This window comes from Klebsiella sp. KPN54798 (assembly GCF_021184225.1).
Lineage (GTDB): Bacteria > Pseudomonadota > Gammaproteobacteria > Enterobacterales > Enterobacteriaceae > Klebsiella > Klebsiella pneumoniae.
This window is the reverse complement of the sequence record NZ_CP089234.1, coordinates 2,231,926-2,287,058: the sequence shown is the minus strand read 5'-3', so window position 1 is coordinate 2,287,058 and position 55,133 is coordinate 2,231,926. Positions and strand designations below refer to the sequence as shown.

The 55,133-nt window shown below is 60.0% G+C and carries 55 protein-coding genes, 1 other RNA gene and 2 pseudogenes (2 of these 58 only partly in view); 24 read left to right on the top strand and 34 right to left on the bottom strand.

Going from position 1 to position 55,133, the window contains the following annotated elements; translation table 11 throughout:
- The 6 genes in view from mhpE to LPQ25_RS10935 are tightly spaced (at most 17 nt apart) and all read right to left on the bottom strand, a layout consistent with a single transcriptional unit that may run on beyond the window.
- Positions 1-343, bottom strand: partial view of a 4-hydroxy-2-oxovalerate aldolase gene (gene mhpE, locus LPQ25_RS10960; protein WP_014907418.1) — the 5' end (the start) only. The gene continues 674 nt to the left of window position 1, outside the view; 343 of the gene's 1,017 nt are visible here — the first part of the coding sequence; it begins with the start codon at positions 341-343; its stop codon lies beyond the left edge, outside the window.
- Positions 340-1,290, bottom strand: coding sequence for an acetaldehyde dehydrogenase (gene mhpF / locus LPQ25_RS10955; protein ID WP_014907417.1), 951 nt, complete (start codon positions 1,288-1,290; stop codon positions 340-342). The genes mhpE and mhpF overlap by 4 nt, the downstream gene beginning before the upstream one ends.
- Complete coding sequence (gene mhpD, locus LPQ25_RS10950) at positions 1,283-2,089, bottom strand: 2-keto-4-pentenoate hydratase (protein WP_002908598.1); 807 nt, start codon at positions 2,087-2,089, stop codon at positions 1,283-1,285. Before mhpD ends, mhpF begins: the two co-directional genes overlap by 8 nt.
- 10 nt (positions 2,090-2,099) lie before the next feature.
- Complete coding sequence (gene mhpC, locus LPQ25_RS10945) at positions 2,100-2,966, bottom strand: 2-hydroxy-6-oxonona-2,4-dienedioate hydrolase (RefSeq protein ID WP_041168955.1); 867 nt, start codon at positions 2,964-2,966, stop codon at positions 2,100-2,102.
- Positions 2,967-2,983: 17 nt separating this feature from the next.
- The gene (mhpB, locus tag LPQ25_RS10940; protein ID WP_014907415.1) at positions 2,984-3,928 is read right to left on the bottom strand and encodes a 2,3-dihydroxyphenylpropionate/2,3-dihydroxicinnamic acid 1,2-dioxygenase; all 945 of its coding nucleotides are present in this window, start codon (positions 3,926-3,928) and stop codon (positions 2,984-2,986) included.
- A gap of 1 nt (position 3,929) precedes the next feature.
- Positions 3,930-5,594, bottom strand: coding sequence for a bifunctional 3-(3-hydroxy-phenyl)propionate/3-hydroxycinnamic acid hydroxylase (locus LPQ25_RS10935; RefSeq protein ID WP_014907414.1), 1,665 nt, complete (start codon positions 5,592-5,594; stop codon positions 3,930-3,932).
- 177 nt (positions 5,595-5,771) lie between these two features.
- Here LPQ25_RS10935 and LPQ25_RS10930 point away from each other — a divergent pair, with 177 nt between their 5' ends.
- From LPQ25_RS10930 to LPQ25_RS10915, 4 genes are all read left to right on the top strand, one after another.
- Positions 5,772-6,584, top strand: a complete 813-nt coding sequence (locus LPQ25_RS10930) for a DNA-binding transcriptional regulator (protein WP_004175672.1) — start codon at positions 5,772-5,774, stop codon at positions 6,582-6,584.
- A gap of 91 nt (positions 6,585-6,675) precedes the next feature.
- Positions 6,676-7,734 carry an ABC transporter substrate-binding protein gene (locus tag LPQ25_RS10925; RefSeq protein WP_002908743.1) on the top strand — a complete coding sequence of 353 codons (1,059 nt, stop codon included), beginning with the start codon at positions 6,676-6,678 and terminating at the stop codon, positions 7,732-7,734.
- Positions 7,724-8,731 (top strand): FecCD family ABC transporter permease, encoded by a 1,008-nt coding sequence (locus LPQ25_RS10920; protein ID WP_004151840.1) that lies wholly within the window; start codon positions 7,724-7,726, stop codon positions 8,729-8,731. The genes LPQ25_RS10925 and LPQ25_RS10920 overlap by 11 nt, the downstream gene beginning before the upstream one ends.
- A complete protein-coding gene (locus LPQ25_RS10915) occupies positions 8,728-9,477 on the top strand; it encodes an ABC transporter ATP-binding protein (protein WP_004151841.1) in 750 nt (249 codons plus the stop codon). Before LPQ25_RS10920 ends, LPQ25_RS10915 begins: the two co-directional genes overlap by 4 nt.
- Here LPQ25_RS10915 and LPQ25_RS10910 read toward each other — a convergent pair.
- From LPQ25_RS10910 to LPQ25_RS10895, 4 genes are all read right to left on the bottom strand, one after another.
- Positions 9,461-10,204 carry a substrate-binding domain-containing protein gene (locus LPQ25_RS10910; protein ID WP_014907413.1) on the bottom strand — a complete coding sequence of 248 codons (744 nt, stop codon included), beginning with the start codon at positions 10,202-10,204 and terminating at the stop codon, positions 9,461-9,463. The two genes, LPQ25_RS10915 and LPQ25_RS10910, sit on opposite strands and share 17 nt — an antisense overlap.
- 56 nt (positions 10,205-10,260) lie before the next feature.
- A complete protein-coding gene (locus LPQ25_RS10905) occupies positions 10,261-11,097 on the bottom strand; it encodes a shikimate dehydrogenase family protein (protein ID WP_004189497.1) in 837 nt (278 codons plus the stop codon).
- Positions 11,098-11,112: 15 nt separating this feature from the next.
- Positions 11,113-12,435 carry an MFS transporter gene (locus LPQ25_RS10900; RefSeq protein ID WP_004148701.1) on the bottom strand — a complete coding sequence of 441 codons (1,323 nt, stop codon included), beginning with the start codon at positions 12,433-12,435 and terminating at the stop codon, positions 11,113-11,115.
- 71 nt (positions 12,436-12,506) lie between these two features.
- Positions 12,507-14,360: a bifunctional sugar phosphate isomerase/epimerase/4-hydroxyphenylpyruvate dioxygenase family protein gene (locus tag LPQ25_RS10895; protein ID WP_014907412.1), complete on the bottom strand. Its 1,854-nt coding sequence runs from the start codon at positions 14,358-14,360 to the stop codon at positions 12,507-12,509.
- Between the two features lie 126 nt (positions 14,361-14,486).
- On the opposite strand from LPQ25_RS10895, the gene LPQ25_RS10890 reads away from it, so the two are divergent.
- Positions 14,487-15,125, top strand: a complete 639-nt coding sequence (locus LPQ25_RS10890; protein ID WP_002908844.1) for a TetR/AcrR family transcriptional regulator — start codon at positions 14,487-14,489, stop codon at positions 15,123-15,125.
- Positions 15,126-15,142: 17 nt separating this feature from the next.
- Here the strand turns inward: LPQ25_RS10890 and fumD are convergent, their stop codons facing one another.
- The 3 genes from fumD to LPQ25_RS10875 form a co-directional block, all read right to left on the bottom strand.
- A complete protein-coding gene (gene fumD, locus LPQ25_RS10885) occupies positions 15,143-15,355 on the bottom strand; it encodes a fumarate hydratase FumD (RefSeq protein WP_004180357.1) in 213 nt (70 codons plus the stop codon).
- Complete coding sequence (locus LPQ25_RS10880; protein ID WP_014907411.1) at positions 15,345-15,503, bottom strand: hypothetical protein; 159 nt, start codon at positions 15,501-15,503, stop codon at positions 15,345-15,347. The genes fumD and LPQ25_RS10880 overlap by 11 nt, the downstream gene beginning before the upstream one ends.
- 88 nt (positions 15,504-15,591) lie before the next feature.
- Positions 15,592-15,723, bottom strand: a complete 132-nt coding sequence (locus LPQ25_RS10875) for a hypothetical protein (RefSeq protein WP_004217210.1) — start codon at positions 15,721-15,723, stop codon at positions 15,592-15,594.
- Here LPQ25_RS10875 and ynhH point away from each other — a divergent pair.
- From ynhH to LPQ25_RS10865, 3 genes are all read left to right on the top strand, one after another.
- Complete coding sequence (ynhH, locus tag LPQ25_RS27400; RefSeq protein ID WP_418133804.1) at positions 15,668-15,853, top strand: protein YnhH; 186 nt, start codon at positions 15,668-15,670, stop codon at positions 15,851-15,853. The genes LPQ25_RS10875 and ynhH overlap by 56 nt on opposite strands.
- Before the next feature lie 7 nt (positions 15,854-15,860).
- A complete protein-coding gene (gene pykF, locus LPQ25_RS10870) occupies positions 15,861-17,273 on the top strand; it encodes a pyruvate kinase PykF (protein ID WP_002908859.1) in 1,413 nt (470 codons plus the stop codon).
- Positions 17,274-17,585: 312 nt separating this feature from the next.
- The gene (locus LPQ25_RS10865; RefSeq protein WP_002908860.1) at positions 17,586-17,822 is read left to right on the top strand and encodes a major outer membrane lipoprotein; all 237 of its coding nucleotides are present in this window, start codon (positions 17,586-17,588) and stop codon (positions 17,820-17,822) included.
- Positions 17,823-17,883: 61 nt separating this feature from the next.
- On the opposite strand, the gene ldtE is transcribed toward LPQ25_RS10865, so the two are convergent.
- The 8 genes from ldtE to LPQ25_RS10825 form a co-directional block, all read right to left on the bottom strand.
- Positions 17,884-18,870: a L,D-transpeptidase LdtE gene (ldtE, locus tag LPQ25_RS10860; RefSeq protein WP_004180358.1), complete on the bottom strand. Its 987-nt coding sequence runs from the start codon at positions 18,868-18,870 to the stop codon at positions 17,884-17,886.
- A 99-nt stretch (positions 18,871-18,969) separates the two neighbouring features.
- Entirely contained in the window at positions 18,970-19,386 is a 417-nt protein-coding gene (sufE, locus tag LPQ25_RS10855; protein WP_002908865.1) for a cysteine desulfuration protein SufE, read from the bottom strand.
- Between the two features lie 11 nt (positions 19,387-19,397).
- The gene (sufS, locus tag LPQ25_RS10850) at positions 19,398-20,618 is read right to left on the bottom strand and encodes a cysteine desulfurase SufS (RefSeq protein WP_002908867.1); all 1,221 of its coding nucleotides are present in this window, start codon (positions 20,616-20,618) and stop codon (positions 19,398-19,400) included.
- Entirely contained in the window at positions 20,615-21,889 is a 1,275-nt protein-coding gene (sufD, locus tag LPQ25_RS10845; RefSeq protein WP_014907409.1) for a Fe-S cluster assembly protein SufD, read from the bottom strand. The genes sufS and sufD overlap by 4 nt, the downstream gene beginning before the upstream one ends.
- The gene (gene sufC / locus LPQ25_RS10840; RefSeq protein ID WP_002908876.1) at positions 21,864-22,610 is read right to left on the bottom strand and encodes a Fe-S cluster assembly ATPase SufC; all 747 of its coding nucleotides are present in this window, start codon (positions 22,608-22,610) and stop codon (positions 21,864-21,866) included. Before sufC ends, sufD begins: the two co-directional genes overlap by 26 nt.
- A gap of 16 nt (positions 22,611-22,626) precedes the next feature.
- Positions 22,627-24,114 (bottom strand): Fe-S cluster assembly protein SufB, encoded by a 1,488-nt coding sequence (sufB, locus tag LPQ25_RS10835; protein ID WP_015874901.1) that lies wholly within the window; start codon positions 24,112-24,114, stop codon positions 22,627-22,629.
- 2 nt (positions 24,115-24,116) lie between these two features.
- Positions 24,117-24,494, bottom strand: coding sequence for a Fe-S cluster assembly scaffold SufA (gene sufA / locus LPQ25_RS10830; protein ID WP_004143232.1), 378 nt, complete (start codon positions 24,492-24,494; stop codon positions 24,117-24,119).
- 482 nt (positions 24,495-24,976) lie between these two features.
- Entirely contained in the window at positions 24,977-25,174 is a 198-nt protein-coding gene (locus LPQ25_RS10825; protein ID WP_002908880.1) for a hypothetical protein, read from the bottom strand.
- Between LPQ25_RS10825 and LPQ25_RS10820 the strand changes: the two genes are divergently transcribed.
- The 4 genes from LPQ25_RS10820 to lldD all read left to right on the top strand — a co-directional run bounded on the left by LPQ25_RS10820 (position 25,173) and on the right by lldD (position 27,874).
- Positions 25,173-25,310 (top strand): hypothetical protein, encoded by a 138-nt coding sequence (locus LPQ25_RS10820; protein ID WP_020314287.1) that lies wholly within the window; start codon positions 25,173-25,175, stop codon positions 25,308-25,310. The two genes, LPQ25_RS10825 and LPQ25_RS10820, sit on opposite strands and share 2 nt — an antisense overlap.
- A gap of 100 nt (positions 25,311-25,410) precedes the next feature.
- Entirely contained in the window at positions 25,411-25,806 is a 396-nt protein-coding gene (locus LPQ25_RS10815) for a DoxX family protein (RefSeq protein WP_004143228.1), read from the top strand.
- Complete coding sequence (locus LPQ25_RS10810; protein ID WP_014907407.1) at positions 25,803-26,435, top strand: TetR/AcrR family transcriptional regulator; 633 nt, start codon at positions 25,803-25,805, stop codon at positions 26,433-26,435. The genes LPQ25_RS10815 and LPQ25_RS10810 overlap by 4 nt, the downstream gene beginning before the upstream one ends.
- Positions 26,436-26,689: 254 nt before the next feature.
- A complete protein-coding gene (gene lldD, locus LPQ25_RS10805) occupies positions 26,690-27,874 on the top strand; it encodes an FMN-dependent L-lactate dehydrogenase LldD (RefSeq protein WP_014907406.1) in 1,185 nt (394 codons plus the stop codon).
- A gap of 55 nt (positions 27,875-27,929) precedes the next feature.
- Here the strand turns inward: lldD and LPQ25_RS10800 are convergent, their stop codons facing one another.
- The 4 genes from LPQ25_RS10800 to LPQ25_RS10785 all read right to left on the bottom strand — a co-directional run bounded on the left by LPQ25_RS10800 (position 27,930) and on the right by LPQ25_RS10785 (position 33,900).
- On the bottom strand, positions 27,930-31,022 hold the full coding sequence (locus LPQ25_RS10800) for an efflux RND transporter permease subunit (RefSeq protein WP_014907405.1): 3,093 nt from the start codon (positions 31,020-31,022) through the stop codon (positions 27,930-27,932).
- Entirely contained in the window at positions 31,019-32,128 is a 1,110-nt protein-coding gene (locus tag LPQ25_RS10795) for an efflux RND transporter periplasmic adaptor subunit (RefSeq protein ID WP_014907404.1), read from the bottom strand. Before LPQ25_RS10795 ends, LPQ25_RS10800 begins: the two co-directional genes overlap by 4 nt.
- Before the next feature lie 74 nt (positions 32,129-32,202).
- Entirely contained in the window at positions 32,203-32,739 is a 537-nt protein-coding gene (locus tag LPQ25_RS10790) for a TetR/AcrR family transcriptional regulator (RefSeq protein ID WP_004180363.1), read from the bottom strand.
- A 174-nt stretch (positions 32,740-32,913) separates the two neighbouring features.
- On the bottom strand, positions 32,914-33,900 hold the full coding sequence (locus LPQ25_RS10785; RefSeq protein ID WP_015874903.1) for an NAD-dependent epimerase/dehydratase family protein: 987 nt from the start codon (positions 33,898-33,900) through the stop codon (positions 32,914-32,916).
- A 96-nt stretch (positions 33,901-33,996) separates the two neighbouring features.
- Here LPQ25_RS10785 and LPQ25_RS10780 point away from each other — a divergent pair.
- The 5 genes and pseudogenes from LPQ25_RS10780 (at position 33,997) to LPQ25_RS10760 (ending at position 39,106) form a co-directional block, all read left to right on the top strand.
- A pseudogene (locus LPQ25_RS10780) lies at positions 33,997-34,907 on the top strand (LysR family transcriptional regulator).
- Between the two features lie 158 nt (positions 34,908-35,065).
- Complete coding sequence (locus LPQ25_RS10775) at positions 35,066-36,064, top strand: siderophore ABC transporter substrate-binding protein EitA (protein WP_014907401.1); 999 nt, start codon at positions 35,066-35,068, stop codon at positions 36,062-36,064.
- Positions 36,064-37,101 (top strand): FecCD family ABC transporter permease, encoded by a 1,038-nt coding sequence (locus tag LPQ25_RS10770; RefSeq protein WP_014907400.1) that lies wholly within the window; start codon positions 36,064-36,066, stop codon positions 37,099-37,101. Before LPQ25_RS10775 ends, LPQ25_RS10770 begins: the two co-directional genes overlap by 1 nt.
- Positions 37,101-37,862: a siderophore ABC transporter ATP-binding protein EitC gene (locus tag LPQ25_RS10765; protein WP_004212506.1), complete on the top strand. Its 762-nt coding sequence runs from the start codon at positions 37,101-37,103 to the stop codon at positions 37,860-37,862. The genes LPQ25_RS10770 and LPQ25_RS10765 overlap by 1 nt, the downstream gene beginning before the upstream one ends.
- A 56-nt stretch (positions 37,863-37,918) precedes the next feature.
- A complete protein-coding gene (locus LPQ25_RS10760) occupies positions 37,919-39,106 on the top strand; it encodes an MFS transporter EitD (protein WP_004225487.1) in 1,188 nt (395 codons plus the stop codon).
- Between the two features lie 82 nt (positions 39,107-39,188).
- Here the strand turns inward: LPQ25_RS10760 and LPQ25_RS10755 are convergent, their stop codons facing one another.
- Positions 39,189-40,220: a methionine synthase gene (locus tag LPQ25_RS10755; protein ID WP_002909005.1), complete on the bottom strand. Its 1,032-nt coding sequence runs from the start codon at positions 40,218-40,220 to the stop codon at positions 39,189-39,191.
- A gap of 23 nt (positions 40,221-40,243) precedes the next feature.
- Positions 40,244-41,224, bottom strand: a complete 981-nt coding sequence (locus LPQ25_RS10750) for a DUF1852 domain-containing protein (protein ID WP_002909008.1) — start codon at positions 41,222-41,224, stop codon at positions 40,244-40,246.
- Positions 41,225-41,800: 576 nt separating this feature from the next.
- Between LPQ25_RS10750 and LPQ25_RS10745 the strand changes: the two genes are divergently transcribed.
- Entirely contained in the window at positions 41,801-42,121 is a 321-nt protein-coding gene (locus LPQ25_RS10745; protein ID WP_014907398.1) for a hypothetical protein, read from the top strand.
- Positions 42,122-42,218: 97 nt separating this feature from the next.
- Here LPQ25_RS10745 and LPQ25_RS10740 read toward each other — a convergent pair whose 3' ends face one another.
- From LPQ25_RS10740 to ydiJ, 3 genes are all read right to left on the bottom strand, one after another.
- Positions 42,219-42,467, bottom strand: coding sequence for a GlsB/YeaQ/YmgE family stress response membrane protein (locus LPQ25_RS10740; RefSeq protein ID WP_002909014.1), 249 nt, complete (start codon positions 42,465-42,467; stop codon positions 42,219-42,221).
- 204 nt (positions 42,468-42,671) lie between these two features.
- The gene (menI, locus tag LPQ25_RS10735; RefSeq protein WP_002909015.1) at positions 42,672-43,082 is read right to left on the bottom strand and encodes a 1,4-dihydroxy-2-naphthoyl-CoA hydrolase; all 411 of its coding nucleotides are present in this window, start codon (positions 43,080-43,082) and stop codon (positions 42,672-42,674) included.
- Positions 43,079-46,135 carry a D-2-hydroxyglutarate dehydrogenase YdiJ gene (gene ydiJ / locus LPQ25_RS10730; protein ID WP_041168954.1) on the bottom strand — a complete coding sequence of 1,019 codons (3,057 nt, stop codon included), beginning with the start codon at positions 46,133-46,135 and terminating at the stop codon, positions 43,079-43,081. The genes menI and ydiJ overlap by 4 nt, the downstream gene beginning before the upstream one ends.
- Before the next feature lie 218 nt (positions 46,136-46,353).
- Here ydiJ and ydiK point away from each other — a divergent pair, with 218 nt between their 5' ends.
- Together ydiK and rprA are read left to right on the top strand one after the other, a co-directional pair.
- The gene (gene ydiK / locus LPQ25_RS10725; RefSeq protein WP_004148729.1) at positions 46,354-47,466 is read left to right on the top strand and encodes an AI-2E family transporter YdiK; all 1,113 of its coding nucleotides are present in this window, start codon (positions 46,354-46,356) and stop codon (positions 47,464-47,466) included.
- A 188-nt stretch (positions 47,467-47,654) separates the two neighbouring features.
- Positions 47,655-47,762: antisense sRNA RprA (gene rprA, locus LPQ25_RS10720), an RNA gene on the top strand.
- An 86-nt stretch (positions 47,763-47,848) separates the two neighbouring features.
- Here the strand turns inward: rprA and ppsA are convergent.
- On the bottom strand, positions 47,849-50,227 hold the full coding sequence (gene ppsA, locus LPQ25_RS10715) for a phosphoenolpyruvate synthase (RefSeq protein ID WP_002909055.1): 2,379 nt from the start codon (positions 50,225-50,227) through the stop codon (positions 47,849-47,851).
- 75 nt (positions 50,228-50,302) lie between these two features.
- Between ppsA and LPQ25_RS10710 the strand changes: the two genes are divergently transcribed.
- The 4 genes and pseudogenes from LPQ25_RS10710 (at position 50,303) to hemP (ending at position 52,934) form a co-directional block, all read left to right on the top strand.
- A complete protein-coding gene (locus LPQ25_RS10710) occupies positions 50,303-50,422 on the top strand; it encodes a hypothetical protein (RefSeq protein WP_009484225.1) in 120 nt (39 codons plus the stop codon).
- Between the two features lie 144 nt (positions 50,423-50,566).
- Positions 50,567-51,400 carry a posphoenolpyruvate synthetase regulatory kinase/phosphorylase PpsR gene (gene ppsR, locus LPQ25_RS10705; protein ID WP_002909061.1) on the top strand — a complete coding sequence of 278 codons (834 nt, stop codon included), beginning with the start codon at positions 50,567-50,569 and terminating at the stop codon, positions 51,398-51,400.
- A 154-nt stretch (positions 51,401-51,554) separates the two neighbouring features.
- Entirely contained in the window at positions 51,555-52,601 is a 1,047-nt protein-coding gene (aroH, locus tag LPQ25_RS10700; protein WP_004180369.1) for a 3-deoxy-7-phosphoheptulonate synthase AroH, read from the top strand.
- A gap of 155 nt (positions 52,602-52,756) precedes the next feature.
- A pseudogene (gene hemP / locus LPQ25_RS10695) lies at positions 52,757-52,934 on the top strand (hemin uptake protein HemP).
- Between the two features lie 29 nt (positions 52,935-52,963).
- Here the strand turns inward: hemP and selO are convergent.
- The 3 genes from selO to btuD form a co-directional block, all read right to left on the bottom strand.
- Positions 52,964-54,406 (bottom strand): protein adenylyltransferase SelO, encoded by a 1,443-nt coding sequence (gene selO, locus LPQ25_RS10690; protein ID WP_014907394.1) that lies wholly within the window; start codon positions 54,404-54,406, stop codon positions 52,964-52,966.
- A 113-nt stretch (positions 54,407-54,519) separates the two neighbouring features.
- The gene (locus tag LPQ25_RS10685; RefSeq protein ID WP_002909082.1) at positions 54,520-54,984 is read right to left on the bottom strand and encodes an NlpC/P60 family protein; all 465 of its coding nucleotides are present in this window, start codon (positions 54,982-54,984) and stop codon (positions 54,520-54,522) included.
- Between the two features lie 81 nt (positions 54,985-55,065).
- A protein-coding gene (btuD, locus tag LPQ25_RS10680; RefSeq protein ID WP_002909083.1) for a vitamin B12 ABC transporter ATP-binding protein BtuD crosses the window boundary here: on the bottom strand, positions 55,066-55,133 show its final stretch. 682 nt of this gene lie beyond the right edge of the window; only the last 68 of its 750 coding nucleotides appear in the window; its start codon lies beyond the right edge, outside the window; it ends in the stop codon at positions 55,066-55,068.

Below are 55,133 nucleotides of genomic sequence, written 5' to 3'. Positions count from 1 at the left end.
CGCTGCAGTGGGTGGCGACCCGCACCACCCGCGCCCCGGCCTGATACGCCGCTTTCAGATCGTGCAGCGTGCCGATGCCCGGCAGCAGTAAGGTGGCGATTTTCGCCTGGCTCACGACATCCGCTGCCGCTTCAATCCACGCGATGTCGCTGTGGGCGCCAAAGCCATAGTTGAAGCTGGATCCCTGCAGGCCATCGCCATGGGCCACTTCGATGGAGTCGACCCCAGCCTTATCCAGCGCGCTGGCGATCTGCTGCACCTGCGCCAGGGAATACTGGTGACGAATAGCGTGCATACCATCGCGCAGCGTCACGTCCGAGATATAAAGTTTTTTACCGTTCATGCTGTCGCTCCCGCCGCGCTGTGCATTGCCCCGGCCATTTGCTCCGCCGTCGCCAGCGCCGCCGAGGTCATAATATCGAGGTTGCCCGCGTACGCTGGCAGATAGTGCGCCGCCCCTTCCACTTCGAGGTAAACCGCGGTTTTCAGGCCGGAAAAACAGCCGACGCCGGGCAGGTTGACCGGCCTGTCCTCGGGGATAACCTCAAACTGCACCTGCTGCTTCAGCCGGTAGCCCGGGACGTAAGCCTGCACTGCCGCCGCCATTTCGGCGATCGAGGCGGCAATCGCCTCCTGCGACGCCAGCTCGCTCAGGATGTAGACGGTATCGCGCATCATCAGCGGCGGCTCCGCAGGGTTCAGTACAATAATCGCTTTGCCCTTGCCCGCGCCGCCGACTTTTTCAATCGCCTGCGAGGTGGTTTCGGTGAATTCGTCAATATTGGCCCGCGTGCCCGGCCCGGCGGATTGGCTGGCGATCGAGGCCACAATCTCCGCGTAATGCACCTTCGCCACTCGCGAGACCGCGGCGACCATCGGGATGGTCGCCTGCCCGCCGCAGGTCACCATATTGACGTTGCCCTGATGGAGATTGTCCGCGAGGTTGACCACCGGTACGCAGTACGGGCCAATCGCCGCCGGCGTCAGGTCGATAACGCGGATCCCCGGCTTCGCTTCGCGCAGCGCGGCATCGTTTTTGATGTGCGCCCCGGCGCTGGTGGCGTCAAAAACAAAATCAATGTCGGCAAATTCCGCCATCTGCATCAGGCCGCCCACCCCTTCGTGAGTGGTCGCAACGCCCAGGCGCCGGGCGCGGGCCAGGCCATCCGACTGCGGGTCGATGCCGACCATCACCGCCATCTCCAGATGCTGGCCGTGGCGCAGGATTTTAATCATTAAATCGGTGCCGATATTCCCGGAGCCGATAATGGCGACTTTACGTTTACGCATCACGATCTCCTTCTCCGGCGGCAACGAAGCGTGCCGCGACTGAGCCAATACCTTCGATATGGGCGACAAAGCTGTCCCCCTCGTTAATCGTCACCATCGGGCCTAACGCCCCGGTCAGCACGATATCCCCCGCCCGCAGCGGTTCGCCGAGACTCGCCAGCTTGCGCGCCAGCCAGACTGCGGCGTTCAGCGGATGCCCCAGACACTCGCTGCCGCGGCCGCTGGAGACCAGCTCCTGGTTGCGGGTCATGTGCATGGCGCACTGCTTCAGATCCAGTCCCGCCGGACGCTGCGCCGGGCCGCCAATGACGTACAGGCCGCAGGAGGCGTTATCGGCGACGGTGTCGACAAAGCCGATTGACCAGTCGCGAATGCGGCTGCCCACCACCTCCAGCGCCGGCAATACCCATTCGATGGCGTTATACAGTTCATCAAAAGTGGTATCGGCATGCGGCAGATCCTGCTTCAGCACCAGGGCGATCTCGGCCTCCACCTTGGGCTGCAGCACGCGGCCAAACGGCACCTCGGCGTTGTCGCCGTAGCACATGTCGGCAAACAGGGTGCCGAAGTCCGGCTGATTGACGCCCAGCTGCTGCTGCACTTTGGGATGGGTCAGGCCCACCTTGCGGCCCACCACCCGCCGGCCATGGGCCACATGGTGCTGGACGTTCAGGCGCTGGATGGCATAGGCGGCGTCGGCATTGTCGACGCCGAGAATATCGCGCAGCGGGGCGATCGCCTGGCCGCTCTGTTCCGCGTCGCGGAGCTGCCGGGCCAGCGCGTCAAGAGAAAAAGTCATCATTTACTCCTTAAGCCCGTGCGAGGAAATTGAGCACCAGCTGATTAAAACTGTCGGCATGTTCCCACTGCGCCCAGTGGCCGCAGTCGCGGTAAATATGCAGTTCCGAACCGGCGATCCCGGCGAGCAGGCGCAACCCGGCGTCCATCGGCACGAAGCGGTCATTGCGTCCCCAGACGATCAGAGTTGGCGCGCTGATTTCGCCCAGCCGCGGGCCAAAGTCAGGAAACTGCTTCGGGTTGGCTTCCAGGCTCTTGACGAAGTTGTCCAGATGGTCGCAGCGCGACAGCATATTGTTGAGACGCGCCTCGAACAGCGCCTCGGTGAGGTCGCGGGTGTCGAAGACGAAGATGCTCATCATCTTTTTGAGGTTTTCAATGGTCGGCTCGCGGTACAGGGCGTTCAGCAGCTTGATGCCCTCGGTCGGCATCGGCGTGAACAGGCTCATGCCGCCGGTCCCCCCGCCCATCAGCACCAGCTTAGCCACCCGCTCCGGCCAGCTCAGGGTGAAGGCCACCGCGCTATGGCCGCCCATCGAGTTGCCCAGCAGATGGACTTTATCGATCCCCAGCTGATCGACCACGCTTTTCAGAATGCGGGCGTTGAGATCCGAACGCGAGCCGCTGTTGACGATAGCATCGCTTTTGCCCCACCCCGGACAGTCGAGGAGCAGCACGCGATAGCCCGCCTCGACCAGCGGGTCAATATTGCGGCTGAAGTTGGCCCAGCCGGTGGCCCCCGGCCCGGAGCCGTGCAGCATGACCACGGTCTCTTTCCCGTCGCCGCAGTCATTGATATGGATACGCAGCGTGCGGCCCCCCTCGTCGACATTGAGGAATCGGCTGGTGGCGGCTTCAGTTTGCGGTTGATAGCTCATGTTAGTCTCCCGGTTAATCAAATCTCGGTGGTGGCGCTCAGCGAGCCGAATCCGGCGATCCACTCGGGGATCGGCCGGTAATAGCGGCCTTCACTGCGCCAGCGGCCAAAAGCGGATAGCGCGGCAAAAGCGGCCACCCAGGTCTTAATTTCGTGCGTCGATTTGCCGGCCATCGCCGACAGCTCGTCATTGCCGATCGCGTCCAGTTCGCTCAGCCGCCCCTGCTCCAGCAGGCTCATAAAGCGGTTGTCCCAGACCGGGTTGAGGGGATGGAGCGAGTGCGGGTCTTCGGTAAACCGTCGGGCGGCATTGATCACCCGCTGTTGGCGCCGTTCGCGTTCGTCCGGCGGCAGCTGTTTTCCGCCGCCGAGCAGGCGATCGCGCAGATGGGCGTCGGCCTTCGCCAGCTCCGGCACCGGCGGCTGGTGCGAGAGTCCGCCCGAGCCGAGGATCAGCACCCGCTTATTGAGGGTGTTGAGGAAGCGGCCCATCGCCTCGCCCAGCAGCCGGGTGCGTTGAAAACCCGGCAGCGGCGCGGCGACGCCGTTAATAAACACCGGCAGCACCGGTACGCGGTCCAGGCCACCCAGCAGAAACTCCAGCGGCTGGGCGAAGCCGTGGTCCACCTGCATGTTGTACGACACCGCCAGGTCGATACCGCTGTTGATCACGGCGTGGGCGCAGGCTTCCGCCAGCTCGGTCGGCACCGGCAGGTCGCCGGCGGCGCTGGCGAAGTCGCCGATGGCGGTGGCGCCGACGCCGAGGCAGAACGGCGGCATCACGTCATAGAAAAAACCGTTGTAGTGATCGGGAGCGAAGAGCACTACCAGCTCGGGATCGAATTCAGCGATCCGCCGCCGGGCGTCGGCAATCACCCGGTTCACTTCATCAAGGACCGCCTGCTCCGGGTCTACGAATCCCACCAGCGGGGTGTGGGAGAGACAGTGCAAATAGGCATGCATATCAGGCCACCTTCTCTTCAGCGTGGGCGGTATCCCCGGTTGCGAGGGCCATTTTTTCCGCCAGAGCGGTCAGCTGCGCGCCGAGGGTTTGCGGGATGGCGAGAGCGGCGACAAAGCGGTCCGGCCTGACCACGGCGATGGCGGTGTTATGCAGTGCAAACCAGCTTTTGAGGCGGTTTTGCGTATCGCCCACCCGCAGCGTGCCGGGGGCGTTATCCTGCTCGCGATGGATCTGCACCTCGGGCACCACCTGGATAAAGCGCACGCCAATCGCGCGCCAGCGGGCGATCTGCCCGGCGTCGAGCCCCCACTGCGGGTTGCAGCCCCAGCCGATAATGGCGAAATTCGCCCCGATAACCTCGTCGAGCAGCACGCTCTCGCCGCTCTCCAGCGTCACCTGCGGTTGAATAAACATTTTGCCCACCGGCGAGGTCTTGCCGGCGCCGTCGGTCAGCAGCGCCCCCTCGCGGTACTGCGGCATCGGCTTAAAGCGCATCTCGAGGAAGTAGCGTTTCACCGGCGGCAGGTAATTTAGCAGCCAGGAGAGACCGTCGCGCACGGCCCCCTGCCAGCGCTTCGGCGGCGCCAGCACGTAGCCGGCGGTGACCGACAGATCAATCATCGCTTTCGCGTGGTCGCGGCGCTCCTGCTGGTAGCTGTCGAGCAGCGTCTCTCCCGCTTTACCGTTGACCACCAGCGCCAGCTTCCACGCCAGGTTGAAGGCGTCGCGCATGCCGCTGTTATATCCCTGCCCCTGCCAGACCGGCATGATGTGCGCCGCATCGCCGGCCAGCAGCACGCGGTCGATGCGAAAGCGCTCGGCAAGGCGGGCGTTATGCGTATAGACCCGCTGGCGGATCAGCTCGACGCGGTCCGGGTCCGGCAGCACTTTGCTCAGCAGACGGCGCATATTGTGCGGCTCGCTGAGCTGGGCTTCGGTTTCTCCGGGCATCACCATAAATTCAAAGCGGCGCACGCCGTGGGGCAGCGCGGCGGAAACGTAGGGTCGCACCGGGTCGCAGCACAGGTAAACGTGCGGGGTGGCCAGCGGGTCGTTAGCGATATCGATGACGATCCACTGATTCGGCGCGGTTTTACCTTCGAAGGGGATGTTCAGCGTACGGCGAATAAAGCTGGCGCCGCCGTCGCAGGCCACCAGCCAGTCCGCGCGCACCGTCTCCCGTTCGCCGTCCGGTCCTTTAAGATTTAACGTGACACTGTCACCGGTCTGGCTAAAGGCTTCCACTTCGCGGGAGAAGAGGCAGCGGACCTGCGGGAAACGCTGCAGACCGTGATACATCACCGCATCGACCTGCGGCTGAATGAAGGCGTTGCGCCGCGACCAGCCAAACTCATCGGTCATCGGCTGGATATCGGCAAAGCAGCGGCCTTTTGGGGTGAGAAAACGCATGGCGTGCCACGGCGTGGTATGCGGCAGCACGTCATTCACCAGCCCCACCGCCTGCATCGCCCGCAGGGATTCATCGTCAATGCCGATGGCCCGCGGGTAATCGATCAGTGTGGCGAGCTTTTCCACCACCAGCACGCTGATGCCCATCTGGCCAAGGTAGTTGGCCATCATCAGACCAACCGGACCGGCGCCAACGATGGCGACCTGAGCGGTATGCTGCACGGCGGGTTGAATATCGGGTGTAGATGTTGTCATTCTCAGCGACCTCACGACTCGGAAACTGCCCGGCTGACAGGCAATTTGTTAATCATGTGTAAACGTATTTTTATAATGGGCTGAGTATAGGGCGGGGGTTTTCGGCTACAATCAAAACATCATCGAATGTGCACCAGGTGCACAACACTGTTTTTAAATCATTTTAATGGAGGATTTATGCGTGACGATGAGTCCGCAGCGTACAAAACGGTGCGCGGATTAAGCCGGGGTTTATTGTTATTAAAATTGTTAAATAAATTCGACGGCGGCGCGACGCCGGGCCTGCTGGCGGAGTTTAGCGGCCTGCATCGCACCACCGTGCGCCGGCTGCTGGAGACGCTACAGGAGGAGGGTTTTGTCCGCCGCAGCCGCTCCGATGACAGCTTCCGGTTGACCATTAACGTCCGCCAGCTGAGCGATGGATTTCGTGACGAACATTGGATTTCTGCCCTCGCCACGCCGCTGCTCGGCGAGCTGCTGCGCGAGGTGCAGTGGCCAACGGACATCACCACCCTCGACGTCGACGCCATGGTGGTGCGCGAGACTACCCACCGCTTCAGCCGACTGTCGTTTCACCGCGCGATGGTCGGACGGCGGCTGCCGCTGCTGCTCACCGCCTCCGGACTGACGTGGCTGGCCTTTGCCCCCGACGCGGAACGCGACGCCATCGTCAGCATGCTGGCCGCCCGTCCGGAAGCTGAGTATCAGCTGGCCCGCGAACCGGAACGGCTGGCGGCGATCCTCGCCCGCACCCGCCAGAACGGCTATGGCGAAAACTTCCGCGGCTGGCGGCAGGAGGAGAAAATCGCCTCGATCGCCGTGCCGGTCTGCAGTCAGCAGCGGGTTATCGGCTGCCTGAACCTGGTCTATATCGCCAGCGCAATGACCATTGAGCAGGCGGCGCAGAAGCATCTCCCTGCGCTGCAGAGGGTGGCGAGACAGATAGAAGCCCGCATGGAGGATGAAGAAGTGTGGTACGAAATGCCTTGATCGCGATGAGGGTAACCGCGATCAACCATTGCGCCCGGCTTCGTTATATAATTTAATACACAACGAATTTTCACGCCATTCGGGCCACACCATGTCAAAACACCCCTTACTGCTGGGCCTGACGCTACTCAGCGCCAGCCTGTTCACCGGCCAGGCCTTCGCCGACCGCACCGTCACCGACCAGCTGGGTCGCCAGGTCACCCTCCCCGACCACGTCACCCGCGTTGTGGTTCTGCAGCATCAGACGCTCAACCTGCTGGTACAACTGCATGCCGCCGAGGATATCGTCGGCGTCTTAAGCAGCTGGAAGAAACAGCTCGGGCCGCAGTTCGCCCGCTTTATGCCCGAGATCGGGCAACTGGCGACCCCGGGCGATCTCACCCAGGTCAATATTGAAAGCCTGCTGGCGCTGCGTCCGCAGGTGGTTTTCGTCGCCAACTATGCGCCGCCGGCAATGATCGCGCAGATCCAACAGGCCGGGATCCCGGTGGTGGCCATCTCGCTGCGTCACGATGCCGCCGGGGAAAAAAATAAAATGAACCCCACCATGGCTGACGAAGAGCAGGCCTATAACGCCGGGCTGATGGAGGGGATCCGCCTTATCGGCGAGGTGGTCGAACGCCAGCCCGAGGCCGAGGCGCTGATTCACTACACCTTCGAGGCGCGCAAGCAAGCCAATGCGCCGGTGGCCGATATTCCCCAGAACCAGCGGGTGCGGGTGTACATGGCCAACCCCGATCTGAATACCTATGGCGCTGGCAAATACACCGGGCTGATGATGGCGCACGCCGGGGCGCTGAACGTGGCGGCCGCCAGCGTAAAAGGCGCCCGCCAGGTGTCGCTGGAGCAGGTGCTGGAGTGGAATCCACAGGTGATCTTCGTCCAGGACCGTTATCCGCAGGTGGTCAAACAGATAGAGAACGACCCGCAGTGGCAGGCGATCGATGCGGTGAAACATCACCGCGTGTGGCTGATGCCGGAGTATGCCAAAGCCTGGGGTTACCCGATGCCGGAGGCCCTGGCGCTGGGCGAGCTGTGGATGGCGAAAAAACTCTATCCTGCGCGCTACCAGAGCATCGATGTGGACAGTAAAGCCAGGGATTATTATCAGCGTTTTTACCGCGTGGCGTGGATGCCAGATGCCCGCTAACTCTCAGCCCTGGCTGGTGCAGGGAAGCCTGGCGCTGGCGACCCTGGCGATCGCGGTCGCCTCGCTCTGTTTCGGCCAGTACCCGTTAAGCCTGAGCGCCGTTGGCCACACCCTGGTCCATCTGCCGCCAGGAGAAGGGGTGATCGGGCAGATCGTCTGGTCGGTTCGCCTGCCGCGCGTGGTGATGGCCCTGCTGGCCGGGGGCGCGCTGGGGCTGTGCGGCGCCACCTTGCAGGGCGTGTTCCAGAACCCGCTGGTGGACCCGCACATCATCGGGGTGACCGCCGGCTCCGCCTTTGGCGGCACGCTGGCGATCCTGTTGGGCGTCGGCAGTCTGCTGATGATGGCCTCGACCTTTTTCTTCGGCCTCGTCGCGCTGGGGCTGATTTACGCCCTCGCCGCCCTGCAGGGGCGGGACAGCACGCTGGGGCTGATTCTGTCCGGGATCATTCTCAGCGGCTTCTTCGCCGCGCTGGTCAGCCTGATGCAGTACCTCGCCGACAGCGAAGAGACGTTACCGAACATCGTTTTCTGGCTGCTCGGCAGCTTCGCGACCGCCAGCTGGCATAAGGTACTGCTTATGTCCCTGCCCCTGGCGGTGGCTGCCGGGGCGCTGTGGAAGCTGCGCTGGCGTATCAACCTGCTGGCCCTGGAGGAGCGCGATGCCCGCAGTCTTGGCGTTCCGGTGGCCGCGCTGCGTCGCGGCGTGCTGGTTTGCTGCGCTGTGCTGGTGGCAGCCCAGGTGGCGGTCAGCGGCAGCATCGCCTGGATGGGTCTGGTGGTCCCGCACCTCGCCCGTCTGCTGGTAGGGGCTGACCATCGTCGCCTGCTGCCCACCGCCTTCTGGCTCGGCGCCGCGCTGATGCTGGTGGTGGACGATCTGGCGCGTACGCTGACCCAGGCGGAGATCCCGATCGGGATCATCACCGCCCTGCTCGGGGCGCCGCTGTTTACCGTGTTGCTGGTGCAATCCCGACGCCGGAGTACGACCCGATGAACAGCTCATTATCGCTGCAAGCGCTACGCTACGGCCACCGTCAGCCGCTCTTCGCCCCGCTCACGCTGGCCTGCCGGCCCGGTGAGATCTGGGCGGTGCTGGGCGCCAATGGCCGGGGAAAAAGTACCCTGCTGGATACCCTGACCGGCGTGTTGCCGCCGCTGGGCGGCGAGATGCAGTGCGAGGGCGGCGTGGCCCTGGTTCCGCAGTCGTTTCGTCCCGCTTTTCGCTGGCGCGTGAGCGATGTGGTGCTGATGGGCCGGGCCCGTCACGTGGATCTCTTTGCCCAGCCGGACGAGGAGGATGCCCGGCGGGTTGAGCAGGCGCTGGCGCAGCTGGGGATTGCCGCCCTGGCCGAAGATGACTTCGGCGCCCTCTCCGGCGGCCAGCAGCAGCTGGTGTTGATTGCCCGCGCGCTGGTCAGCGCCAGCCAGAATATCCTGCTGGATGAGCCCTGCTCGGCGCTGGACCTTGGTAACCAGCAGGTGGTATTGCAGCTGATCGGCGACCTCGCCCACCGCCAGGCGCGCACCGTCCTGTTCACCACCCATGATCCCAACCACGCCCTACAGGTGGCCAGCCATACGCTGCTTCTGCTGCCGGAGGGCCGGTGGCTGGCGGGTGAGACCGCCGACGTACTGAGCGAAACGCATCTCCGGCAAGCGTACGGCCTGCCGGTACGCCTGATCCGCCATGCCGCCTCCGCGTTCCCTCTGCTGGCGCCGGGGTTTACGCTGCGTCGCTGAACGGCATAAAACCCGCCTGCCGGAGATACCCCTGGCCAACGTCGTCGAGGATAAAGCGATACAGGGCCAGCGCGGCGGGATCGGCCCTGAGACGCGCCAGCTGGTAATCGCAGCGAATATTCCACGGCGCCGGGATGGTCAGGGTACGCAGATCGTCGCAGGTGGCCAGCGCGGGGCCATAGTGCGCATAGCCGATAAACAGATCCGCCAGATTCTGGCGAATAAGCCACGCGCCGGCTATCTCTCCCGGCGGCACGCTCAGTGAGTCTCTGCCGCCGACCAGCTGCTGCGCCCGCCCGGCCATCGCGTTGCCCAACCCTGGATAGCGTGCCTCAATTCGGGCGAACAGCTGCCAGGTATAATCTCCCGACGGATCGCAGCCCGGCGTGGAGGTCGCCAACCGCAGGCGGGGCGTGCTGAGCAGCGCCAGCCAGTCCAGGCCATCATTGTCCGGTGAGCGCCGGGCGGTCAGCATCAGCTGGTTGCCGGCAAATCCCTGGCATTCCTGCGCCAGACCCGCCTGCAGCAGCGCCTGCGGGTGCGCCGCATTGGCGGAAGCAAAAACCGCGCACGGTGCCCCGGCTTCGATCCGCTCGCGCAGCAGGCCGGCAGGGCCAAACTGCGCATCGACCGCCAGGCCAGTGTGCTGCCGAAAGTGCGCCACCAGCGGCAGGAAGGCGCTTCTCAGGCTTCCCGCCGCCAGCAGCGTGAGAGTGGTGTTTGCCATAGGATATCGCTATAAACCGGATAATATAACGCTATATTACCCGGTTTGCCGTCGCGTCAGTAGCGAATTTCTGCCAGGGTCCGCAGCTGCTCGGGGGTGGCTACCGGTAGGTCAAAAAAGCGCAGATAGGCAGGGATCATTTCAAACAGCATGTCGGTCCCGCGCTGGATGTGGCACTGTCGTGCCTGAGCGGCCCTCAGCAGCGGGGTGTACTCCTGAGTCATGACGACTTCCCCCACCCAGGCGCCTGGCGCCAGACGGTCAACGTCCAGCGGCAGCGGATCGCTGGCCTTCATCCCCAGCGGGGTGGCATTGACCACCAGCTCGTGTCCGGCAGGATCGGGCTGCATCAGGGTGATATCGAGCTGCGGATAGTGCTGATGCAGCCGCCCGGCGAGGGCGTGCGCCACCTCGGGCCGGGTATCGTACAGGGTCAGGGCGCTGACCCCCGCCGCCGCGAGGGAGGCGGCGATAGCCGATCCCACCCCGCCGCTGCCAACCACCAGCGCCCGCGTCCCCTGCGGGTTAAACCCTTTACGACGCAGGCCCAGCACAAATCCCTCGCCATCGAACATGTCTCCGCTCAGGCTACCGTCAGCCTCGCGGCGGATGGCATTGCAGGCGCCAGCGATGGCCGCCGTCGGGCTCAGGCGCTGCACCAGATCGCAGGTAGCGATTTTATGCGGCATCGTCACCAGCGCGCCGATGATGTTGGTCATCGTAAACAGCGGCGGAATAAACGCGGCGTAGTCCTCCGGCCTGACCCCCATCGGCACCACCTTCACGTCCACCTGCTGGTCAACGAACCACGGGTTGTAGATCATCGGCGCCTTAAAACTGGCGGTCGGATAGCCAAGGTGCGCTATCAGCCGCGTATGCCCACTAATCACCATGCCTTGCTCCTTTGCTTACTGCGATAACTCGATACGTTTGACGTCGCCGAGGATAAACAGATAGGCCACCACGCCCAGCAGCGCGGCGCCGCCGATGTAGATCAAGGCGTAGAAGAAATTGCCGAACCCGGCAACGATAAAGCCGATCACCAGCGGGGTGAGGATCCCCGCGAGGTTGGCGCAGAAGTTAAACAGGCCGCCGGTCAGACCGCCCAGCCCCTTCGGGGCGATATCGGAGATCAGCGTCCAGCCGAGACCCACCATCCCCTGGCCAAAAAAGGCAAACGACATCACCAGGATCACCGCCAGGTCGCTCTCCAGCCAGTTGGCGGTAATGATGCAGCTGGCCATCAGCAGACCGGCGACGATCGGCAGCTTACGACCGAGGTTGGCCGACCCGGTGGCCTTGAGCAGTTTGTCGGAGAGCCAGCCGCCAAACATCACCCCGCCGGCGGCGGCGACAAACGGCAGGATGGAGAAGAAGCCAACCTTCAGCCAGGGCATATGCCGCTCGGTGGCCAGCCAGGTGGGGAACCAGGTGAGAAAAAACACCAGCACGGTATTGCCGGCAAACTGGCCGATGCTGGCGCCGATGATCTGCCGTTTGCTCAGCAGCTGGCGGACCAGCGGCCAGCTGAACGCCACCTGCTGGTCGGTCGGGGCGCTGAGGCCGCCGCCGTTTTCGATATGCTCGCGCTCCTGCTGGCTAAGGCGCGGATCTTCATGCGGTTCGCGGTAGCAGCGCCACCACACCAGGGCAAACAGAATGCCGACGGCGCCAACGCTGACGAACAGCACCCGCCAGCCGAAACCGTCCATGATCCAGAACAGCAGCGGCGCAAAGCAGGCCAGCCCGAGATACTCCCCCACGGTGTACACCGCCGTGGCCTTCGCCCGCTCCTGCTGTGGGAACCAGGCGCTGACCACCCGGCTGTTGACCGGAAAGCACGGCGCTTCGCTAATGCCGAGCCCGAAGCGGCACAGCAGCAGCGTCTTCAGCCCCACCGCCATGCCGTGGAACAGGGTAAACAGCGACCACAGGGTCAGTGACAAAAAGTAGGTCACTTTGTTGCCAAAGCGGTCGAGAAACAATCCGCCGGGGATCTGCGCCAGAGCATAGGTCCAGGCGAAGGCGGAGAAGAGGATTCCCATGATCGCCGGGTCGATCCCCAGCTCAGCGGTGAGCTTTGGGGCGGCGATCCCCAGTACGGTGCGATCGAGATAGTTGATCATGGTGCCAATGGCCAACAGCGCAAGAATGCCGATACGCCGCCGGGAGCGGCGCACGGTGACGGCTGGCTGGGCGGCAGCCGTCGGGTTAGGGCTATATGAGCTCATAGTCGGTTCCTGTCTCGGGTACAGAGGGTGTTGTTATTGTGTTTAACGCATAATGAACCATTTGATTCAGGCTAACAATACTGCATCGCCGCCAGACGGACGGCCGCATTCGCTGCGCCATAGAGCGCATAGCCAGCCCGGCGCTCGGTTAACTCAAAGAAAAAGCGGCCGGCGGTAAACGGCCGGGTGTAAAGATGCAGGAAATCTCCCCCCTGCGGATCGCGGTCATAGAGGAGCTGCTGGCGCTGAAGCTGCCCGACGTCCAGCTCGCCGCCAAAGCGCGCCAGCAGATCGTCATAATAATTGGCCGGGATCGGCAGCGTATGGCGGGCAACCTCGGCAAGCTGGTCGCAGGCGGCCGGCAGATCGCGGCAGGCAAAGGCGGCATGCTGCAGCCCCGCCCCCTGGTAGCAGGCGACGGAGCGGGCGATCTGCGTCGCCCGGCTCTGCGAAATATTCAGCGCCAGACGGATATCGCCCTGCGGGCTGCGCACCGCCAGGCTGCGCACCAGTCCATACGGGTCCGGCAGCGTCTGCTCATGCTCAAGGGAAAAACCAAACACCGTACGGAAGAACATCACCCAGTTATCGCGGCTGTCGGCCTCCATTCCCAGCGCCAGATGATCGATACCGAGATAATCCTCGCGCACCGTCACGCCATCACGCAGATGAAAATCGCGCTCGTAGATAGCCTCCCCGGCGTCGATGAGATAGATAAGGCTGCCGTCGGGGGCGCAGATCGCCGGGATCGGCGTTTCGTTCGGCCCGGCGTCGCCCTGCCAGGTGGCATACCCCAGCGCGCGGGCGCGGGCGACAAGCGACGCGCTGTGCTCGACCCGCAGCGCCATCGCGCAGAGCGATACCCCGTGGCGTTGATAAAAATGGTCGGCCCAGCTGTGCGGCTGATGGTTGATGACGATCCGCGCCCCGCCGTTGCGCCACAGCGTCACCTGTCTGGAGCGGTGGCTTCCCTCGTGCTGAAAACCCAGCGCCTGCAGATGTTGCCCCAGGCGCTGCGCCTCGGCGGCGCTGGCGGCGAATTCGATAAACTCCAGTCCCTGGTAGACCGGCAGCGGCGGCGGTGAAAACAGATCGGCATCGCACGTCGGGAGCCGACGGCGGGTTTGCTCCTCCAGCCACAGCAGCGAACGATAACCATCTTTGGCCGTCGCGCCGTTCGGCGAGGCGCGAAAACCGTCATTAAAGATCTCCAGCGACCAGGGGCCGCGGTAGCCACAGCGGGTGATCTGCTCGGCAAACGCCTCCAGCGGCAGCTCCCCCTGTCCGGGAAAGCAGCGGAAGTGGCGGCTCCACTCCAGCAAATCCATTTTCATATACGGCGCATCGGCGAGCTGTACAAAGGTGATTTTCTCCACCGGCACCGACGGTAGCGCGTCCAGCGTGTCGCCGCGGGCCAGAATATGGAAGCTGTCGAGCACCAGGCCCAACGCCGGGCTGTCCACCCGCCGCACCCGCTCCCAGGCCTGCTGCCAGCGGTTCACATGGGTTCCCCAGGCCAGGGCCTCATAGCCGATAGCGATCCCCTCCTCTTCCGCCAGCGTGGCCAGCGCCCGCAGGTCCGCGACCTGCAATTCGCTATCCGCCGAGCAGTCCGGCTGTACATTGCTGCACAACAGCAGCGTCTCGCAGCCCAGCTCGCGCATCAGAGCAAACTTGCGCCGAGCGCGGGCCATATTCGCCGCAAACTGCGCCCGACTGGCGCCTTCAAAATCGCGAAAGGGTTGAAAAAGCGTGATTTTTAACCCTAAATCGGCGGCAAGCTGGCGGATTTCCGCCGGCGTCCCCGTATAATAGAGCAGATCGTTCTCGAAAATTTCCACCCCCTGATACCCCGCCGCCGCAATAGCGTGCAGCTTCTCAGGCAGGGTGCCGGAAATCGAAACGGTGGCGATAGAGCGCAGCATAAGGTCCTCGGGTCAACAGCTGACGTAAGCCTTGAATATGTATCATTTGGTTCATTTGCGCCATACCAGGTTGCTAAATTGTGATCATTATGTGTATTTTTTGTCACCCAAGAAAAAGGAGTTGCCATGACCGTCGTTGCCCATGATGAAGCACAATCCCTGAAGGCGCGGATCTTCAGCGCCGCTATCGCTGTCTTTGCTGAACACGGGCTGTCAGGCGCCCGCATGGAGCAGATCGCCACCGAGGCGCAGACCACCAAACGCATGGTGGTTTACTACTTCAAAAGCAAAGAACAGCTCTATCAGGAGGTGCTGCAGCATGTGTATGCGCGGATCCGCGAAACCGAGCAGCAGCTGGGGCTGGAGAATGTGCCGCCGGTGGAGGCGCTGGTGCGGCTGGTGCGCTGGAGCGTGCGCTATCACGCCACCCATGCGGACTATATGCGCGTCATTTGCATGGAGAATATGCAGCGCGGCAAGTGGTTAAAAAGCTCGGGTGAACTGAAGCCGCTGAATCGTACCGCCCTGTCGATTCTGGAAGACATTTTACTGCGCGGCCAGCAGCAGGGCGTCTTTCAGGCGGGGCTCGACGCGCGCGATGTCCACCGGTTAATCAGCAGCTTCAGCTTTTATCAGGTGTCGAACTTCTACACCTTCAGCAGCCTGTATCTTGACGATCCGCTACCCGCCATCGACGATGAAGCGATGGTGGCTCACCATTGTGACATTGCCGTCAGGGCGGTGATCCGCTTCGTGATTTCCTGACCCGCCGGCGTAAGGGTTCAGTGCCCGGAAAGCGCATGAATGACTTTCTCCATGGCCTCCACGGTGAGCGGCGAACGCTGGATTTTGCGGTTCGCCAGCGAGGTGCGCAGCACACCGGCAATGACAATGTGTTTCGGTTCCTGACCCAGGTCACGCATTTCCAGCACGACTTTACCCACCACGCGGCACATTTCCTGGTACAGGTCGTCGTCTTTCGCTTTATTTCCCATAGAATTTAGCTCGTATTTTATCATTATCAATCAAATCATTATTGTTAGATTTCCCGCACAACGCAAACCATCGCCACTTTAAAGGTTCAATGACGCATTTTACCGGCTCATGATGGCGAAATAATCCATTTCTTTTACCCTTTTTCATAGCCGCTGACGAAAAAGTGTGTTGCGTAGATTTTTGCATAACGTGCCGGTTTTGTTACGCGTTTTGTCCATAATTTGAAACGAGGTTTTTATTTTCCTTTTTGATTTCGGCAGCGTATAATGCGCTTCGATTCTTTCTTGAATGGTTTCAGCGCATTGGACTGCATGATAAAACGCATAACACCTTGCCACATTTCATGGGCTGAACCGCCAGCACACATTCTTCTGCACGCTTCAGGGTTGTCACCTATCCTTAGGGCGTGGCTTAGCAACTTTCGTAATACAGGTTTGGCTCCCCGGCAGTGCGCCCGCGGAGCGAGAATTCCATATCCTTCACAACTTAAAGACTAAAACTGTCATGAAAAAGACCAAAATTGTTTGCACCATCGGTCCGAAAACCGAATCTGAAGAGATGCTGACCAAAATGCTGGAAGCCGGCATGAATGTGATGCGTCTGAACTTCTCCCACGGTGACTATGCGGAACACGGTCAGCGCATCCAGAACCTGCGCAATGTGATGAGCAAAACCGGTAAGAAAGCCGCTATTCTGCTGGACACCAAAGGGCCGGAAATTCGTACCATCAAGCTGGAAGGCGGCAACGACGTCTCCCTGAAAGCAGGCCAGACCTTCACCTTCACTACCGATAAATCCGTCATCGGCAACAACGAAATCGTTGCGGTAACCTATGAAGGCTTCACCTCCGACCTCGCCGTCGGCAACACCGTCCTGGTGGACGATGGCCTGATCGGCATGGAAGTCACGGCTATCGAAGGCAACAAAGTTATTTGTAAAGTGCTGAACAATGGCGATCTTGGCGAGAACAAAGGCGTTAACCTGCCGGGCGTCTCCATCGCCCTGCCGGCGCTGGCTGAGAAAGACAAACAGGATCTGATCTTCGGTTGCGAACAGGGCGTGGACTTCGTCGCGGCCTCCTTCATCCGTAAACGTTCCGACGTCGTCGAGATCCGTGAGCACCTGAAAGCCCACGGCGGCGAAAACATCCAGATCATCTCCAAAATCGAAAACCAGGAAGGCCTGAACAACTTCGACGAAATCCTCGAAGCGTCTGACGGCATCATGGTTGCGCGTGGCGACATGGGCGTGGAGATCCCGGTTGAAGAAGTTATCTTCGCCCAGAAAATGATCATCGAAAAATGTATCCGCGCGCGTAAAGTGGTTATCACCGCCACCCAGATGCTGGACTCCATGATCAAGAATCCGCGTCCGACCCGCGCTGAAGCCGGCGACGTGGCTAACGCCATCCTCGACGGCACCGATGCGGTGATGCTGTCCGGCGAATCCGCGAAAGGTAAATACCCCCTGGAAGCGGTCACCATCATGGCGACCATTTGCGAACGTACCGACCGCGTGATGACCAGCCGTCTGGACTTCAACAACGACAACCGTAAACTGCGCATCACCGAAGCGGTGTGCCGCGGCGCGGTAGAAACCGCTGAGAAACTGGAAGCGCCGCTGATCGTGGTCGCCACCCAGGGGGGTAAATCCGCACGCGCTGTGCGCAAATACTTCCCGGATGCCACCATCCTGGCGCTGACCACCAACGAAACCACCGCTCGTCAGCTGGTGCTGAGCAAAGGCGTGGTACCGCAGCTGGTGGAAGAGATTGCCTCTACCGATGATTTCTATCATCTGGGCAAAGACCTGGCGCTGAAGAGCGGCCTCGCGCGTAAAGGCGACGTAGTGGTGATGGTTTCCGGCGCATTAGTGCCGAGCGGCACGACTAATACCGCTTCCGTACACGTGCTGTAATAATTTACAGGTTAATTGGTTTTTTTTAATAAAGCGCCTCGCGGGGCGCTTTTTTTTATTCATTGATTAGCTCTTCCTATTAAAAATGCAAATCGGAATTTACTATTTAATAAGGGATTATCTAAGATGAATCCGATGGAAGCGCGCTGTTTTCACTCGCCTTTTTCAGCGATTCTGAGCAATTCGATGCTTCTTTGAGCGAACGATCAAAAATAAGTGCGTTCAGGTAAAAAAAATATTCTCATCCCAAAAAACTTTGTGTAATACTTGTAACGCTACATGGAGATTAACTCAATCTAGAGGGTATTAATAATGAATCGTACTAAACTGGTACTGGGCGCGGTAATCCTGGGTTCTACTCTGCTGGCTGGTTGCTCCAGCAATGCTAAAATCGATCAGCTGTCTTCTGACGTTCAGACTCTGAACGCTAAAGTTGACCAGCTGAGCAACGACGTGAACGCAATGCGTTCCGACGTTCAGGCTGCTAAAGACGACGCAGCTCGCGCTAACCAGCGTCTGGACAACCAGGCTCACTCTTACCGTAAGTAAGAGTTCTGGTAATAAAAATGGCGCACTTTGTGCGCCATTTTTTTTGCCCTCAGCATGAGGGCTATTGGGTAAGCAGACCGTTGTCAGACGAACTATTCTGCGCCGACAGCGACGTCGCCGTGCTACCTGCCCCCGCCGACACCACCACCGGATACCCCGCCCTTCTCGACATCGCTTTTTTCAACTGCAGGTCATCCACTGCTTTATCCTCTGCGAAGGCGTGAAACGCCGCTGGCAGCGTGTAAGCGATGGTCCGGGTGTTTTCCCCTTCGGTCTGCGAAAGCGGCCTGTGGACTTCGACATAGCGTTTACCATCCGGCTCGACGGCAAACTTCACCGGCTGATTGATAATCCGTACCGGCGTCCCGGTTTTCACCTGGCTGAACAGCGCTTTGATGTCATCAGCGTTCATCCGCATACAGCCCGAGCTGACGCGCAGACCAACGCTGTCTGGGGCGTTAGTTCCGTGGATGAGATATTCACCGTTACCGTAGGCCAGACGCAGCGCATAGCGCCCCAGGGGATTGTTCGGTCCGGCCGGGACCACCGCTGGCAGCGTCACCCCTTTCTCCAGCGAGCGCGCGCGGATGCCGGCGGTAGGCGTCCAGGTAGGGTTAGGGATCTTCTGCCCCACGCGGGTGGTCATCTCCGGCGTTTCCAGACCTAACTGGCCAATGCCCAGCGGATAGACCTGCACCTGATTCTCTCCCGGCGGGAAGTAATACAGCCGCAGTTCGGCGAGGTTGACGACAATGCCCTCCCTCGGCACGTCGGGCAGCAGCATCTGAGAAGGGATAAGGACCTGAGTGCCGGGCTTCGGCTGCACTGGTGCAATCGTATCGTTGGCTTCGAGGATCAGCATCGCCGCGGTATCGAAATGGCGCGCAATCGCCTGCAGGTTGCGATCTCCCTCCTGGACCGTCCAGTACTGATTCTGCCCAATCAGCCGACTGTTGGCGGGAGGAAGCGGGTAATCAACGGCCCAGGCGGCCGAGGAGGCGCCAAGGGCGCTGAGAAGGGCTAAGGTGATCATCGTTTTGCGTTTCATACTGAGATTCCTTCTTTCGCTGATAAAACGCCAGGAGACTGAACGGCGGCAGGGTCAGCGCCCTGCCGGACGTAACAGAATGAAATCTACCTGTTTATTCTAGCTAATATTTGCCGCTTTCGCGCGTATCGCGCGGATCATGGCTTCGAGGCCTTGCGAGCGGGAGGGGGTGAGATGCTGGGTGAGCGCCATTTTTTCAAACCACGGGCGCACGTCGAACTCGGTGATGTCCTGAGCGGTCATCCGGTCATAGAGGATAAACACCACCGCTATCAGACCCTTGACGATCGCCGCATCGCTATCGCCGCGCAGGGTGATCACGCCTGTGGGATCCTGGTCCATCACGATCCAGACCTGGCTTTGACAGCCCTGAATAATGTTCTGCACGCTATGTTCTTCCGGGCTTAGCGGCGCCAGACGCTGGCCAAGCTCGATGATATAGAGATACTTCTCTTCCCAGTTGGCGCAACGGCTAAAGTTACGCAACAGTTTGTCTTTGTCCGGTAGTGCCGCCATTGTCCCGTCCTTTACCCTAACAGTTTGCGGATCCGCTGGAGGCCGGCCACCAGGCGGTCCACCTCTTCCGTGGTATTGTACATCGCCAGCGATGCCCGACACATAGCCGGTACCTGATACCGGGCCATCAACGGCATCGCGCAGTGGTGTCCGGTCCGCACGGCGATCCCGTAGTTATCGAGGAAGCTGCCGACGTCATAGGCGTGATGCTGACCGAGGTTGAAAGCAATTACCCCTTTACGCTGCGCCGGGCCGTAAAGGATCAGATCCGGTACCGCGCGCAGGGCATCGAGCGCGTAGCGCATCAGCGTCTGCTCATACTCGGCAATCTGCGTCAGTCCCAGCTGGCTGACGTAGGTCAGCGCCGCGCCGAGTCCAATGATCCCCCCGGTATTCGGCGTGCCGGCCTCAAAGCGCCACGGCGCCTGATTCCAGGTGGTGCCCTCCGTCAGGCTGACGGTGGCGATCATCGACCCGCCCCCTTCCCAAGGCGCCATCGTCTGCAGCAGCTCGGACCGGGCGTAGAGCACGCCGATCCCGGTCGGCCCATACAGCTTGTGGGCGGAGAAAACATAAAAATCGCAGCCCAGCGCCTGGACGTCCACCGGGTGGTGCATCACCGCCTGGGCGCCATCCACCAGCACTTTCGCGCCATGCTGATGCGCAAGAGCAATCAGCGCCGCCAGCGGGTTTTCCGTCCCCAGCACGTTGGAGACCTCGGTTATCGCCAGCAGGCGGGTGCGCGGGTCAAACAGTCCCGGGACAACATCCAGTTGCAGCGTACCGTCCGGGTTCAGGGGGATCACCCGCAGCTCAGCCCCGACGCGGGCGCACAGCATCTGCCACGGCACAATATTGGCGTGGTGCTCCATTTCGCTGATGATGATGTTATCCCCGGCGCCGACGTTGGCGTTTCCCCAGCTGTTGGCCACCAGGTTGATACCCTCGGTGGTGCCGCGGACGAACACCACTTCCTCCGCCGACCCGGCGTTAAGGAAGGTGGCCGCCTGCTGACGCACGGCTTCCATCCGCGCGGTGGCTTCCGCGCTGAGGGTATGGATGCCGCGGTGCACCGCCGCGTAGCCGTGGCGATAGAATTCCGCTTCGGCGCCGATCACTGCCTCCGGCTTCTGGGCGCTGGCGGCGCTGTCGAGATAGACCAACGGCTGACCGTTGACCTCCCGGTTCAGTACCGGAAAATCGGCGCGAACCTGTTCTACTGAAAATGTCATACAGTGCCTCCCGGCAAACGCTGTCCAATACGCGCCAGCACCTGCTCTTTGAGCGCGTCGCTGCGGATAGCCTCGGTGAGCTCGGCGGCAAAGGCGTAGAGGATCATCTGCTGCGCCGCCTGCTGTTCGATACCGCGCGAGCGCAGATAGAACAGCTGCTCTTCGTCAATGCGCCCCACCGTCGCCCCGTGGCTGCATTTCACGTCATCGGCGTAAATTTCCAGCTGCGGTTTGGTGTCGACCTCCGCCAGCCGCCCGAGCAGCAGATTATTGTTGGTCATCTGACCGTCGGTTTTCAGCGCGAGCGGCGCGACGTTGATCAGCCCGTTAAACACCGCCCGCCCCTTATCGCTGACGATGGTTTTGTGCAGCTGGCGGCTGGTGCAGTAGCCGACCTGATGGTCGAGCCAGGTGCGGCTATCGCAGACCTCATTTTTCACCGGCATCGCCAGCGAATTGAGGCGCAGGTTGCTGTTTTCGCCGCCCAGGCGGGTGCTGGTCTGGTGACGCAGCACCTGGCCGCCAAGCAGGAAACTGCTGCTGAAGGCCGAGGCGTCGCGGCCCAGCAGCAGGTCATTATGGGCGAAGTGATAGCTGCGGGCATTCTCAAATGCCAGCTTGATATGCTGGAGGTGCGCGTTATCGGCCACCGTCATGGTCAATCGCCCGCCGGTGAAATGCGGCTGCTCATTGAGGCTCAGGTAATGCTCGACAATCGTCGCCTCCGCCCCGCTCTCCAGCGCCAGGTGATGGCGATAGTGGGCGGTATTCAGCGCATCGCCGGTCAGGCCACTGGTGATATGCATCAGCAGCAGAGGTTTATCCAGGCGGCGGTTGCGCGGCACGCGAATGCGGGTCACCGTCTGGGCCAGGCTTTCGGTCAGATGGAGAAACACCTCCGGCTGCAGGGCATCCGGCAGATGCTGGCGCTGATTATCGACACTGACCTCCACGCCGCTGGCGGCAAGATCGTCGCTCAGCTGAGGATGATAGCAGCCATCGATAAACACCAGCCGCCAGGCGTCCAGCGGCAGCGCCAGCGCATCACGCTGTTCAGCACTGAGAGAGGCCCCCTCATCGGCGACAAAGCGACCGTTAAGTAGGGCATCCAGCGGAGTGTATTTCCAGTCCTCGTGCTTGCGCGTCGGCAGCCCAAGGCGCAGCAGCTGCTGCAGATGCTGACTGGCCTCCGGGGTACGCGGGCCGCCCTGCGCTTCAAACAGATGGTGCCACTGCTGCAGCGCGTTACTGCTGTTCGGTAAGCCAGCCATAGCCCTGCTCCTCCAGCTGTTTGACCAGAGAGAAATCGCCCGACTTCACAATCCGTCCCTGATACAGCACATGGACATAGTCCGGCTTGATATAGTCAAGGATGCGCTGATAGTGGGTGACAATGATAAAGGCGCGTTTGCCGTCGCGCAGGGCATTCACTCCCTGCGAGACGATTTTCAGGGCATCGATATCCAACCCCGAATCCGATTCATCGAGGATGCACAGCTCTGGCTCAAGCACCGCCATTTGCAGAATATCGTTGCGCTTTTTCTCACCGCCGGAGAAGCCAACGTTCACCGAGCGGGTCAGGAGATCTTCCGGCATCTGCAGCAGCTTGATCTTTTCTTCCATTAAGTCCTGGAAATCGAAACGATCCAGCGCCTCCTGGCCACGATAGTTGCGCACGGCATTCAGCGCAGTCTGCAGGAAAAACTGGTTGCTGACGCCGGGGATCTCTACCGGATACTGGAAGGCCATAAAGATACCTTCCCCGGCGCGATCTTCCGCAGCGAGTTCGAGCAGGTTTTTGCCCTTAAATTCAACGCGACCGCCAGTCACCTCATAATCTTCACGCCCGGCCAGGGTGGCCGAAAGCGTACTTTTGCCTGAGCCGTTCGGCCCCATAATGGCGTGGACCTCTCCCGGGCGCACCTCAAGGTTCAGCCCGCGCAGGATCGCTTTATCTTCGACGGCGACGTGTAAATCTTGAATACTTAACATCTTTTTTCCTTAATTATCAGCCGACGCTATGTTCAAGGCTAATGGCCAGCAATTTTTGCGCCTCTACAGCGAACTCCAGCGGCAGCTCGGAGAAGACGTCTTTACAGAAACCGTTGACGATCATCAAGATGGCATCGTCTTCGCTGATCCCGCGCTGCAGGCAGTAGAACAATTGATCTTCGCCAATCCGCGAGGTGGTCGCCTCGTGCTCCAGCTGGGCGCTGTTGTTGCGGCATTCAACATACGGGAAGGTATGCGCCCCGCAGTCCGGGCCGATCAGCATCGAATCGCACTGGGTATAGTTGCGGGCGTTGGTGGCGGTCGGCATGATTTTGACCAGCCCGCGATAGCTGTTCTGACTGTGTCCGGCGGAGATCCCTTTCGAGATAATGGTCGAGCGGGTGTTCTTGCCGATATGGATCATTTTGGTGCCGGTGTCCGCCTGCTGATGGCCGCTGGTCAGCGCCACCGAAAAGAATTCGCCGATCGAGTTATCGCCGCGCAGGATGCAGCTGGGGTATTTCCAGGTGATGGCCGAGCCGGTTTCCGACTGGGTCCATGACATTTTGCTGTTCTCCCCTTCGCACAGGGCGCGCTTGGTGACGAAGTTGAGGATCCCGCCGGTGTTGTTATCGCCGGGGAACCAGTTCTGCACCGTGGAGTATTTCACTTCCGCGTCTTTATGGATGATGACTTCAACGACTGCGGCATGCAGCTGATAGCTGTCGCGCACCGGCGCCGAGCAGCCTTCAATATAGCTGACGTAGCTGCCTTCATCGGCCACCAGAATGGTGCGTTCAAACTGCCCGGTCTTTTCGGCGTTGATGCGGAAATAGGTCGACAGCTCCATCGGGCAGCGGACGCCCTTCGGCACATAGATAAAGGTGCCGTCCGAAGCCACCGCGGCGTTCAGCGCGGCAAAGAAGTTGTCATTCCCCGGCACTACGGTGCCCAGATACTTTTTCACCAGTTCCGGATGATCGTGGATCGCCTCGCCGAAAGAACAGAAGATGATCCCCTGCTCGGCCAGCTTTTCTCGGTAGGTGGTCGCCACCGACACCGAGTCAAATATCGCGTCCACCGCCACCTCGCGCCCTTCGCGTACCGGCACGCCAAGCTGGTTAAAGGCTTCTTCCACCTCGCTGGTCAGAAAGGTATTGGCCCCGGTCTGCTGCACCGCGCCAGGCTCGGAGGCGCAGGTCTCATCGCAGTTGCCGCAGGAGGGCGCGGAATAGTAGCTGTAATCCTGATAATTCAGCTTATCGTAATGCGCTTTCAGCCAGTGCGGCTCCTCCATTTCCAGCCACGCCCGGTAGGCATTCAGACGAAACTCCAACATCCACTGCGGCTCATTGCGGCGAGCCGAGATAGCCCGAACGACTTCTTCATTAATGCCTTTGGCCAGCTCATCGGTTTGCAGGCGAGTAAAAAAGCCCTCTTTGTAGTTGAGCGGGCCGCCGGTCCAGGTTTTGACATCGTCAGTTGCTTCAGTATTACGCGACATAGTTACTCCGCCTGCACCCCAAAACTTTCGCCGCAGCCGCACTCATGCTGCGCTTTCGGGTTATGAAATTTAAAGATTTCATTTAAACCTTCCCGGACATAATCCAGCTCGGTGCCGTCGATGAACGGCATCGCCTGCAGCGGCGCAAACAGCTTCGCCCCGTCAGATTCAAAGAGCAGATCGTCGGGCGCCGGCTCGGCAATCATTTCGAGCACATAGCCAAAACCGGCGCAGCCGCTGGTTTTAATGCCCAGCCGCAGCCCTTTCTTATCCGGCTGCTTGCGCATCAGATCGCGGATATGCGCGGCAGCGGCCGGCGTCATGGTCAGTCCCTGCCAGCTGAAATCGGCGGGATTAAAAGTTCCTGCTTGTACTTCCATCGATAGACCTCCAGGTTGGCGCCATCAAGGCATACCGCCATGTTAGTGATAATGATTATCACTTCAACCCTTCTGCAGCAGGGGTATTGCCTCATTTAGTGCTTTTTATAAGCATAGACCCTCGCCCGGGGATTATCAGGGCGTGCAAAAAGAACTTAATACATTGATTTATAATATGTTATTTTGAAATCATTCTATCTCCGCACGCAATGGCAAAGATGTATCGAAAATACCGATTTATGCAATAGCGGCAGACCACCCTGCTGGTTATCCGTTGTAGGCGAGCATAAAGTGACAACGTAACAGAAAGACCATGCCAGCGCGGGGCGCAGCCCCGGCCATGCGCTAGAAAAAAGCGGGTAGTGAAAGCGCCCGCCGGTAACGCTTCAGGAAAGGAATAAGCGCCGCTCGCCTGGCCGCGTTCAGGAAATAAAACCAAAATAAAACGGGCAAACGGGGCTGCCAGGCGGGATACCGGCTGGCTAGGTGCCTTTACTCACCAGCCGGGCGGCCTGGACAAAGACCTCATCCTCTACCCCGTCCCCCTTCTGTCTGCCCAGCCTCACCAGTTCATCCACGATACTCCCCTGATTAATCTGCTTTTGTGTAGCCACTAAGCTAATGACCGCCGCGCCGATGGCCATGCCAATCAATGCCGTTTGTTCATCTTTATCTTTCATGGTGTCGCTCCGTCTGTCCTCCAGAGAAAGGCTAGCAAAAGATACCATCTGCTCAATTTCAAATTCACCTTCTTTACGTCTGACGCAAAGCCTGCGGCAGGGCACCTGGCAGGAGAAAAACAAACTAAGCGGCTGATTGCAATGGCATAACACTAATGAACAATTAACAGACTTGTGAGTCTTGAAATTATTTTTTAGACTCATTGGTCTGTTAATTATCAATTGCGTAAAATCTTATGCCTAATTCGACCTTATTTTTCATCACCCTTTGTCTCTCTCGCGTCCTGGTGACCTTCTTCTTCTGGATGGCAGGCATCTACGGCGTCTTTCATTTCGCGGAGATCGTTCAGGAGATGGTGACCGTCGGCCTGCCGTGGCCGGTCTTGTTCGCGGCGGGCACGATTTTTTGCCAGCTGGCGGGTTCGGCGCTGATCGTTTTTAATCCTGCCGGCTACGGCTGGATTGGATCGGGGATGCTGATTGTGTTTACATTACTCACTATTCCGCTGGGACACGCCTTCTGGGCCTTCAGTGAACCCCGGCGCACTGAGGAATTCCATATTGCGCTTGAACACATTACCGTGGTCGGAGGATTAATTATGAGCGCGCTGTTTGCAGGCTATCGGCGATGAGCGAAACCCCTCGTCAGAAAGGTCGGCCAAAAGATCCGTTGAAAACGCAGGCGATACTTCAGGCCGCCCGTAAGCTGTTTCTGGAACAGGGCCTGGAGGTGACAACGGCCGAAATCGCCCGCGTAGCCGGGGTGGCGAAAGCCACCCTGTATGCCAATTTCAGCGATAAAGAACATCTGATAGAGGCGGTCTTACGCCAGGAATCGGATCTCACCATCAGCGACCATGATTTCGCCCAGCGCCATCATCTGCCGCTGATCGAGGTACTGACGGCGTTTGGTTATCGCTTTGTCCGCTTTATCAACCAGCGGGAACTGACCGGCTGGGACCGACTGATCGCCTCGGCTGCCGTGCGTCGCCCCGATCTCCCCGGCCGCTTTTACGCCGCCGGGCCGGGGCGCGCGCAGCAGATGCTGGAAGCGATCATCGCCGAGGCGATCGAAGCCGGTACTTTACGAGCCTGCGATCCGCAGGAGGCTGCCGACGAACTGGCCGGTTTATGGCTGGGAATGACCAGCCTGGCGATAAAACTTGGCGCAAGACCTCCGCTGTCCGACGACGAAATCAAACAGCGGGTTGAGCGCGCCCTGGACGTCTTTCTGCGCGCGTATTCCCTGGCGCCGGGCTGATCTCTCCTTCCCCTTTTCAGTGCTGTGGCCTGGCGCAAGGCTGATTTATTGTGCCCAATCCGCGCCCGGCGCAAAAAATAATGTCCTTACCGGTTAGCATTAAAAGAAAATAACAACCACAGAGTGCAACGCAGATTATTCCATGAGGGAATAGTGGGAATGCTAATATTTCATTTCCTCGCCGGTTTTTAGAGGCCTATAGTTTTTTTACCTGCAGAACATCCACTAAGGTTAAAAAACATAAGGACATAATAATGATTGTTTCAGCCCCCAGCGATTATCGCGAAGCCGCTCGTCGTCGTCTGCCCCGCTTCCTTTTCGATTATATTGACGGTGGCGCGGTGGCGGAAAACACCATGAACGCCAACGCCGCCGAGCTTGCCTCGGTAGCTCTTCGCCAGCGCGTACTGTGCGGGGCCGGCGAACCGACGCTGGCGACCACGATCCTTGATGCCCCATGGGCGATGCCCGTGGCGCTGGGGCCCGTCGGCGCCACCGGGATGTACGCCCGCCGCGGCGAAGTCCAGGCGGCCCGCGCCGCCTCCCGCGCCGGGATCCCGTACACCTTATCCACCGTGTCGGTCTGCTCGATTGAAGAGGTGGCGAGCCACGCCAGCGGCGCGCTCTGGTCCCAGCTGTACGTACTGAAAGATCGCGGCTATATGCGTAACGCGCTGGAGCGCGCCTGGGCCGCTGGCATGAAAACCCTGGTATTTACCGTCGATATGCCAATCCCCGGCTCGCGGTATCGCGATAACCGCTCAGGGATGTCCGGGCCGCACGCCACCCTGCGACAATATCTCCAGGCTTGCACCCATCCGCGCTGGGCGATTAACGTCGGGCTGGCGGGCAGACCCCTGTCGTTTGGGAATATCGAAGCCTACACCGGCCACAAAATGACCATGGACGACTATATGGGGTTCATCAGCAACAACTTCGACCCGTCCATCGCCTGGCACGATCTGGAGTGGATCCGCGACAGCTGGCAAGGAAAATTAATCATCAAAGGGATCCTCGATGCCGACGATGCGCGCAATGCCGTGCGGCTGGGCGCCGATGGTATTGTGGTGTCAAATCATGGCGGCAGACAGCTCGATGGCGCCATCCCCACCGCCCGGGCGCTGCCCAGGGTGGTGGATGCGGTCGGCGACGATCTGACAGTGCTTGCCGATTCCGGGGTGCGCTCCGGCGTGGACGTTATACGTCTGCTGGCCCTCGGCGCGAAAGGCGTGCTGCTCGGTCGGGCCTATATTTATGCCCTGGCCGCGGCGGGCGAAGCGGGCGTGGCGCATCTGCTGCGCTTATTTGCCGAGGATATGAAGGTTACCATGACCCTCACCGGCGCGACCTCGCCATCGGCCATCAGCCTCGATTGCCTTGATCGCCTCGAACAGGATCAACACCGCACTCATGCGGTGCCGGTATCCTTACCCGCCTGACGCTGCCCGGGACCTGGCCTGGCCATGTGCCTCGCCCAGGTCCGGCAAAGTGGAATTACCTCTGAAGGTGCAACTCTGTCTGTTGTACCGTGTTCTCCGGACGGATGCGGAACCAGATCGCGTACATGGCCGGCAGGAAGATAAGGGTCATGATGGTTCCCCCCAGCGTCCCGCCAATCAGCGTATAGGCGAGCGTTCCCCAGAAGACCGAATGAGTGAGCGGAATGAACGCCAGGATCGCCGCCAGCGCCGTCAGCAGAACCGGGCGGGCGCGCTGCACCGTCGCCTCCACCACCGCGTGGAACGGATCGAGCCCCGCCTGTTGGTTATGATGGATTTGGCCAATCAGGATCAGCGTATTGCGCATCAGGATCCCCGACAGGGCGATCAGGCCCACCAGGGCATTGATGCCAAACGGCTGATTGAACAGCAGCAGCGTCGGGACCACGCCAATCAGCCCCAGCGGCGCGGTCAGGAAAACCATGACCATCGCCGACAGCGAACGCACCTGCAGGATAATGATCAGCAGCGTGAGGGCGATCATTATCGGAAATAACGGCGCCATCGCCCGGGTGGCCTTGCCGGATTCCTCAATCGACCCCGCCGTCTCGATGCGATAGCCAGGCGGCAGCGAGTCGATAATGGGCTGCAGCGGCTTCATCAGCGCGGTGGAGACATCCGGCGGCTGCAGGTTCTCCGCAACATCTCCGCGGACGGTGATGGTCGGCGTACGGTCGCGACGGCGAAGCAGCGGGTCCTCCATCCTGATCGACACGTCGCCAATCTGTGACAAGGGAACCCGCTGCCCGCCGCTGCCCACCAGGGTGAAGTCGGCGATTTTCGCCGGATCCAGACGGATGTCGCCCGCCGCGCGGCCGATCACCTGCACGGCGCGAATATCTTCCCGGACGGTGGTGATCGGGATCCCTGACAGCAGGAACTGCAGCTGCTGGGCGACGGACTGGGAGCTGAGTCCGCTCGCCTGCAGCCGATCCTGATTGAGGCTGAAATGCATCACCGGTACCCGCGAACCCCAGTCGGTATTGACGGTGCGCATCAGCGGACTGGCCTGCAGCACCGATTTAACCCGCTCGGCGATGTCGAGCAGAGCGTGCGGATCGGGCCCCATCACCCGCCAGGCGACCGGATAAGGCGAATAAGGGCCAAACACCAGCTGAGTGACGCGCACCCGCGCCTCCGGCGCCAGGCCATTGGCCACCGCCTCCCGCAGCCGCCGCTTGAGCGCCTCGCGGGCACCCTGCCCGTCGGTCAACACCACCAGTTTGGCGAAGGAGGGATCGGGCAATTCCGGAGCCATCGCCAGGTAAAAGCGCGGCGCGCCCTGGCCGATATAGCTGGTGACAATCTTCGCCTCCGGCTGCCGCTGCAGCCAGTGCTCAATTTTCGCCGCCGCGGCGCTGGTCTGGCTAATCGACGACCCGTAAGGCAGCTGCACTTCAACCAGCACTTCCGGACGATCGGAGGTGGGGAAAAACTGCTTTTTCACCACGCTCATGCCCAGAATCGCCACGATAAACAGCGCCACCACCCCGGCGGCCACGCGCCATTTGTGAGCAATAACCCGGGTCAGCAGCCGACGGAAGCGCTGATAGCGCGGGGTGTCATACAGCGCGGCGTGGCCGGCCGCCGCGGGCTTTCTGTCCGGCAACAGGTGCACCCCCAGCCAGGGGGTAAAAATCACCGCCACAATCCAGGAGGCAATCAGCGCGATACCGACGATCCAGAACACATTGCTGGCGTACTCCCCGGCGGTGGACTGCGCAAATCCATTGGGCATAAAGCCCACGGCCGTCACCAGGGTACCGGCCAGCATGGGCGCGGCGGTATGGCTCCAGGCATAGGCCGAGGCTTTGAGGCGGTCGTACCCCTCCTCCATTTTTACCACCATCATTTCGATGGCAATGATGGCATCATCCACCAGCAGCCCCAGGGCGAGGATCAGCGAGCCGAGAGTGATGCGGTCGAAGTTTTTGCCGGTCGCCGCCATCACCACAAACACCACGGCGAGGGTTAAAGGCACCGCCGCCGCGACCACCACGCCCACGCGCCACCCCATGCTGACAAAGCACACCGTCATCACCACCAGCAGGGCGACAAAGAATTTGATCATGAACTCATCGACCGCGGCGCTGATATTCACCGACTGATCGGTCACCTTGGTCAACGACATGCCGAGCGGCAGGCTCTGATTGATGCTGGCCGTTTCGGCATCCAGCGCTTTCCCCAGCGCCAGACCATTCCAGCCCTCACGCATCACCACCCCCAGCAGCAGCGCCGGTTCGCCCTGATGGCGGATCAGGAAGGTGGCGGGATCTTCGTACCCCCGCTCAACCGTGGCGACATCGGCCAGTTTCAGCGTTCTGCCCCCGGCAATAATCGGCGTGTCGCGGATCTGCTGCAGGCGGTCAAACGCCCCATCGAGGCGGATAAAGATCTGCCCGCCCCGGGTCTCGATAGCCCCGGCGGCGGTCAGCACATTCTGGCTGTTCAGCGCGGCAAAAATCGCCTCTGGCGAAAGGCCCAGGGTGGCGAGACGATCATGAGAAAACGAGAGATAAATGCGCTCCGCCTGTTCGCCGAGGATATTCACTTTTTTCACCCCGGATACATGCAGCAGCTGCTGGCGCAGGGCTTCAGCGTCACGCACCAGCTGCCGCGGCGGCTCTCCCCGAGCTTTCAGAGCAAAGAGGGCAAAGGTGACATCGGCGAATTCGTCATTCATCATCGGGCCGGAGACGCCGGCAGGCAGGTTTTTCGCCTCATCCCCGAGCTTTTTGCGCGCCTGATAAAACTGCTCCGGCACCTCGGAAGGCGGGGTCTGATCCTGCAGCGACAGGGTGATCAACGCCATGCCAGGGCGGGTATAGGTCTCCGTGCGATCGTACCACTTTAACTCCTGGAGCCGTTTTTCCAGCGGCTCGGCGACCTGATCCTGCATCTCCTGCGCGGTGGCGCCGGGCCAGACGGTAATGACCGTCATTTGCTTGACCGTAAAGGGCGGATCTTCCGCTCGCCCGAGTCCGAAGAACGCCACCAGCCCGGCGACGGAGATAAGGATAATCAAAAACAGGGTCACCGACCGCTCGCGGACGGCCAGCGCGGAGAGATTAAAACGCCCGGCGCTCATGGCTGGCTCCCGGCGGCATTATGCTCGCGTCGTTCCGCCAGACGCACCGCCTCGCCCTGGTGCAGAAGATGGGCGCCCAGGGCGACGATCGGCTCGCCGGGCTTCAGCGGGCCGGTCACCCGCGCGGTTTCATCATCCAGGCCGAGCACAGTTACCGGTTGCCAGGAGACGGTGGTCGGACGAGAGGCAATGCGCCAGACGCCAGGGCCGTTACCCGGATCGTAGACCGACGCCAGGGGCACCGCCATCACCTGGCCTGGCGCCTGGTCGTTGCCGATGCGCAGGGTCACGGTAGACCCCAGCGGGGCATTCGCCAGCGCGCCGTTCAGTACATAGCGCGCTTCAAAGGTGCGGGTGGTGGCGTCAGCCGCGTCCGAAAGCAGGCGCAGGGTCGCCGTGACCGGCTGAGATTCGCTGCCATAGCGTGTCGCCAGCGCCTCGCTGCCGACCGCCGGGCGCAGCGTCTCCGGCAGTTGCACCCGCGCTTCGCGCTGCCCCGCCCGCGCCAGGCGGATCACCACCTGCCCGGCACTGACCACCTGTCCCGGCTCAGCGAGGGTTTCCACCACCACGCCGTCAGCATCCGCCAGCAGTCCGGCATAGCCGGTGGCGTTTTGCGCCACATTGGCCTGCGCCTGGGCCGCGCTGAGGTCGGCTCTCGCCGCCTCTGCTGCCGCGTTAATCTGGTCGAATTCCGCGGCAGAGATGGCGCCGCTCGCCACCAGGCCGCGATAGCGGGCCAGATCGTTGGCCGCCTTTTTGGCTCGCGCCCGCGCGGCATCTACGGCCCGCTGTTGGGACTGCGCCTGCAAGGCTAGATCAGCCGGATCCAGGCGCAGCAGCAGCTGACCGCGCTTGACGCTCTGCCCGGTTTCCACCCGCCGTTCAAGCACTTTTCCCGCCACCCTGAAGCCGAGGTCGCTTTGGGTTCGGGCCACTACCACGCCGGTAAAGGCCCGCGAGCCGACCTCCGCGCGCTCGACGGTCGCCACCCGGACCAGCGGCGGCCGGATGCGGGGGTCGTCATGATCGGCAGGTTCGCCGCAGCCCGCGAGGGCCAGCGGCAGGAGGCAGACGGCAAGATGGACGGCGTTGAGCCTGAGCATGGGTCACCTTAATGAAAAGACCGGATGGTGACCGCATTCTCAGACTAGTGACTAATAAAGTCAATAGTCACTAATCAGGGGGAGAGACTTCTCAGGATCAGGGAGGCAAGCAGCACCGCCGCGGTGGGCGCGGTGTCGAGATTGTATTGCAACTGCACCGGATTGATGAAAGGACACATCACCATATACACCGCCAGGGTCGCTTCATCCAGCGGGGTTTTGCGCTCGAACTCGCCCGCCTGGCGGCCTTCGACAAGGATTTGACCAATCAGCTGCTGCAGATGACCGGCATACTGTTCCGTTGAAGGCCATTTATCGCGCGCCGCGACGGCGGCGATGTCGTACAGTTTGCGATCCTCGAAAAACAGTTCACTGCCGGCCTCGGTCAGCGCCCGGAACAGGCGGCGCAGTTTCTCGCTGGCGGACGGCGCATCGGCGATGGCCTCGCTGACGGCCACCATGATCTTCTCCAGCCGGCTGGCGCAAATCGCCTCGCCAATCGCCTGCTTGGAGTCAAAGAATTTATAGATATAGGCTTTGGAAAAGCCTATCGCTTTGGCGAGATCGGTGACCGTCGTTTTCTCATAGCCATAGCGACTAAAGTGCGCCATGGCCGCGTCAAGAATCTGGTCCCGAACGCTGTGGTCATGGGGACCACGGCTTGCAGGGGTGGGGGTATTTTTCGTCATCCGTTTAGCTTAATGCGATCGTTATCGTTTGACAACGAGTGACGTTATTATGATTTGGTCACAATAACGCCCCGGTTTGCGATCCGCTTCGCCGCGTCACGCCTCGGTGTTTATCGCTCCGGAGGGCAGACAACCCAGGCCTTGCAGCGTCTGATAAACCGCGCTGTCGAGCGGGGTATGCGGTTCCGCGCCTAAAAAATCAACCAGTTTATCGTTGCGCAGGCGTACCGGCAGACGCCAGAGATAGTGCATCTCGACCATTTCGCGCAGGGTGGCGTTGAAGGGCGCCGCCAGCTTTACCAGCCACCGGGGAAAAGATTTCACTGCCGCTCGGCCGCCATAGCGGGCGACCACCCGCTGGATCGCCTGACTCATTTCGCTGCCGTCCGGGTCCCAGTGGCCCTGCATATGAAAGCGGGCGAACGGCTCAAGCTCGCGCCTGCGGGCGAGCAGCGCGGCGATGGTGGCGGCGACGTCGGGCAGCCAGGCCCACTGATGCCCCACGCCGATCGCCCCCGGGTAGCTAATGACTCGGGGAAGCTGACCAGGCTTGACCAGCCCCTGCGAAAACCAGTTATTTCCGGCGCGTGGACCAAAAAAATCGCCCGCCCGAACAATCAACGCCCGGCCGCCGCGCTGCACGTAATCCTTCAGCGCCAGCTCCATCGCCACCCGGATGGCGCCTTTTCGGGTCACCGGCTGTTGTGCGGCCTCTTCAGCAATCAGCGGAAAGGCATCCGGTCCATAGTTGTAGACCGTGCCGGGCAGGACTACAAGCGCCCGCTGCCGTTCGGCGGCCTGCAGGGTGTTGTGCAGCATGGGCAGTACCTGTTGCCGCCAGTGCCGGTAGCCCGGCGGATTCACCGCATGGACGATGACGTCGCAACCGGCAGCCGCCGCCGCGACCTGGCCGCCATCCAGCGCGTCGCCGGCTATCCACTGTATGCCATCTTCGGGATCACGCATCCGGGCGCCGCGCTTCAGCGCCCGAACCTGCCAGTTGTCTGCCACCAGCCGGCGCGCCACTTCCCCACCGATGCCCCCGCTTGCTCCCAGAATAAGTACCTTGCCGCTGCTGTTCATCCTCTTTCCCCGTTCGCTAATGGATGCTTGACAGCCTACCTGCGGCTCATATCAAATGAAATTGCATACCATCGTCGAGCGGCTATACATATTTGTATGAATACCTCTATTCCCTGGAGTGGTACCGAACCTTTCTCGCCGTCCTGCAGGAAGGCTCTTTATCGGGCGCATCGCGTACCCTGAACATCACTCAGCCGACGGCGGGGCGCCATATTGCCGGGCTGGAAAACGCCCTCGGCCAGGCCTTATTTACCCGCTCGCAAACCGGCCTGCTGGCGACCGACGCGGCGCTGGCGCTGCGGGTGCACGCCGAGGAGATGGACAATACCGCCCGGGCGCTGGAACGCACGGCGGCTAACTTCAGTCGCGACAGAGCCGAGCTGCGTGGCGTGGTGCGGGTGGCCGCCAGCGAGGTGGTCGGCGCCGAGGTGCTGCCGCCGCTGGTTGCCCGGCTCAGGCAGGCGTGCCCGAATATCGTCATCGAACTGATGCTCTCCAATCGGTTTCAGGATCTGCTTCACCGGGAGGCGGATATTGCGGTGCGGATGGTCGCCCCGCAGCAGGAGCAGCTTATCGCCCGCCGTCTCGGCAGGATCGAGCTTGGGTTACATGCCACCGCCGCCTACCTGACGCGGCAGAGCCTGCCCGCGACCCTCGACGATCTGGCCAGCCACGCGCTAATTGGTTTTGATAGCGCCACCCCTCTCGTGCGCCGGGCGCTGCAGGCTTACCCCCGTTTTCAGCGCGAGGCGTTCGCGATGCGGACCGATAGCGACCTCGCCCAGTTGAGCCTGATCCGCGCCGGAGCGGGGATCGGCATCTGCCAGGTGCCTCTTGCGGATGGCATTATTCCCCTGCAGCGAGTGCTGGCGGCAGACTTTTCTCTGTATCTTGATACCTGGCTGGTAATGCATGAGGATCTGCGCCACAGCCCTGCCTGTAAGCGGGTATTTGATTTTCTCGCCCAGGGGTTGCAGGCGTATATTCGTGGCCCACTGGCGAGCTGACCCACCCCATCGCGCGGGCATTTCATTGCCTGCGGAAATAGTCACTCATTGACACTGTAAATATGGCATTGTATAAAACCCCGCCCCAATAATGAGTTTCATTTGCATTACTCCCATTTGCTGGTCATCCACTCGCCTGTTTACAAGGATAGCGTTTAATGAAGAAGGTCCTTTGCGCGTTAGGCTTGATGTTCACCGCCGTCAGTTCCGCGCTGGCAACAACCTACCCCCTGACGATTGAAAACTGCGGCTATCAGGAGACCTTCACCCGGCCGCCGGAGCGCGTGGTCGCGCTGGGGCAAAATACGGTCGAAATTCTGCTGCTGCTCGGGCTGCAAAAGCAGGTGGTCGCCAGCGCCTTCTGGCCGACCAGCGTTTTACCGCAGCTGGCTGAGCAAAACGCGAAGATTAAAACCTTGACGGTGGAAATTCCGAGCCTGGAATCGGTGCTGGCGCAAAATCCCGATTTCGTTCCCGCCCAGTTGCCGCTGCTGCTGGGGCCGGAAAGCAAAGTCGCCAGGCGTGAAGATCTCGCTACCGTCGGCGTAAACAGCTACGTCTCACCGGGGATGTGCGCCACCAAAAAGGCCACCGGCGATATGTACGGCAGCCGGCAAAAGCTGTGGGATATGACCTGGCTGTATCAGGAAATTAGCGATTTCGCCCGCATTTTCAATGTCGAAGATCGTGGTCAGGCGCTGATTGCCGATTTCAAAAAACGTGAAGCCGACCTGCGCCAGGAGTTTGGTAAAAGCAAAAAGGATCTCTCCTTCGTCTTCTGGTTCTCCAGCGCCTCGCCTTCGGCCGATGCCTATGTTGGCGGCAAAAACAGCGCCTCCGGATTTATCGCCAGCGTGCTGGGCGGACATAATGCGATAACCTCCGAGACCGAGTGGCCCACGGTGAGCTGGGAGAGCATCATTGCCGCCAACCCGGATGTGATCGTGGTCGCCAGCCTGGACCGTAACCGCTGGGCGCTGGATAAGGCCGAGGAGAAGATCAAATTCCTCAAAAGCGATCCCGCCGTCAGCCAGCTGGAGGCGGTGAAAAAAGGCCATATCGTGGTCATGGACGGTCAGGCGATGAATCCGACCATCCGCACGCTTTACGGCGCGGAACAGGTGGGCGAGCAGCTGAGAAAAATGGAGCTGAACTGATGAGCGTCGCCGTGCTTCAGACGCGCCGCAGCATGCTGCTCACCGGCTGGTGTTTACTGGCAGCGATCGTGCTGGCGCTGGTGATAGCGGTGGGCGTCAGCGTCGGCGAGCTGGCCATCCCGCTGCAGAATGTCTTTTACGCTATCAGCAACAGAACCGGCTTAACCGCTGAGCCTCTCAACCGTATCTATGAGAGCGTAATCTGGGATTTCCGCCTCAGCCGCGCGCTGGTCGCCGCCTGCTGCGGCGCCGGCCTCGCTATCTGCGGCGTCGTGCTGCAAAGCCTGCTGAAAAATGCCCTCGCGGAACCCTACGTCCTCGGCGTCTCCGCCGGGGCCTCCACCGGCGCGGTGTCGATCGTGGTGCTGGGCCTTGGCGCTGGCGCAATTTCCCTCTCGGCCGGGGCCTTTGCCGGGGCCTTCGCCGCCTTCGCCTTTGTCGCCTTGCTGACTAACGGCGCGCGCGGCGGCAATGAGCGTACGATTCTTGCGGGCGTCGCCGCCTCGCAGTTATTTAACGCCATCACGGCCTATACCATCAGCACCTCCGCCAGCGCGCAGCAGGCGCGCGATGTGATGTTCTGGCTGCTGGGCAGCTTCAGCGGCGTTCGCTGGCCCGAATTCCAGTTGGTCATTGTGGTGGTGCTCGCGGGTCTGGCGGTCTGCCTGTGGTATGCCCGGGCGCTGGACGCGTTCACCTTCGGCGACGATGCCGCCGCCTCGCTGGGGATTGCTGTGCCGCGCGTGCGCCTGATCCTCTTCACCACTGCGGCGCTGATCACCGCCACCATCGTCAGCATGGCCGGCTCAATCGGCTTTGTTGGCCTGGTGGTGCCGCACGTAATGCGTTTCTTCTTTGGCCCGCTGCACCGAACGTTGCTGATCGCCAGCGCGCTGGCAGGGGCGATATTGATGGTACTGGCGGACATTGCGTCGCGCCTGCTGATTGCCCCGCAAAGTCTGCCCGTTGGGGTAGTAACCGCCCTGGTTGGGGTACCTTTCTTTGCCGTGATTATCTACCGCTCAAGGAATAAGTGATGAGTATTTGCGCTGAAAATATCACCTGGAAGGCAGGCAAAAAGGTCATCGTCAATAATGTCTCGCTGCGGGTGCCGCGCGGCGAAACGGTCGGACTGCTGGGGCCCAACGGCTGCGGCAAATCCTCGCTGCTGCGCGTTCTGGCGGGCCTGCGCCGCCCGGATGCAGGTCGCGTCACCCTCGACGGCCAGGATATCGCCCGGATGGCGAAAAAGCAGCTCGCCCGCCGCGTGGCTTTCGTCGAGCAACACGGCATGACCGAGGCCAATATGCGGGTGCGCGACGTCGTGCGCCTGGGACGCATTCCCCACCACTCTCCGTTCTCAAACTGGAGCGCTCAGGATGACGAGGCGATTGCCGCCGCGCTGCAGCGGGTAGCGATGCTGGAGAAAAGCGAACAGGGATGGTTAAGCCTCTCCGGCGGCGAGCGGCAGCGGGTGCATATCGCCCGCGCGCTGGCGCAGAGCCCGAGCGAAATCCTGCTGGATGAGCCGACCAACCATCTGGATATACACCATCAGATGCAGTTAATGCAGTTGATCAGCGAGCTGCCGGTAACCAGCATTGTGGCCATTCACGATCTTAACCATGCCGCGATGTTCTGCGATTCGCTGATCGTGATGCAGCAGGGGCAGATCCTCGCCAGCGGGACGCCGGAGGAGATTTTGTCCGAAGCGCTACTGTGGGACGTTTTCCGGGTGAAAACCAAAATCGAGATCTCCCCTTACCACGGCAAAAAGCACATTCATTTCATCGTTTAGGTTGGGCGGATATGCCTCTTTTCTCCCTGCGCCCTGCGGCAACCCTCTGGCCTCCGGTGTTACTGGGAAGCCAGTTCGTTTTTAATATTGGCTTTTACGCGGTCGTTCCTTTCCTCGCCCTCTTCCTGCGCGACGACATGCTGCTCTCAGGCGGACTTATCGGCCTGATTCTCGGGCTGCGTACCTTCTCCCAACAGGGCATGTTTATCCTCGGCGGGACGCTGGCCGACCGCTATGGCGCTAAGGCGATCATTCTCGCCGGCTGCGTCGTTCGCGTCGCCGGTTTTCTCCTGCTGGCGTGCGGGGCGTCGCTGTGGCCCATTATCCTCGGCGCCTGCCTGACCGGCGTCGGCGGCGCCCTGTTCTCCCCGTCGATAGAGGCCCTGCTGGCGCGGGCCGGTACCCACAGCCAGGCCAACGGGAAACGCAGCCGCGCCGAGTGGTTTGCGCTGTTTGCGGTATGCGGTGAACTGGGAGCGGTGATCGGCCCGGTGGCCGGAGGCGTGCTGAGCGGGATCGGCTTTCGGCATATCGCCCTCGCCGGCGCGGGAATATTTCTTCTGGCGCTGGCGGTGCTCTTTTTCTGTCTGCCCGCCGACGGGCACACGACAACAACGCGCAGACGAGTCCCATGGTGGACGCCTTTGCGCCAGCCGCGCTTTGTCGCGTTTATTCTCGCCTACAGCTCATGGCTGTTGAGCTACAACCAACTGTACCTCGCCCTGCCGGTGGAGATCCAACGTTCCGGCGGCCGCGAGCAGGATCTGGCGCCGCTCTTTATGCTGGCCTCGCTGTTGATTATCACCCTCCAGCTCCCTCTCGCCCGCTTCGCCCGGCGAATGGGCGCCGTGCGCATCCTGCCGGTGGGCTTTCTGCTGCTGTCGGCTTCCTTTGCCAGCGTGGCGTTATTCGCCGCCGCCCCACCCGCCGAAGGTTGGCTGCGGTTAATGCCGGCGGCTGGTTTTGTCACGCTGCTCACCCTCGGCCAGATGCTGTTAGTGCCCGCAGCCAAGGATTTGATCCCGCTGTTCGCCGAGGAGTCGACGCTAGGCGCCCACTACGGAGCGCTCGCCACCGCAGGAGGGTGCGCGGTGTTAGCCGGGAATTTACTGCTCGGTCATTTACTTGACCAGGCGCTCATTCCGTCGCCGCAGGCGGTTTATCCCTGGCTTCTGCTGGCGCTGTTTCCGCTGTGCAGCGCCGTCGCCCTGCGGGCGATCTGTCGCCCGCTGGCGGCAACATGACGCAGAGCGGGTAACAGCCCGCTCTGGAAGTGAACCGACGATAAAGTAAACCGCCTGGGGAAGATAACGGGCGCGCCCCGCCTTACTTTGCCGCCAGCTCGCGACGAATAATCTCGGCGCCGGCGCTCAGGGCGTGCAGTTTGCCGGTCGCGACATGGCGCGGCAGCGGCGCCATACCGCAGTTGGTGGACGGGTAGAGTTTGTCGGCATCGACGAACGCCAGCGCCTTGCGCAGGGTTCCAGCCACCTCTTCCGGGGTTTCGATCGCATGGCTGGCGACATCGATCGCCCCGACCATCACCTTTTTACCGCGGATCAACTCCAGCAGATCCATCGGCACGCGCGAGTTGTGGCACTCGAGAGAGATAATATCAAGGGACGATTTCTGCAGCTGCGGGAAAGCCTCTTCATACTGTCGCCACTCGGAGCCCAGCGTCTTTTTCCAGTCGGTATTGGCCTTGATGCCATAGCCGTAGCAGATATGCACCGCTGTCTCACACTTCAGCCCTTCGGTGGCTCGTTCTAAAGCGGCGATCCCCCAGTCGTTGACCTCATCGAAGAAGACGTTAAAGGCCGGCTCATCGAACTGAATAATATCAACCCCCGCAGCCTCTAACTCTTTCGCTTCCTGATTGAGGATTTTAGCAAATTCCCAGGCCAGCTTTTCCCGGCTTTTATAGTGGTTGTCATACAGCGTGTCGATCATGGTCATCGGGCCCGGAAGCGCCCATTTGATCGGCTGACTGGTGAGCTGCCGCAGATAGCGAGCGTCCTCCACGAAGACCGGTTTCTGGCGCTCCACGGCGCCCACCACCGTTGGAACACTGGCCTCATAGCGGTTACGAATTTTCACGATCTCGCGTTTGGCAAAATCCACCCCGCTGAGGTGCTCGATGAAGGTGGTGACAAAGTGCTGCCGCGTTTGCTCGCCGTCGCTGACAATATCGATCCCGGCCCGCAGCTGGTCGTCGAGGGATAACCGCAAGGCGTCGCGCTTGCCGGCCAGTAATTCTTCGCTGGACAGTTTCCAGGGCGACCACAGAGTCTCTGGCTGCGCCAGCCAGGAAGGTTTCGGTAAACTGCCGGCGGTCGATGTCGGAAGCCATGTTTTCATAGTCATTAGCCTTTTATATGGGTTTAGCAAAGCGCGAAATTAGCAGACCATTGCTCAAGCAACGTCTTGTGCGGGTTGATAAAATGTTGTTGTGTAAATTTCCCCTGCTCAATCGCCAACAGGCTGCGCTCTTCCCGGTCATAGACGATTTTTGTTAATGAATGATCCAGGTGGCTGAGATTGGGCTGATAGTATTGCCCCGCCGGGGAGTTGGCATTGTAGATCTCCGGGCGATATATTTTCTGAAACGTCTCCATCGTGCTGATGGTGGCGATCAGTTCCAGGCTGGTGTAATCGCTGAGCAGATCGCCGGTAAAATAAAAGGCCAACGGCGCGACGCTGTTTTTTGGCATAAAATAGCGTACCTGCAGCCCCATTTTGCTGAAATAGCGCTCGGTCAGCGAGACGCCTTCCTGAGCATATTCAATGCCGAGGACCGGATGTTCGTTACCGGTGCGATGGTAAACATCTTTACTGGAGACGCTCAGGCAAATCACCGGCGCCTTGCTGAAGTTGGCGCGCCAGGCGCTGGATTGCACAAAATCCTTAAAGATATTGCCGTGCAACTCGCCAAAGTTTTCCGGTACGCTGAAGCGACTCTGGTCCTTATTATGTTCCAGAAGCAGTACGCTAAAATCGTAATCCCGCACATAGGAGGAGAAGTTATTGCCGACGATACCGGCATGACGCTCCCCGCTCTTTTTATCGACAATATGCGTTTGCAGGATCTCAATCACCGGGAAGCTGGCGCTATCCTGAGCAATATTCATCTCGACAGAAATAATATCCAGTTCCACCGCATAGCGATCGTTATGGGGATTATCCCAGTGGGCCAGGCTATTAAAACGGTTATTCATCATGATTAACGTATTGCGCAGATTTTCCTCACGGTTCACCCCTCTGGCTAAATTAGCGAAGTTGGTGGTAATACGCGTATTTTCCGCAGGGTTATAGTTTTCATCAAACCGGGTGCGCTTAATCGTATAGGTAAATTTATTATTCATGGCGATTGTCCATCCTGATGGCGGGCATAAAGCGAACCCGGCGGAATACTCTCCACCAGCCTGGCGACGCGGAGTCAGGCCGGGCGCGCTTCAACCGGTAAATGTTGTTGATTCGTTAATGAACCTATTTTTGCCAGAGTCAGCGCTGGAGGGAAAGCGACTTAAATTCAATGCAACATGAGCCATCCTCATGTTGCTCCAGGCGGTGGCCGATGGCCGATGGCCGACGCAGGCCGACAATATTAGTCAATAAACGTTTGTTCAATGGAAGTAGGCAGGGTACACTCTTTAACCACTATAAGATGGGCTTTTACCTGCCCGCCGTACCCGTTTAGCTGGAGCTTTTGTCGTACAGAATGATTGTTGATATCAGTATTATGTCGATGTGCATGGCCGTACTGCTGATTATGAGCGTACTGCTGAATTAAGAGGCTCCCGAACGCAATGACACTCGCTCTCATCTGACCTCCACATTCGCGAGGAAAAAAGAAGATTCAGAGGATTCGCGCCGCCTGGGATTGTTCCGCCTGCCGGCACCCTCTACTCTTTTGGGACTTGCTTATTGAGGAATCCCGGATGAAAAAAGCTCTGCTTGCCCTGTTCGCTATCGCCACCGTTACCGCCGCCAGCGCCTTTGCGGCTGATAAAACCGACGTCCCGGCGCCTGTCATCGATAACGGAGTCCGCCCGCCGATGGAGAGGGCTCGTGGCCCCCTGCCGCCGTTCCCGCCGCAGCTTCCGCCGCACAGACCGGTGCTGTTTTCAGCCACGGTAGCAACCGATACGCCAGCGGAAACCATTAACAAACTGACCGCGCTGATCCCCGCCGGCCAGGCGAAACACTACGAAGTGCACGTTGAGGTGGTGCCGGTTGGCGAGGGAACCGACAGACAATAGCCCAAAGGAGATCTACGCTGTCATCTGTCAGCAATAAAAAAGCTGCCGCATATCGCGGCAGCTTTTATGTACTTATTTACAGCTGAGCAGCTGAAAATTAGCTACGCACTTTCCGGTAAATAAACAGTACCACCAGCGCACCGATAACCGCTACCACGAAGCTGCCGAAATTAAACCCATCGACCTTACCAAAACCAAACAGGGTACTGATCCAGCCGCCGACCACGGCGCCGATGATCCCCAAAATAACGGTCACGATAAATCCGCCGCCATCTTTTCCCGGCATAATCCACTTGGCTAAAATACCGGCAATAAGTCCAAAAATGATCCAGGAAAGAATACCCATGGTTAACCGTCCTCTTGTTACCTTTAAGCATTTAGTATTGAAAAGAGTAGCATAAATAACGAGAGTGGATCGGTAATAATATAAATATTAGATAATTCCCTGCCGACGCCCGGCTGATCTTGTGACAACCTCTCTGGCTCTGGCAGGCCGGCTCTCGCTTATTACCTTAAAAAAAGGGAGGCTATTCGCCTCCCGCCATGCGGCTTATATTACCGCGGTGGTTAGTCGTGATGAACAACATAACCGCGACTGTTCGTCGAAGATTTCAATTTGCCAGACCTGATGGCGCGTCCCGACGTGCAGCGCTTTGCAGACGCCGCGCACCCGGCCCCCGCGCGCCGAACGGATGTGGTTGGCGTTAACCTCCAGCCCCACCACCTTTTGTTCGCCTTCGCTGCACAGATAGCCTGCCACCGACCCCAGGGTCTCCGCCAGCACCACCGACGCTCCGCCGTGCAGCAGGCCAAACGGCTGCTGTGTGCGGCTATCGACCGGCATAGTGGCCTCCAGCGTATCGTCGGTAACGGTCTCAAAGCGAATATCGAGCAGCCCTACCATGTTCCCCTCACCGAGCCGGTTGAGCTGCTCCAGCGTGGCCTGACGTTTCCAAATCATCCGATTATCTCCAGTAACGCCTGCAGCGGGTGGCGAACGCCGCTGCCTTCAATACGCTTCACCTGACTGCGGCAGGAGTAGCCCGTCACCAGACAGCGGTTTCGCGGCAGCCGCTGCATCGCCTGCTGCCAGGAGAGCGCGTAAATGGCCAACGAGTTGGCGTGGTTTTTCACTTCATGACCATAGGTGCCAGCCATCCCGCAACACCCAACGCTGACGTTTTCCAGCTTCGCGCCGAAGTGGGCAAAAATATCTGCCCACTGCTTTGTCGCCGCCGGTAGCGCGGTCACTTCGGTACAGTGACCGAACAGGTACCAGGGCTCACCGCCCAGATCGGGACGGGCGTCGCTGGTTAGGGCCTTCGGCAACCACTCATGGACTAACAGCACCTGGAAATCGCCGCGCTTGTCGCCGAGCGTCTGCTTGTACTCATCGCGGTAGCAGAGCACCAGCGCTGGATCGACGCCCACCAGCGGCATGCCCAGCTGCGCCACGCGGTTGAGGAAGTCCGCCGTCTTCTGCGCGGTGCGCGCGAAGCGGGTGAGGAAGCCTTTGATATGCTGCGCCTTGCCGTTCGGCGAGAACGGCAGGAGCACCGGCTGATAGCCTAAGGCCTCGACCAGACGGATAAAGTCGGCCACCACCTGGGCGTCGTAGTAGCTGGTGAAGGGATCCTGCACCACCAGCACCATCTTCGCTTTCTGCTCGGCGCTCAGCGCTTCGAGCTGCTCAAGGGTCATATTGGCGGAACGGTGGCCGGCCATCTGCTGCTTCAGCGACGGCGCCGAGAGCAGCGGCAGATCGACCATCCCGATATGCTTCTCCGACAGCTTTTTCAGCCAAGGCTGGTTAATAAAAAAGTTAAAGGTCTTCGGCGCCTGCGCCATCAGCGGCGCATAAGATTCGACCGAGGCCACCAGATGATCGCGCACCGGCCGCAGATAGCGGCTGTGGTACAGCTGCAGGAAGCGCGAGCGGAACTCGGGAACATCGATTTTGATCGGGCACTGGGTCGAACAGGCTTTACAGGCCAGACAGCCGGACATCGCCTCTTTGACCTCATGCGAGAAGTCATACTCGCCTTTGCGCGCATGCCAGCTGTTGCGCGTGCGCGCCACCAGCGAGCGCAGGCTGACGCCCTGCTCCGGCAGCGCCTTCTCCAGCTGGTTGGGATCGACGCCGCGGTCGGCCAGCAGGCGCAGCCATTCCCGCACTAACGTCGCCCGCCCTTTCGGCGAGTGGATGCGCTGGTTGCTGACTTTCATCGACGGACACATCGGGCTCTTGACGTCAAAGTTGAAGCACAGCCCGTTGCCATTACACTCCATCGCCCCACGCCAGCTGCTGCGCACCGCGATGGGGATCTGCCGATCCCAGGTGCCGCGCTTCGCCGCATCGACTTTCATCATCGGTGCGTCGATACCTTCCGGAGGACAGATTTTCCCCGGATTCAGGCGGTTATCGGGATCGAAGACCGCTTTGATCTTGCGCAGCTCGGCATACAGCGTCTCGCCAAAGAAGGCCGGGCTGTACTCCGCGCGGAACCCTTTGCCATGTTCGCCCCACAGCAGGCCGCCATACTTCGCCGTCAGCGCTACCACCTCGTCGGAGATCTGCTTCATCAGCACCTCCTGCTGCGGATCGCACATGTCCAGCGCCGGGCGCACGTGCAGCACCCCGGCATCAACGTGGCCAAACATGCCGTAGCTTAGGCCGTGGCTGTCGAGCAGCGCGCGGAACTCGACGATGTAATCCGCCAGATGTTCGGGCGGTACGCAGGTGTCCTCGGCGAAAGGAATAGGCTTGGCGGCGCCTTTGGCATTGCCCAACAGGCCGACGGCCTTCTTGCGCATGGCATAGATGCGCTCCACGCCTTCAAGATCGTGACAGACCTGCCAGCCAATGACGCCCGCCTCGCTGGCGGCCATCAGCTCGTCCAGCCGCTGGCACAGGGTAGTAACCTGCTGGTCAATCAGCGCCGCGTCATCGCCGGCGAATTCGACGATATTGAGCCCGAGCATCTCTTTATCCGGTACGTCGGTGATCAGTTCGCTTACCGAGTGCCAGACGATATCCTCGCGCGCCAGATTGAGAACTTTAGAATCGACGGTCTCCACCGACAGGGCTTTCGCTTCGACCATAAAGGGCGCATTGCGCAGCGCAGAGTCGAAGGAGTCATATTTGACGTTGACCAGACGGCGCACCTTCGGCAGGCGGGTGATATCCAGCCGCGCTTCGGTAATAAACGCCAGCGTCCCTTCCGAACCGGTTAAAATACGGGTCAGGTCGAACTCGCTCATCTCATCGTTAAAGACGTGACGCAGATCGTATCCGGTGAGGAAGCGGTTGAGTTTGGGAAACTTATCAATGATCAGGTCACGCTGCGCCTTGCAGCGCTGGTAGACCGTGTTGTAGATCCGGCCAACCGTCGAGGGGATATTGCCCAGCGTCTCCGCCAGCGCCACCGGCACCGCCTGGGTATCGAGGATATCCCCGCCCATCAGCACCGCCCGCAGGCCGAGCACGTGATCCGACGTTTTGCCGTACACCAGCGATCCCTGGCCGGACGCGTCGGTGTTAATCATCCCCCCCAGGGTAGCGCGGTTGCTGGTGGATAGCTCAGGCGCAAAAAAGTAACCATAGGGTTTAAGAACCTGGTTCAGCTGATCTTTGATGACCCCGGCTTCAACGCGCACCCAGCCCTCGTCAGGGTTAATCTTGATGATGCGATTCATATAGCGGGACATATCAACGATAATCCCGCCGTTCAGCGCCTGGCCGTTAGTGCCGGTGCCGCCGCCACGCGGGGTGAAAATCAGCGATTTAAAACGCGGTTCGGCGGCGACGCGCGCCAGCAGCGCCACGTCCGCCGTGGATCGTGGAAAAATGACCGCATCCGGCAGCAGCTGATAGACGCTGTTGTCGGTGGCCATCGTTAGCCTGTCGGCATAGCTGGTGGCGGTATCGCCGGTAAAACCCTGTTGCTCCAGTACCTGCAAAAAATTCAGCACCAGTTGAACTACCCCTGGCGCCTGAGAAATTTGTGGGATCATCACGCTTGACCCTGCCTGACTATGTTGTGTTTGAAAATATTGTGTTGGTGCTAACTAAACGTTTGCGTAGCGCATTCAACTTTTTATCACATTTTTTTCATATGCGCCCACGTGTTTTCTGTGCAAAATCAGCCCGGCAAAATTATTGATATTATTATCAGTATATGGATTTACGCGGCGCCAGCTGTTTGGCGCGACTGGAAAGGTAAAATTTCTCTATGATTAATCCCCATCAGCCTCGGGACATTCCGCAAATACTGCTGTCGGTGCTGTTCCTGGCCCTGATTATCATATCCTGCCTGTGGGTTGTGCAGCCGTTTATTCTGTCCTTCGCCTGGGCCGGTACGGTGGTGATCGCCACCTGGCCGGTGCTGCTGCGTCTGCAGCGTGTGCTGTTCGGCAAACGACTGCTGGCGGTGCTGGCGATGACCCTGTTGCTGTTTCTGCTATTCGTTATTCCTATCGCTCTGCTGGTCAACAGCCTGGTGGATAACAGCGTTCCGCTGATCAAACTCATCAGCAGCGGAAATGTGACGCTGCCGGATTTCGCCTGGCTCAACAGCGTACCGCTGGTCGGCGATAAACTGTACTCCGCCTGGCACGGTCTGCTGGATATGGGCGGCTCGGCGATTATGGCCAAGGTTCGTCCCTATATTGGCACCACCACCAGCTGGTTTGTCGGTCAGGCGGCGCACATCGGCAAGCTGCTGGTCTACTGCGGTTTGATGCTGCTGTTCAGCGCGCTGCTCTACTGGCGCGGCGAGCAGGTGGCCTACGGTTTCCGCTACTTCGCCACGCGCCTCGCGGCCAAACGCGGCGACGCCGCGGTGCTGCTGGCCGGCCAGGCCGTGCGCGCCGTGGCGCTGGGCGTGGTGGTCACTGCCCTCACTCAGGCGGTACTGGGCGGGATTGGCCTTGCCGTCTCCGGCGTGCCCTACGCCGCTCTGCTGACCGTGGTGATGATCTTTACCTGTCTGGTTCAGCTCGGCCCTTTACTGGTTTTGGTGCCGTCGATTATCTGGCTTTACTGGAGCGGGGACACCACCTGGGGCACCGTGCTGCTGGTCTGGAGCTGCGTAGTCGGCACCATGGACAACGTTATTCGTCCGGTGCTCATCCGCATGGGCGCCGACCTGCCAATGATCCTTATCCTCACCGGCGTCATTGGCGGCCTGATCGCCTTCGGCATGATCGGCCTGTTTATCGGTCCGGTGCTGCTCGCCGTCTCCTGGCGGCTGTATGACGCCTGGGTGCATGAGGTGCCGCCGCCGCCGAAAGACCCTGACGTCGTCCTTGAAGAGCTCAGTGAGCTGGAGGCCGGTCGCAAGTAATGCCTGGCAGGCGGGGAGACCCGCCTGTTTCTTTGCCCGCATATTGTTAAGAAAAATTTATTGATCGCCGGCAATGCGCTGGCCCCGCGCGCCCTTCACCTCGCTTTCCTCCCCCGGTCCTTCACAACAATTTAACTATTGAGAGGAATCTGATCGACGGCAAAGGCCCCGCTGCCTACTATTAGCTCACGGTTATAAATCAACACCTTGATTTATAAGCATGGAAATCCCCTGAGTGAAACAACGAATTGCTGTGTGTAGTCTTTGCCCATCTCCCACGATGGGCTTTTTTTTGCCCTGCGCATCACGACACCAGATAGCCTGACACCGGTAAAAAAAATCCCCGGCATCGCTGCCGGGGATCGGTCCTGTCAGGGCGAACTTATTTTTTCAGTTCCGCCAGACCTAACCAGGTTTGTACCACGGTATCCGGGTTCAGGGACAAGCTATCAATCCCCTCTTCCATCAGCCAGGCGGCGAAATCCTCATGGTCAGACGGCCCCTGGCCGCAGATGCCGACGTATTTACCCTGTTTCTTCGCCGCGCGGATGGCCATCGACAGCAGGGCTTTCACCGCGTCATTGCGTTCATCAAACAGCTCAGAAACCACACCGGAATCGCGGTCCAGACCGAGCGCCAGTTGGGTCATGTCGTTCGAACCGATGGAGAAGCCGTCGAAGTACTCGAGGAACTGCTCCGCCAGCAAGGCGTTCGACGGGATCTCGCACATCATAATGATCTTCAGCCCGTTCTCGCCGCGCTTCAGCCCCTGACGCTCCAGCTCTTCGACCACCGCTTTCGCCTGGGCGACGGTACGGACGAACGGGACCATCACTTCAACGTTGGTCAGTCCCATATCGTTACGCACGCGCTTCATCGCTTCGCACTCCAGGGCGAAGCAGTCGCGGAAGCTTTCGGAAACGTAGCGTCCGGCGCCGCGGAAGCCGAGCATCGGGTTCTCTTCTTCCGGCTCATAGCGCTCGCCGCCCACCAGGTTGGCGTATTCGTTCGATTTGAAGTCCGACAGTCGCACGATCACCCGTTTCGGATAGAAAGCGGCGCCGAGGGTGGCGATCCCTTCGGTCAGGCGGCCAACGTAGAACTCTCTCGGCGAATCGTAGCCTTTCATCAGCTCGCGGATTTCGTTCTGCAGGCCCGGCTCCTGGTCGTCAAACTCCAGCAGCGCGCGCGGATGAACGCCAATCATACGGTTGATGATAAATTCCAGCCGCGCCAGACCGACGCCTTCGTTCGGCAGGCAGGCGAAGTCGAACGCGCGATCCGGGTTGCCGACGTTCATCATCACCTTCAGCGGCAGATCCGGCATGTCGCCGACGCTGGAGCTCTTGACGCTGAAGTCGAGCAGCTCGGCGTAGACATAGCCGGTGTCGCCTTCGGCGCAGGAGACGGTGACATTCTGATTTTCCTGAATGCGATCGGTAGCATCGCCGCAGCCGACCACCGCCGGGATCCCCAGCTCACGGGCGATAATCGCCGCGTGACAGGTACGCCCGCCGCGGTTGGTGACAATCGCCGAGGCTTTTTTCATGATCGGTTCCCAGTCCGGGTCGGTCATATCGGTAACCAGTACGTCGCCTGGCTCAATGCGATTCATCTCGCTGATATCGTGGATCACCTTGACCGGACCGGCGCCAATGCGGTGGCCGATGGCGCGCCCTTCGGCGATGATCTGCCCCTGAGCGTGGAGGGTATAACGCTCCATCACCTGGCCGCGGGAACGCACGGTTTCAGGACGCGCCTGGACGATAAATAGCTTACCGGTGTGGCCATCTTTCGCCCACTCGATATCCATCGGACGGCCGTAGTGCTTCTCGATCTGCACCGCCTGCTTCGCCAGCTCCTGCACTTCCTCGTTGCTTAACGAGAAAATATCGCGCTGCGCCTGCGGCACATCTTCGATACGCACCTGTTTACCGTGCTCCTGGGTCGGCGCGTAAACCATACGGATCTTTTTCGACCCCATGGTGCGGCGCACGATCGCCGGACGGCCAGCGGCCAGCGTCGGTTTGTGGACGTAGAATTCGTCCGGGTTCACCGCGCCCTGCACCACCATCTCGCCCAAACCCCACGCCGAGGTGATAAACACCACCTGGTCAAAGCCGGATTCGGTATCGATGGAGAACATGACGCCGGAGGAGGCCAGATCGGAGCGGACCATCCTCTGCACCCCGGCGGAGAGCGCCACGCCGCGGTGATCGTAACCCTGATGCACGCGATAGGAGATTGCGCGATCGTTAAACAGCGAAGCAAACACGTGCTTCACGGCAACGAGCACGGCGTCAAAGCCCTGCACGTTGAGGAATGTCTCTTGCTGCCCGGCGAAGGAGGCGTCCGGCATATCTTCCGCGGTGGCGGAAGAGCGCACGGCGAATGAGGCCTCGGCGTCATCGGCGGACAGCAGGTCATAAGCATCGCGAATCGCGTTTTCCAGTTCGCTCTGGAAGGGGGTATCGATGATCCACTGTCGGATCTGCGCGCCCGCTTTCGCTAATGCGGAAACGTCGTCAATGTCGGTTTCATCCAGCAGCGCATAGATGCGCTGGTTAACACCGCTTTGGTCCAGGAACTGATTGAAAGCATCAGCGGTGGTGGCAAACCCGTTAGGTACGGAAACACCCATACCGGACAGATTCGTAATCATTTCACCAAGGGAGGCATTTTTGCCCCCAACTCTGTCTACATCATTCATGCCGAGTTGGTTATACCAAAGCACCAGCGGTGACGAGCCATTGTTGGACATCGAGACAATCCTTTTGTGATTTAATACCAGTGAAAAAAATTTCACGATCGACTGCAGGATTATCCTGACATATTTATGAAGCTGAAAAAAACGGTGAATCGTTCAAGCAAATTATTTTTTCATTTTTCGGACTGTTCCCCCGATATTGCTAACTTGATGATTTTTAGGAATTCTGATGGAAAACGCTGGAAATAACGGCGACAAAAAGAAAATGAACCACCCTTTTCATAAAAAACAAAAATAGCATTTCAATTTTAACAAGAGACAAATCAAACAGGGATATGCTTAAATTTAATATCCGCTTTCAGGCAATTAAACTCATTATACCGGATGGTCAAAATGGAAAGTGCTGTAGATCGCCACGTATTTTATATTTCTGACGGTACCGCCATTACGGCGGAGGTGCTGGGGCATGCCGTGATGTCGCAATTCCCGGTCGCCATCAGCAGCGTAACCCTGCCGTTTGTGGAAAACATCAGCCGCGCGCGGGCGGTGAAGGAGCAGATCGACGCCATCTATCAGCAAACGGGTATTCGCCCGCTGGTGTTCTACTCCATCGTCATCCCGGAAATACGCGACATTATTCTGCAAAGCGAAGGCTTTTGTCAGGATATCGTGCAGGCGCTGGTGGCCCCGCTGCAGCAGGAGCTCAACCTCGACCCGACGCCGGTGGCCCACCGCACCCACGGCCTCAACCCCGGCAATCTGATTAAATACGATGCGCGTATCGCCGCCATCGATTATACCCTCGCCCATGACGATGGCATCTCGCTGCGCAACCTTGACCAGGCGCAGGTGATCCTCCTCGGCGTCTCGCGCTGCGGCAAAACACCCACCAGTCTGTATCTCGCCATGCAGTACGGTATTCGCGCCGCCAACTATCCGTTTATCGCCGACGATATGGACAATCTGGTGCTGCCGGCCTCGCTGAAACCCCTGCAGCATAAGATGTTCGGCCTGACCATCAATCCGGAGCGTCTGGCGGCGATCCGCGAGGAGCGCCGGGAGAACAGCCGCTACGCCTCACTGCGCCAGTGTCGGATGGAAGTGACCGAAGTGGAGGCCCTGTATCGCAAGAATAAAATCCCCTGCCTGAACAGCACCAACTATTCTGTTGAGGAAATTGCGACAAAAATCATGGACATCATGGGGCTGAATCGCAGGATGTACTAATACACTAGTACATTATTAAAAATTTGTTTATGCTATCGCCCGTGGCCTATACAGGATCATGCCCTGCTCTTGCAATAAGCAGGGATTGGTTTATCGTGATGCGCATCACTTCCCGGCATTTTCGCCGCGGAAGAAACAGATTTTTGAGACCCCAATGAATAAAACAGACGAATTGCGTACCGCGCGCATTGAGAGCCTGGTAACGCCCGCGGAGCTGGCCCAGCGCCATCCCGTGACGGCCGACGTGGCTGCCCACGTCTCGGCCTCCCGCCGCCGAATTGAAAAAATCCTCAACGGCGAAGACCGCCGACTGCTGGTGATTATCGGCCCCTGCTCCATTCACGACACCGACGCGGCGCTGGAGTATGCCCGCCGCCTGCAGGGCATGCGCGAGCGCTACCAGCCGCAGCTGGAGATCGTGATGCGCACCTACTTTGAAAAACCGCGTACCGTGGTGGGCTGGAAAGGCTTAATCTCCGATCCCGACCTCAACGGCAGCTACCGGGTCAACCACGGAATTGAGCTGGCGCGGCGCCTGCTGCTGCAGGTTAATGAGCTGGGGGTACCGACGGCCACCGAGTTTCTCGATATGGTGACCGGTCAGTTTATCGCCGATCTCATCAGCTGGGGGGCCATCGGGGCGCGCACCACTGAAAGCCAGATCCACCGTGAAATGGCCTCAGCGCTCTCCTGCCCGGTTGGATTTAAAAACGGCACCGACGGCAATACGCGCATCGCGGTGGACGCCATCCGCGCCTCCCGCGCCAGCCATATGTTCCTCTCTCCGGACAAGCAGGGGCAGATGACGATTTACCAGACCAGCGGCAACCCGTACGGGCACATCATTATGCGCGGCGGCAAACGGCCAAACTATCACGCCGAGGATATCGCCGCCGCCGGCGAGGCGCTACGTGAATTCGATCTGCCGGAACAGCTGGTCGTTGATTTCAGCCATGGCAACTGCCAGAAGCAGCACCGCCGTCAGCTGGAAGTGTGCGCCGATATCTGTCAGCAAATTCGCGCGGGCTCTACCGCCATCGCCGGGATTATGGCAGAGAGCTTCCTGCAGGAAGGCACTCAGAAAGTGGTCCCCGGCCAGCCGCTGACCTGGGGCCAGTCGATCACCGACCCCTGCCTGAGCTGGGAAGACAGCGAAAGATTATTGAGCGAGCTGGCTGCGGCCACCGCCACACGCCTGTAACCGCTCCGCCCGCCGCGCCTGCGGCGGGCAATTCTCTTCGCTGACTCCCCTACCAAATCCGGTAACACGATAAATAACGCTTGCCGTCAAAAACAACATTATTGATAATGATTATCATTGTTGCCTTGATTTTTATTTTGAGAGCTATGACGCGTATGGATAACACTGCCACAGCTGAAAAACCAAAAGACAATGCCCTTATCCCGTGGCGACGGACAGAGAGATCAGCAGTCGGGTTCTGTTAGGCAGCGAAGGACGAGTAGTGATTGAGCATGGCGGCCAGCGCTATCTGCTGCGCCAGACCCACGCCGGAAGTTAATTCTGACCAAGTAAGCGCCCCGCTGAACGCGGGGCGAGGCAAGTTAGCTCGAGCAGCTGACTTCCAGACGTTTCCCCCAGTCCGGCGGGCGGCGGACGTAGTCGTCCTCGCGATCGGTAAAGGGGTCTGCCAGCGCGGCATGCAGGCGCTCCAGCTCGCCCATATCGCCCGCCTCAGCCTGCTCGATCGCCCGCTGCGCCAGCCAGTTACGTAACACCAGCGCCGGATTCACGCCCTGCATCCTCTGCTGGCGCTGCGCGTCGTCCACCTGTTCATCACGCAGCCGCGCACGATACCCGGCAAACCAGCTGTCAAAGGCCGCGCGGTCGATAAACTCATCGCGCAGCGGCGAGGCGGCGCTGAGCTGTTCGCTGTGGCTCAGCAGGCGGAACGTCCGGGTATAGTCGCTCTTCTCGCGGATCATCAGGGCAAACAGCCCGTCCAGCAGGTCGTTATCCCCTTTCTGCTGGCTGAACAGGCCGAGTTTATCGCGCATCCGCTGGCCATAAGCGGTCAGCAAGGCGTGCTGATACTCATCCAGCGCCGCGTTTAACGCTTCAGCGCTGATAAACGGCGACAGCGATTGGGCGAGACGCTGCAGATTCCACAGCCCCACCGCCGGCTGGTTTTCAAAACTGTAGCGCCCCTGATAATCGGAGTGGTTGCAGATGAAGTCCGGTTGGAAATCGTCAAGGAAGCCATACGGGCCGTAGTCGATGGTCAGACCGAGAATAGACATGTTGTCGGTATTCATCACCCCATGGGCAAAGCCCACGGTTTGCCAGCTGGCGATAGTCTGCGCGGTACGCATGACAATGTCACGGAACCATAACAGGTACTTATCCGCCTCATCCTGCAGCTGCGGCCAGTGGTGGCGAATAACATAGTCGGCCAGTTGCTGGACCTTCTGCGGCTCACGGCGATAGTAAAAATGTTCGAAATGGCCGAAGCGCACATGGCTCTCGGACACCCGCATCAGCATCGCACCGGGCTCCACGCGCTCGCGGTAGACCGGGGTATCGCTGGTCACCATCGCCAGGGCGCGCGTCGTCGGGATCCCCAGAGCGTGCATCGCCTCCGACGCCAGACTTTCCCGGATCGTCGAGCGCAGCACGGCGCGGCCGTCCCCCATCCGCGAATAAGGAGTCAGGCCGGCGCCTTTCAGATGCCAGTCGTAACGGCGGCCATCCGCCAGCTGCTGCTCGCCGAGCAGGATCCCGCGTCCGTCGCCCAGCTGGCCGGCCCAGGCGCCAAACTGATGGCCGCTGTATACCTGCGCCAGCGGCGACATGCCCGGAAGCAGCGCTTCGCCGCCCCAGACACCGACCCCGCTTTCAGGCGCAAACAGGGCGTCGGGCACCCCCAGCTGTTGCGCCAGCGGGGCGTTGCGCCAGATGAGTCGGGCGTTATCCAACGGCGTTGGTGACAGGGAAGTGTAAAAGTCCGGCAGTTCATCCCGCCAGTGGGTGGTAAAAGAAAGGGTCATGGTTCCTCCTCTCTCCAGTGTAGTGCCTGGAACAGCGGATTAACACGGGCGGAGTGCAGGGTTATCGGCATAAAAAAGGGAAGCGTTCGCTTCCCTCTCGCTTCTGAATGACGTCAGATTCGCCGCGCCTGCCAGAACTTTTTGTTCCAGTAGACGTTATCCAGCGAGGAACGGGTGACGCCCTGGCTGGTGGAGGCGTGAATAAACTGGTTGTCGGTATCGTAGATGCCAACGTGCAAACCGCTCTCCCCTGAGCCGGTTTTGAAGAACACCAGATCGCCGGGCAGCAGATCGCGCTTATCGATGCGGGTGCCGATTTCCGCCTGCTCGCGGGTTTCACGCGGCAGCTGGAGGGCAAATTTATCGCGAAACGTGCGCACCACGAAGCCGGAGCAGTCAACGCCGCGCGGCGTCATGCCGCCGTAGCGATACGGCGCGCCGCGCCAGCTGCGCAGCTGCTCGTTCAGATTCGCCACCACCGTAATGGAGTCTGCCAGCCGAGGATTCGGCGGCGGTGCCCGATGGCTGCTGCAGCCGGCTAAAATTAACGCCGCCGCCAACATGAACCAGAAGCGCATTTCAGATGATCCCTCTGTCCCTAGTCTCTTTATCGCAATAATTTAGCTTGTTTATCAATATAGTGACAAGATAACTGCGTGCTACTGTGACGCGATGAGCATAATATGACCGGCCACCTCAACGCGCTGGAACGGGATCGCATAGGCGG

Excerpts from the sequence above, each read along its gene's own strand:
- LPQ25_RS10895 (WP_014907412.1), bottom strand. The coding sequence starts at position 14,360 with ATGCTGCGCTCTATCGCCACCGTTTCGATTTCCGGCACCCTGCCTGAG.
- ppsR (WP_002909061.1), top strand. The coding sequence starts at position 50,567 with ATGGAAAGTGCTGTAGATCGCCACGTATTTTATATTTCTGACGGTACC.
- LPQ25_RS10765 (WP_004212506.1), top strand. The coding sequence starts at position 37,101 with ATGAGTATTTGCGCTGAAAATATCACCTGGAAGGCAGGCAAAAAGGTC.
- mhpF (WP_014907417.1), bottom strand. The coding sequence starts at position 1,290 with ATGCGTAAACGTAAAGTCGCCATTATCGGCTCCGGGAATATCGGCACC.
- pykF (WP_002908859.1), top strand. The coding sequence starts at position 15,861 with ATGAAAAAGACCAAAATTGTTTGCACCATCGGTCCGAAAACCGAATCT.
- LPQ25_RS10905 (WP_004189497.1), bottom strand. The coding sequence starts at position 11,097 with ATGGTGATTAGTGGGCATACGCGGCTGATAGCGCACCTTGGCTATCCG.
- LPQ25_RS10875 (WP_004217210.1), bottom strand. The coding sequence starts at position 15,723 with ATGTGTGCTGGCGGTTCAGCCCATGAAATGTGGCAAGGTGTTATGCGT.
- LPQ25_RS10890 (WP_002908844.1), top strand. The coding sequence starts at position 14,487 with ATGACCGTCGTTGCCCATGATGAAGCACAATCCCTGAAGGCGCGGATC.
- LPQ25_RS10920 (WP_004151840.1), top strand. The coding sequence starts at position 7,724 with ATGCCCGCTAACTCTCAGCCCTGGCTGGTGCAGGGAAGCCTGGCGCTG.
- LPQ25_RS10755 (WP_002909005.1), bottom strand. The coding sequence starts at position 40,220 with ATGAAAACATGGCTTCCGACATCGACCGCCGGCAGTTTACCGAAACCT.
- sufE (WP_002908865.1), bottom strand. The coding sequence starts at position 19,386 with ATGGCGGCACTACCGGACAAAGACAAACTGTTGCGTAACTTTAGCCGT.
- aroH (WP_004180369.1), top strand. The coding sequence starts at position 51,555 with ATGAATAAAACAGACGAATTGCGTACCGCGCGCATTGAGAGCCTGGTA.
- LPQ25_RS10800 (WP_014907405.1), bottom strand. The coding sequence starts at position 31,022 with ATGAGCGCCGGGCGTTTTAATCTCTCCGCGCTGGCCGTCCGCGAGCGG.
- LPQ25_RS10740 (WP_002909014.1), bottom strand. The coding sequence starts at position 42,467 with ATGGGTATTCTTTCCTGGATCATTTTTGGACTTATTGCCGGTATTTTA.
- LPQ25_RS10900 (WP_004148701.1), bottom strand. The coding sequence starts at position 12,435 with ATGAGCTCATATAGCCCTAACCCGACGGCTGCCGCCCAGCCAGCCGTC.
- sufC (WP_002908876.1), bottom strand. The coding sequence starts at position 22,610 with ATGTTAAGTATTCAAGATTTACACGTCGCCGTCGAAGATAAAGCGATC.
- LPQ25_RS10915 (WP_004151841.1), top strand. The coding sequence starts at position 8,728 with ATGAACAGCTCATTATCGCTGCAAGCGCTACGCTACGGCCACCGTCAG.
- sufS (WP_002908867.1), bottom strand. The coding sequence starts at position 20,618 with ATGACATTTTCAGTAGAACAGGTTCGCGCCGATTTTCCGGTACTGAAC.
- LPQ25_RS10775 (WP_014907401.1), top strand. The coding sequence starts at position 35,066 with ATGAAGAAGGTCCTTTGCGCGTTAGGCTTGATGTTCACCGCCGTCAGT.
- LPQ25_RS10865 (WP_002908860.1), top strand. The coding sequence starts at position 17,586 with ATGAATCGTACTAAACTGGTACTGGGCGCGGTAATCCTGGGTTCTACT.
- fumD (WP_004180357.1), bottom strand. The coding sequence starts at position 15,355 with ATGGGAAATAAAGCGAAAGACGACGACCTGTACCAGGAAATGTGCCGC.
- menI (WP_002909015.1), bottom strand. The coding sequence starts at position 43,082 with ATGATTTGGAAACGTCAGGCCACGCTGGAGCAGCTCAACCGGCTCGGT.
- ydiJ (WP_041168954.1), bottom strand. The coding sequence starts at position 46,135 with ATGATCCCACAAATTTCTCAGGCGCCAGGGGTAGTTCAACTGGTGCTG.
- LPQ25_RS10880 (WP_014907411.1), bottom strand. The coding sequence starts at position 15,503 with ATGAAAAAGGGTAAAAGAAATGGATTATTTCGCCATCATGAGCCGGTA.
- LPQ25_RS10750 (WP_002909008.1), bottom strand. The coding sequence starts at position 41,224 with ATGAATAATAAATTTACCTATACGATTAAGCGCACCCGGTTTGATGAA.
- LPQ25_RS10770 (WP_014907400.1), top strand. The coding sequence starts at position 36,064 with ATGAGCGTCGCCGTGCTTCAGACGCGCCGCAGCATGCTGCTCACCGGC.
- sufD (WP_014907409.1), bottom strand. The coding sequence starts at position 21,889 with ATGGCTGGCTTACCGAACAGCAGTAACGCGCTGCAGCAGTGGCACCAT.
- LPQ25_RS10820 (WP_020314287.1), top strand. The coding sequence starts at position 25,173 with ATGGTGTCGCTCCGTCTGTCCTCCAGAGAAAGGCTAGCAAAAGATACC.
- LPQ25_RS10795 (WP_014907404.1), bottom strand. The coding sequence starts at position 32,128 with ATGCTCAGGCTCAACGCCGTCCATCTTGCCGTCTGCCTCCTGCCGCTG.
- LPQ25_RS10785 (WP_015874903.1), bottom strand. The coding sequence starts at position 33,900 with ATGAACAGCAGCGGCAAGGTACTTATTCTGGGAGCAAGCGGGGGCATC.
- mhpB (WP_014907415.1), bottom strand. The coding sequence starts at position 3,928 with ATGCATGCCTATTTGCACTGTCTCTCCCACACCCCGCTGGTGGGATTC.
- selO (WP_014907394.1), bottom strand. The coding sequence starts at position 54,406 with ATGACCCTTTCTTTTACCACCCACTGGCGGGATGAACTGCCGGACTTT.
- LPQ25_RS10935 (WP_014907414.1), bottom strand. The coding sequence starts at position 5,594 with ATGACAACATCTACACCCGATATTCAACCCGCCGTGCAGCATACCGCT.
- LPQ25_RS10745 (WP_014907398.1), top strand. The coding sequence starts at position 41,801 with ATGAAAAAAGCTCTGCTTGCCCTGTTCGCTATCGCCACCGTTACCGCC.
- lldD (WP_014907406.1), top strand. The coding sequence starts at position 26,690 with ATGATTGTTTCAGCCCCCAGCGATTATCGCGAAGCCGCTCGTCGTCGT.
- LPQ25_RS10685 (WP_002909082.1), bottom strand. The coding sequence starts at position 54,984 with ATGCGCTTCTGGTTCATGTTGGCGGCGGCGTTAATTTTAGCCGGCTGC.
- LPQ25_RS10815 (WP_004143228.1), top strand. The coding sequence starts at position 25,411 with ATGCCTAATTCGACCTTATTTTTCATCACCCTTTGTCTCTCTCGCGTC.
- LPQ25_RS10790 (WP_004180363.1), bottom strand. The coding sequence starts at position 32,739 with ATGGCGCACTTTAGTCGCTATGGCTATGAGAAAACGACGGTCACCGAT.
- LPQ25_RS10925 (WP_002908743.1), top strand. The coding sequence starts at position 6,676 with ATGTCAAAACACCCCTTACTGCTGGGCCTGACGCTACTCAGCGCCAGC.
- LPQ25_RS10930 (WP_004175672.1), top strand. The coding sequence starts at position 5,772 with ATGCGTGACGATGAGTCCGCAGCGTACAAAACGGTGCGCGGATTAAGC.
- LPQ25_RS10910 (WP_014907413.1), bottom strand. The coding sequence starts at position 10,204 with ATGGCAAACACCACTCTCACGCTGCTGGCGGCGGGAAGCCTGAGAAGC.
- mhpC (WP_041168955.1), bottom strand. The coding sequence starts at position 2,966 with ATGAGCTATCAACCGCAAACTGAAGCCGCCACCAGCCGATTCCTCAAT.
- LPQ25_RS10710 (WP_009484225.1), top strand. The coding sequence starts at position 50,303 with ATGAAGCTGAAAAAAACGGTGAATCGTTCAAGCAAATTATTTTTTCAT.
- sufA (WP_004143232.1), bottom strand. The coding sequence starts at position 24,494 with ATGGAAGTACAAGCAGGAACTTTTAATCCCGCCGATTTCAGCTGGCAG.
- ppsA (WP_002909055.1), bottom strand. The coding sequence starts at position 50,227 with ATGTCCAACAATGGCTCGTCACCGCTGGTGCTTTGGTATAACCAACTC.
- sufB (WP_015874901.1), bottom strand. The coding sequence starts at position 24,114 with ATGTCGCGTAATACTGAAGCAACTGACGATGTCAAAACCTGGACCGGC.
- ynhH (WP_418133804.1), top strand. The coding sequence starts at position 15,668 with ATGATAAAACGCATAACACCTTGCCACATTTCATGGGCTGAACCGCCA.
- ydiK (WP_004148729.1), top strand. The coding sequence starts at position 46,354 with ATGATTAATCCCCATCAGCCTCGGGACATTCCGCAAATACTGCTGTCG.
- ldtE (WP_004180358.1), bottom strand. The coding sequence starts at position 18,870 with ATGAAACGCAAAACGATGATCACCTTAGCCCTTCTCAGCGCCCTTGGC.
- mhpD (WP_002908598.1), bottom strand. The coding sequence starts at position 2,089 with ATGACTTTTTCTCTTGACGCGCTGGCCCGGCAGCTCCGCGACGCGGAA.
- LPQ25_RS10825 (WP_002908880.1), bottom strand. The coding sequence starts at position 25,174 with ATGAAAGATAAAGATGAACAAACGGCATTGATTGGCATGGCCATCGGC.
- LPQ25_RS10810 (WP_014907407.1), top strand. The coding sequence starts at position 25,803 with ATGAGCGAAACCCCTCGTCAGAAAGGTCGGCCAAAAGATCCGTTGAAA.